Below are 56109 nucleotides of genomic sequence, written 5' to 3' on the forward strand. Positions count from 1 at the left end.
CTGGATCCTCAACGACTCCGGCGCGATCGCGTGCCTGTCCGAGTCGGCCGATCACTCCGCGCGCCTCGATGAGATCCGCGCAGACGTGCCGTTGATCCGCTCGACGTGGGAGATGCAGCGCGGCGACCTCGACAAGCTCGTCGCCGGTGGCAAGGACGTCACCGATGCCGAGATCGAACGCCGTCGCAGCATCGCCAACGGCGCCGACATCGCGACCCTCATCTACACGTCCGGCTCGACGGGACGCCCGAAGGGGTGCGTGCTCACCCACAGCAACTTCGTGGAGCTCACCCGCAACTCGGCCAAGTCGCTCCACGAGGTCGTGGCCAAGCCGGGTGCGTCGACGCTGCTGTTCATCACGACGGCGCACATCTTCGCGCGCTTCATCTCGGTGCTGAACATCCACGCCGGCGTGAAGACCGGCCACCAGCCCGACACGAAGCAGCTGCTGCCGGCGCTCGGCTCGTTCAAGCCGACGTACCTGCTGGCGGTGCCGCGCGTGTTCGAGAAGGTGTACAACTCGGCCGAGCAGAAGGCCGAGGCGGGCGGTAAGGGCAAGATCTTCCGCGCCGCGGCCCACACCGCCGTCGAGCACTCGCGCCTCCTGCAGGAGGGCAAGAAGGTTCCCTTCATGACGAAGGTGAAGTTCAGGCTCTTCGACCGTCTCGTCTACAGCAAGCTGCGCACCGCCATGGGCGGCAACGTGGTGTACGCCGTGTCGGGCTCCGCTCCGCTCGGACACCGTCTCGGGCACTTCTTCCACAGCCTCGGCGTGACCATCCTCGAGGGCTACGGCCTCACCGAGACGACGGCGCCCGCGACGGTCAACCTCGCGACCAAGTCGAAGATCGGCACCGTCGGTCCAGTGCTCCCGGGTGTCGGCATCCGACTCGCCGAGGACGGCGAGATCCAGGTGCGCGGCATCAACGTGTTCAAGGAGTACTGGCGCAACCCCGAGGCGACGGCCGCGGCGTTCGACGGCGACTGGTTCAAGACCGGTGACATCGGCTCGTTCGATGACGAGGGCTTCCTCAGCATCACCGGCCGCAAGAAGGAGATCATCGTGACGGCCGGCGGCAAGAACGTCGCCCCCGCCGTGCTCGAGGATCCGATTCGCGCGAACCCGATCGTCGGTCAGGTCGTCGTCGTCGGCGACCAGAAGCCGTTCATCTCGGCGCTCATCACGCTGGACCCCGAGATGCTGCCGACGTGGCTGGCCAACAACGACCTTCCGGGCGACATGTCGCTGACGGACGCCTCCAAGAACGAGGCCGTCCGCGCCGAGGTGCAGCGCGCGATCGACCACGCGAACAAGTCCGTCTCGCGCGCCGAGTCGATCCGCAAGTTCACCATCCTCGACAGCGAGTGGACCGAGGCGAGCGGCCACCTCACGCCGAAGATGAGCATCAAGCGCAACGTCATCATGGATGACTTCGCCGGCGCCATCGAGGAGCTCTACAGCGTCCCGGTGAACACGTCCAACGTCTCGCTCAAGTAGAGCGCAGATCGGATGCCGGAGCCCCGGCCCTCTTCGGAGGGCCGGGGCTTCGTCTCACTCGGCGATGTGTACGCCTAGAACCAGCTGGACTCGCGGATCTCCCGCATCGCGATGCGACGCTCCTCGGGCGTGAGCCTCTTGAGGTAGAGCATCCCGTCGAGGTGGTCGGTCTCGTGCTGCAGAGCCTGAGCCATGAGCCCTTCGCCCTCCAGCACGACCTCGTTGCCGTCGAGGTCGATGCCGGTGACCCGCGCCCACGGGTGGCGCACGGCGTCATGCCACAGCCCCGGCACGGACAGACATCCTTCCCCGATCGCCTCCGGCTCGCCGGAGACCTCCAGCACGGGGTTGAGCACGTAGCCGATGTCTCCGTCGATGTTGTAGCTGAAGGCGCGGAGCCCGACGCCGATCTGCGGTGCCGCGAGACCTGCGCGGCCGGGGAGCTCGACCGTGTCGAGCAGGTCGCGCACGAGTGCGCGCACGCCGTCGTCGATGTCGCCGATCGGCGCGCTCGCGGACGTGAGCACGGGGTCGCCGAAGACCCGGATGGAACGAACTGCCATGACGCGACTATGCGGCGGACGCGTAGGTGCGCAGACCCTCGACGACGGTCGCGGCGAGATCGCGTGCAGCGTCTCGCGTGGCCTGCTGCAGGTCGCGGAAGACGATGGCGCTGCCGGCCGCGATGTGCGAGTCGTAGGGCATGCGGACGACGGCGCGCACGCGGGTGCGGAAATGCGCCTCGAGCTCCTCGAGCTGCACGAGAGGGTTGCCGGGCCGCGAGTTGTTCAGCACCACAACGGCACCGCGCACCTTGTCGGCGTAGCCGTTGGTCTCGAGCCACGTGAGCGTCTCGGACGCGAGCCGCGCCTCGTCGACGCTGAGTCCCGAGACGATGACGAGCTGGTCGGCCAGTTCGAGTGTCGCGCCCATCACGGAGTGCACGATCCCGGTGCCGGTGTCGGTGAGCACGATCGAGTAGTAGTGGGCGGCGAGCGTGGCGACATCGCGATAGTCCGCGTCGCTGAACGCCTCGGATACGCGGGGGTCGGAATCCGACGCCACGACGTCGAGGCGGGTCTCGTCGCGCGCGACGATGTCGGAGAGGTCGTTGAACCCGACCACGTCGCCCCGCGCACGCACGAGATCGCGCACCGTCTTCCCGCTGGCGCGTGCGATGCGCTCGGCGAGCGTGCCGCGGTCGGGGTTCGCGTCGACGGCGATCACGCGGTCGTCGCGCGCATCGGCGAGTGCCATGCCGAGCAGGGTGGTGACGGTCGTCTTGCCGACGCCTCCCTTGCGCGAGAGCACCGGCACGAAGCGGGCGCCGCCGTGGAGCGGCGCTGCGATGCGGCGGTCGAGCTCCTTGCGAGCGCGGGCGCGCTTGCCGTCGCCGAGGTTGATGCGCCTCCCCGAGATCGAGTACACCAGGTGCTGCCAGTAGCCCTCCGGCTCGCTCCGGACGACCTGGTGCGGGTCGAGCAGGCGGTCGGCGGTCAGCAGATCGGCCGTCTCGCGATCGGGCTCGAACTCGCCCAGGCGCTTCGAGGTGAGACTCACGTCCGCGTTCGGGTAGGAAACGCGCTCCACGGGAGCTGCGGCCGCGGGGCGCGGGACGGCGGCGGCCGCTGCGGAGACCGGCGGGTCTTCGTGCGCCCCGGCGGTCAGGTCGGATGCCGCCGTCTCGCCCTCGTCCGCGACGTCGGCGGGCTCGGCGGCCGACGGGAACTCCGGCGCGAAGCCTTCGCCCACGACGTCGGCGTCGGCGATGTCCTCCACCGGCTGCCAGTCCTCGACGTCGTCCTCGACGGTCCAGTCCTCGGTCTCGGCACTCTCGACCAACTCGGCCTCGGCCGTGTCGGCCGGGATCTCGACGACGAACGGCATGCCGCCGTCGATGACCTCGTCCTCGACGAGATCGTCGTCCTCCTCTTCGGAGGGCAGTTCGACGTTCACCTGTGCGGTGGCGCCGCCGAGGATGCCGATTCCGCTGGTGTCGAGGCTGCCCGTGTCGGAGAGCACACCGTTCTCGGATTCGTCGGGCGTGTGGTCAGGGCGATCAGGCGTCACTGCGTCATTCTCCAAGCCAGGGAGGGGAATTCGGGTGAGTTCCGCCCTCCAGGTTACTGCGCGGGGCGGATCACGACCAAAAGGTCTCCTGCATCCACCTGCTGCGTCTCGCTGATCGCGAGGCGCTCCACGACGCCGTCGACGGGCGACGTGATGGCTGCCTCCATCTTCATCGCCTCGATCGACGCCACCGGCTGACCGGCGGTCACCGTGTCGCCGACCGATGCCTTCAATGTGACGACGCCCGAGAAGGGAGCGGCCACCTGACCGGGCTTCGTGGTGTCGGCACGCTCAGCCTGCTTGACGTCCACCGTGATGCTGCGGTCGCGCACGAAGACCGGTCGGAGCTGTCCGTTGAGCGTCGTCATGACGGTGCGGATGCCCTTGGCATCGGCCTCGCCGATCGCCTCCAGACCGACGTAGAGCTGCACACCGGGGTCGATCTCGGCGACGTGCTCCTCCCCCGGCTTGAGGCCGTAGAGGTAGTCGGGGGTTCCGAGCGCGGTCAGGTCGCCGTAGGTCGCGCGGTTCTTCTCGAACTCGCGCGCAGGGGCGGGGAAGAGCAGCCGGTTCAGGGTGCGACGCCGGTCGACGCCGTCGCCGGCGAGGCCTGCCCGCTCTTCGTCGGTGAGCGGCGGGACGTCGATCGATACGGTCCGGCCGGCGAGCACCTTCGTGCGGAAGGGCTCCGGCCACCCTCCGGGAAGGTCGCCCAGCTCACCCGCCATGAACCCGACGACCGAGTCCGGGATGTCGTAGTTCTGCGGGTTCTGCTCGAAGTCGGCCGGATCGGCCCGCACCGCGACGAGCGCGAGCGCGAGGTCGCCGACGACCTTCGAGGACGGCGTCACCTTGGGGATGCGACCGAGCAGCCGGTCCGCAGCGGCGTACATGTCCTCGATGAGTTCGAAGTCGTCGGCCAGCCCGAGCGCGATCGCCTGCTGGCGGAGGTTGGAGAGCTGGCCCCCGGGGATCTCGTGGTGATACACGCGGCCCGTCGGCGCGGGAAGACCGGATTCGAACGGGCGGTACAGGTGGCGAACGGCCTCCCAGTACGGCTCGAGGTCACTCACGGCCTGCAGGTCGAGGCCCGTGTCGCGGTCGGTGTGGGCCAGGGCTGCGACGAGGGCGGAGAGCGACGGCTGACTCGTCGTGCCCGACATCGGCGCGGCTGCGGCATCCACCGCGTCCACCCCGGCCGCACTCGCGGCGAGCAGCGTCGCGAGCTGACCCCCGGCCGTGTCGTGCGTGTGCAGGTGGACGGGAAGATCGAAGCGCTCGCGCAGGGCGGTCACCAGCTTGGCGGCTGCCGCGGGACGCAGCAGACCCGCCATGTCCTTGATCGCCAGCACGTGCGCACCGGCCTCGACGATCTGCTCGGCCAGCCGCAGGTAGTAGTCGAGCGTGTAGAGCTGCTCGGCCGGATCGAGGAGATCGGCGGTGTAGCAGACGGCCACCTCGGCGAGAGCCGTCCCCGTGCCGCGCACGGCCTCGATCGCCGGGCGCATCTGCGACACGTCGTTGAGCGCGTCGAAGATGCGGAAGATGTCGACGCCGGTCGCGGCGGCCTCATTCACGAACGCGTCCGTCACCTCGACCGGGCGCGGCGTGTAGCCCACCGTGTTGCGGCCGCGGAGGAGCATCTGGATCGGGATGTTGGGCATCGCCTCGCGCAGCGCCGCCAGACGCTCCCACGGGTCCTCGGCGAGGAAGCGCAGCGCGACGTCGTAGGTTGCACCTCCCCAGGCCTCGACCGACAGGAGCTGCGGGGTCATGCGAGCGACGTGCGGCCCGACGCGCACGAGATCGCGCGTGCGGACACGTGTGGCGAGGAGGGACTGGTGCGCGTCGCGGAACGTGGTCTCGGTGACGGCCAGCGGCGTCTGCTCACGAAGGGCGCGGGCGAATCCGTCGGGACCGAGCGCGCGCAGGCGCTCGAGCGTGCCGTGGGGCGGCGCGGCGCTGAGGTCGATGTGGGGCAGTTTGCTGCCCGGCGACACCGAGAGCGGCTTCTCGCCATAGGGACGGTTGACGGTCACGTCGGCGAGCCAGTTCAGGAGCTTCGTCGCGCGGTCGCGGGACGGGTTGCTCGTGAGCAGCAGCGGCCGCTCGTCGATGAAGGACGTGCTGACGTCGCCCGCGACGAACGCCTCGTCGTCGAGCACCGCCCGCAGGAACGGGATGTTCGTGGCGACTCCGCGAATGCGGAACTCGGCGAGGGCGCGACGCGCGCGAGTGACCGCCGCGGGGAAGTCGCGGGCGCGGCACGTGAGCTTGGCGAGCATCGAGTCGAAATGGGGACTGATCTGCGACCCTGCGGCGGTCGTGCCGCCGTCCAGACGGATGCCGGCGCCGCCCGGCGAGCGATAGGTCGTGATGCGGCCGGTGTCGGGGCGGAACCCCTGCGACGGGTCCTCCGTGGTGATCCGGCACTGAAGGGCCGCGCCGCGCAGCTGGATCTGGTCCTGCAGGAGACCCAGCTCGGCGAGCGTCTCCCCCGCGGCGATGCGCATCTGCGACTGCACGAGGTCGACATCCGTGACCTCCTCGGTCACGGTGTGCTCCACCTGGATGCGCGGGTTCATCTCGATGAAGACCACCTCGCCCGTGCGGGGGCCGGCGGTCTCGAGCAGGAACTCGACGGTCCCCGCGTTCTCGTAGCCGATGGACCGGGCGAACGCGACGGCGTAGGCGTGGAGCGCGTCGCGCACCGCGGGGTCGAGGTTCGGCGCGGGTGCGATCTCGATCACCTTCTGGTGACGCCGCTGCACAGAGCAGTCGCGTTCGAAAAGGTGCACCGTCTCGCCCGACTTGTCGGCGAGGATCTGCACCTCGATGTGACGCGGCCGCTGGACGGCCTGCTCGAGGAAGACGCGCGCATCGCCGAACGCGCTGCCGGCCTCGCGCATCGCTTCGGCCAGAGCGGGTGCCAGTTCCGCGGGCTGCTCGACACGGCGCATGCCGCGGCCGCCGCCGCCGGCGACCGCCTTGACGAAGATCGGGAAGCCGATGCCGTCCGCCTGCGCGACGAGCGCGTCGACGTCATCGGATGCGTCGGTCGAGCGCAGCACCGGAACACCGGCCGCGACCGCGTGCTGCTTGGCGGTGACCTTGTTCCCTGCCATCTCGAGCACGGACGAGGGCGGACCGATGAAGACCAGCCCGTTCTCGGCGCACTTCTCGGCGAGATCGGGATTCTCGGACAGGAACCCGTAACCGGGGTACACCGCGTCGGCGCCGGACGCCAGGGCGACCCGGATGATCTCATCGATGTCGAGGTAGGCGCGGACCGGATGCCCCTTCTCGCCGATCTCGTACGACTCGTCGGCTTTCTGGCGGTGCAGCGATCCGCGGTCCTCGAAGGGGAACACCGCGACGGTGCGAGCACCCAGCTCATACGCGGCGCGGAATGCTCGGATGGCGATTTCGCCGCGGTTCGCGACCAGGATCTTGCGGAACATTCGACCTCCGAAGGCGGCGATGCGGGCGGGCCTGAGTGTGCTCTCAGCCTAGGGGACGGTAACGTGGTGAATTGTGCACGTCCTTTCCGTCAGCTCGCTCAAGGGTGGTGTCGGCAAGACGACCGTGACTCTCGGACTCGCGTCGGCGGCTTTCGCCCGCGGTGTCCGCACGCTCGTCGTCGACCTAGACCCGCAATCCGACGTGTCGACGGGCATGGATATTCAGGTGGCAGGTCGCCTGAATGTCGCCGATGTCCTCGCCAATCCGAAGGAGAAGACGGTCCGTCAGGCCATCACCTCCAGCGGCTGGGCGAAGGTGCATCCGGGCACGATCGACGTCATGATCGGCAGCCCGTCTGCGATCAACTTCGACGGTCCCCACCCGAGCGTGCGCGACGTGTGGAAGCTCGAAGAAGCACTTGCCACGATCGAGGCCGACTACGACCTGGTCCTCATCGACTGCGCGCCGTCGCTCAACGCCCTCACCCGCACGGCCTGGGCCGCGAGCGACCGCGTCATCGTCATCACCGAGCCGGGCCTCTTCTCCGTCGCGGCTGCCGACCGCGCTCTCCGCGCGATCGAGGAGATCCGCCGCGGCCTCTCGCCGCGCCTGCAGCCTCTCGGCATCGTGGTCAATCGCGTGCGACCGCAGTCGATCGAGCACCAGTTCCGCATCAAGGAGCTTCGCGACATGTTCGGCCCGCTCGTCCTGTCGCCGCAGCTGCCGGAGCGCACGTCGCTCCAGCAGGCGCAGGGTGCGGCGAAGCCGCTCCACATCTGGCCCGGCGACTCGGCTCAGGAACTCGCAGCCGACTTCGACTCGCTCCTCGACCGCGTCATGCGCACCGGTCGCATCCCCGTGCCGGGCGAAGCCCGCATCTGACGCTCACGCTCAGAGCGGCCCGAGCACTCCGCTCCCCCGGCGAGCCTCGAAGATCAGCTGCGTCTCGGTCTTCGTGACGGCCGGATGGCTCGTGATGTGCTCGAGGATGAGGTCGCGCAGGCGCTCGGGACTCGCGACGGCGACGTGCACATGGAAGTCGTTGTCGCCGGAGACGTGCACGACCGAGAGTGCGCCCGGAATGCCGGCGAGCCGGTCGAAGAGCGCGTCGATGTGAGCGCGACTGTGGCTGGCGAGCTGCACCTGGATCACGGCCTGGATCGGCCTTCCCACGGCCGCGAGATCCACGCGCGCCGAGATGTCCGTGATGACCCCCGACTCGCGCAGCGCACGCACGCGATAAGCGCACGTCGATTCCGCAAGCCCCACGCGCGCCGCCAGCGCCGCGTTCGTCATGCGCCCGTCATCGATGAGCGCTGCCAGGAGGGCGCGATCCGTCGCGTCGAGCGCCGTGGCGACGACCTGCGGATTCTTCGGCGGGTGCGGCATCCGAACTCCTGACCTTGTGGAATCTACAACTCATACTCCCGTGAAGGCAGATCGCCGTCAAATACTCTTGCCTATTCCTGCGAAATCATCGACGATTCCTGCATGACACCGATGTCGCTGCATCCCGACAGCCTTGCCGTGCACGCCGGCCGCGATGACCTCGCCGCGCTGGGCGTCCACGCGTTGCCCCTCGATCTCTCGTCCACGAACCCGCTCCCCGGGATCGATGTCGGAGGTCTCTCGTACGAGGCCCTCGCGACCGGCGGCCACCCGTTCGAGGGCGGCTCTCACGTGTACGCGCGGCTGTGGAATCCCACGGTGGCGCGCTTCGAGGAGGCGCTGGCCCGCCTCGAGCACGCCGAGGAGGCCGTCGCTTTCTCGTCGGGGATGGCCGCCGTCACCGCCGTGCTCCTCGCCCTGTCGCACGAGCAGGGCAAGCGCCACGTGGTCGCCGTCCGTCCGCTGTACGGCGGCACCGACCACCTGCTGGCGTCGGGACTGCTGAGCGTCGAGGCCACCTACTGCGCGCCCGACGCCGTCGCCGCCTCGCTGCGTCCCGACACCGCACTCGTGATCCTGGAGTCCCCCGCGAACCCGACCCTCGAGCTCGTCGACATCCGCGCGGTCGTCGCGGCGGCGGGCGACGTGCCGGTGCTCGTCGACAACACGTTCGCTACGCCGGTGCTCCAGCATCCGCTCGACCTCGGTGCCGCGATCTCGCTGCACAGCGCCACCAAGTACCTCGGCGGCCACGGGGACGTCGTCGGCGGAGTCGTGGCATGCGATGCGGCCACCGCTGCCGCCCTGCGCCGCACTCGAGCCATCACGGGCGCGATCATGCATCCGCTGGCCGCCTACCTGCTGCACCGGGGCCTCGGCACCCTTCCGGTGCGGATGCGGGCACAGCAGGAGACCGCGCGGTCGGTCGCGAGCTGGCTCACGACGCGGCCGGAGGTGGCGCGCGTGCACTTCCCCGGGTTCGCGGAGTGCGACCCGTACGGCCTGGTCGGCACGCAGCAGGACGGGCCCGGCGCGATGATCGCGATCGAGCTCGCGGGCGGGTTCGACGCCGCCAGTGCGCTGACGTCGTCGGTCGGGCTCTTCACCCACGCGGTGTCACTGGGCAGCGTCGACTCGCTCATCCAGCATCCTGCCGCCCTCACACACCGTCCGGTGCAGAGCGAGGCCAAGCCGTCGGATGCACTCGTCCGCCTGTCGATCGGCCTCGAGGCGCCGCAGGATCTCATCGCCGACCTCGCTCAGGCGCTCTCCGCGGTGCCGGCCGCACGTCGGCCCGAGGTGGTCGCGGCGCTCTGACGCGATCGGATCTCGGAGGATCGACCGGATCTCGGAGGATTCCCGCGCGACCCTCAGAGATCCGCGAGATCCGCCGAGATCGCGCGGGCGGCACGCGCGCGCAGACACACCCCTGCCAGGGTGGTTCAGGATGCCTGGATCAGGCGGTGCGGGCGGCGCGGCGCAGCGCGAGCTCGTCCGTGGCGTCGGGCGTCTGGGCCTCGAACTCCACGAGCTCGGACTCGACCTCGCGCAGGACCTTGCCGACGGCGATGCCGAACACTCCCTGGCCGCGGCTGACGAGGTCGATGACCTCGTCGTTCGACGTGCACAGGTAGACCGAGGCACCGTCGCTCATGAGCGTGGTGCCGGCGAGGTCGCGGATGCCGGCAGCACGCAGCTGCTCGACAGCCGTTCGGATCTGCTGCAGCGAGATACCTGTGTCGAGGAGTCGCTTGACGAGCTTGAGCACGAGGATGTCGCGGAAGCCGTAGAGACGCTGGGATCCGGATCCGCTGGCACCGCGCACGGTCGGCTCGACGAGTTCGGTGCGTGCCCAGTAGTCGAGCTGGCGATAGGTGATGCCCGCCGCGCGTGCCGCCACCGCACCGCGGTAGCCGACCTCGTCATCCATGTCGGGCAGGCCATCGGTGAAGAGGAGCTCGGCGACGAACGGCTCGCCTTCGGCCACTTCTCGAGCAGTCATGCTCGGCCCCCCTCGGGATCGGATAGTTTTACGCTAGATGAGCCGCACCGCTCGGGCAACGACATCGGGCGGAACGCCCCGGCGTGTCGCGCGATACGGACCGCGCGGGTCAGGACAGCAGCCGCTCGAGCGCTCCGCGCACGAAGATCGACCGCACTTCGTCGAGGCGCTTGGCCAGCTCCGGTGCGAGCTCGCCTGCGCGGCCGCGCGAGGCGGCATCCGTGCGTCGCAGCAGCGGGGAGAGCGCCTGCTCGACGAGCGCCACGTCGCGTTCGGCGTTCTGTCGCAGGGCCCGGACGTGGCGCGGCTCGATTCCGTGCCGGTCGAGCGCGACCAGCGCGCGCAGCAGCGCGACGTCCTGCTCGGAGTAGCCGTCGGAACCGGTGATCACCCCGGTGCTGATGGCGTCGTTCAGCAGCTGCGGCGCAGCCCCTGCCGCGGCGAGCAGCTCGTCGCGGCGGTAGCGGCGCGGTGCCGGCACGATCGACGGCGGGGGGACGGCCGTGGGCGTGGCCGGCTGGCGGCCCGCGTCGACGTCTTCGAGGTACTCGCGGATCACGACGAGCGGCAGATAGTGGTCGCGCTGGAGTGTGAGCGCGAGGCGCAGCCGCTCGAGATCGGTGGGAGAGAACTTGCGGTAGCCCGACTCGGTGCGCAGCGGTGTGACGATCCCCTGCACCTCGAGGAAGCGGAGCTTGCTGGAGGTGAGCGACGGGAATTCCGGCGACAGCCGAGCGAGCACCTGCCCGATGCTCAGAAGACCCGCGGACGCTGATCGTTCGCGGGAGGATGCGGCCGGCATCACCCTTCCGCGACCTGGGCGAGGTCGGCGGGAGAGACGAAGAAGTTCAGGCGGAACTTGCCCACGCGCACTTCGGCGCCGTTGTTCAGCACCGAGCGGTCGACGCGCTCCCCGTTGACGTAGGTGCCGTTGAGCGAGCGCTGGTCGACGAGCTCGAAGGATGCGCCGGTGCGCGTGATCTCGGCGTGACGACGCGAGACGGTGACGTCGTCGAAGAAGATGTCGGCCTCGGGGTGGCGCCCGACGGTGGTCACGTCGGTGTCGAGCAGATAGCGGGCGCCCGCGGTGGGTCCGGAGCGGACCAGCAGAAGAGCGGCGCCGGTGGGCAGGGCCTCGATCGCCTCGAGCTCGGCGTCGGCCAGCTCGCTCCCGAACGGCACGAAGGACAGATCCGAGTCGTGCCCGAAGGTCTGCGTGGTGTCGGTTCCGCGGTCGGTGTCACCCGAATCGGCGTCTGCACCGGATGCCCGGCGGATGTCGCCCTCGTCGGGTCGGCGGTGTTCCTCCACGGTCGTCCTCCTCTGCCTGCAAGCCTATCCGATCACCCGTGCGGCGAAAGAGGCGGAATCGGTGCGACACGGCGTTCCGCATTGTTTCGCCCCGTGTCGGCCGACGTGTCCGGGGGCGGCGCGCGACCTAACGTGGGTGAAGAACGAAACTACGAGAAGGAGCCCCGTCGTGTCGAGCCAGCAGCGCCAGATCCCGCCCCTCGAGGTGCGCGAGAGTGCGACGTGCATGTGCGATCACGGCGATGCCTGCTCCTCTTTCGCGCCGGGTCACGCGCTGCACCTGATCCAGTCGAGGCTGGCCGCGGCGACGCCGTCGGAGTGGTCCGACGCGATCGTCGAGCACGCCGATGCGGCGTCGGGCGTGGTCCTGCTGCGCACCCTCGCCGACGGCGAGCCGGTGGCCGTGTGGAACGGAGCCGGAGCCGCCCTGGTGCTCACGCCGGGCGCGCCGGTCTCGCTGCACGAGCGCTATCACGTGCTCGCGGTCGGCCGCGAGCGCTTCAACGTCCTGCGTCGCTGATCCGGGAGCGGCTCAGGCCGCCTTCATCATCATGTCCTTGACGGCCATGCACGCGTCCATGCACGCCTTGCAGGACTGAGCGCACATCTTGCAGACCTCGCTGTGGTCGGCGTGCTCCATGCACTCGTCCATGCAGGTCTGGCACATCGCGATGCAGGCATCGAGCATCGCCATCATCGACGCGGGGGTCATCCCCTGCATGCGCATCATGGCCCGCATCATCGTGTTGCACATGTCCGCGCAGTTCATGCAGGCGGGGCCGCACGACATCATCTGCGTCGAGCACACGGTGCACGCCTGCTCGCAGGCCGAGCAGGCGTCCATACAGGCCTGCAGCACCGCCATGTCCATCGTGTCCATGCCCGGCATCGACATCATGTCCTTCGACATGGCGTCCATCATCATGGCGTCCATCCGCCACCGTCCTTCCGCTCCGCGGCCGGCGGGGCAGGTGCTCCCGCCTGGCGCCATGCTAGACCTCGCCGTCCTCGGATCGAAGGGGTCGATAGGCTCGATCGGGTGATGTCACAAGGAATTCACATGCGTTCATCGGCCCGCCCTCTCGCCCTCGTCGCGGCGTTCCTGCTGGCGTTCGCCGCACTGCTCTTCGCGGCATCCCCGGCGCAGGCGCACGACGAGCTGCTCGGCAGCGATCCCGCGTCCGGCTCCACCGTGGATGCCCTCCCGGCGCAGATCTCCCTCACCTTCAGCGGGATCATCGCGACCGACGACGGAGCGTCGGAGGTGTCGGTGACGGATGCCTCGGGCACAGAACTCGCCGACGGGGCGCCCACTGCCCAGGACAACGTGCTGACGCAGGCGCTCGCAGGCGAGGCATCCGGCACCCTCAGCGTGCTCTGGAAGGTGGTCTCCAGCGACGGGCACCCCATCTCGGGCGAGTTCGAGTTCACCGTCTCCGGAGCACCGACGCCGACGCCGACCACGACTCCCGAGCCGACCGCGACGACCGACCCCACGCAGACCCCGACGCCGACGCCGTCCTCGAGCGCTCCCCCGGCTGATTCGGGATCCTCGTCGTGGCCGTGGATCGTCGCCGGGCTCGTGCTCGCCGCCATCGCGGGCGCCGTGCTCTACCTGCTGGTCTCGCGCGCACGCCGCGAGAAGGCACTCGCCGAGAACCGCGAGCGGGCGCTCGGCGGCCCCTCCGGCCCCGGCTCCGAGCCGCCCGCCGCGCACTAGGCTTGACGCATGCCTCACTACGACGTCGTCATCCTCGGCGCGGGCCCCGGCGGGTACGTCGCGGCCGTCCGCAGCGCTCAGCTCGGCCTCTCCGTCGCGATCATCGAAGAGAAGTACTGGGGCGGTGTCTGCCTCAACGTCGGCTGCATCCCCTCGAAGGCTCTCCTGCGCAACGCCGACCTGGCCCACATCTTCCACGACCAGGCCGAGCTCTTCGGCATCTCGGGCGACGTGTCGTTCGACTTCGGTGTCGCGTGGGACCGCAGCCGCAAGGTGTCCGAGACGCACGTCAAGGGCATCCACTACCTGATGAAGAAGAACAAGGTCACCGAGTACGAGGGCCGCGGCAACTTCACCGGCCCCAACGCGATCACGGTGACCAAGGCCGACGGCTCCACCGAGGACGTCACGTTTGACAACGCGATCATCGCGACCGGCTCGAAGGTGCGCCTGCTCCCCGGCGTGACGCTCAGCGAGAACGTCGTGACGTATGAAGAGCAGATCATGTCGCGCGGCCTGCCCGAGTCGATCGTCATCGTCGGCGCCGGTGCCATCGGCATGGAGTTCGGCTTCGTGATGACCAACTACGGCGTCAAGGTCACGATCATCGAGTTCCTCGACCGCGCGCTCCCCAACGAGGACGCCGACGTGTCGAAGGAGATCGCGCGCCACTACAAGAAGTACGGCGTCGACATCCTCACCTCGACCAAGGTCGAGACGGTCACCGATCACGGCGACAAGGTCACCGTCACCTACACCCCGGCCGCCGGGGGCGAGACCCAGTCGATCGATGCCGACAAGGTGCTCATGTCGATCGGGTTCGCCGCCAACATCGAGGGCTTCGGTCTCGAGAACACCGGCGTGAAGCTCACCGACCGCGGCGCGATCGACATCGATGACCACATGCGCACGAACGTGCCGCACATCTACGCAATCGGCGACGTCACGGCCAAGCTGCAGCTCGCCCACGTCGCAGAGGCGCAGGGCGTGGTCGCGGCCGAGACGATCGGCAAGGCCGAGACGATGACCCTCGGCGATTACCGGATGATGCCGCGCGCGACGTTCTGCTCGCCGCAGGTCGCGTCGTTCGGCCTCACCGAGCAGCAGGCGCGCGACGCCGGCTACGACGTCAAGGTCGCGAAGTTCCCGTTCTCTGCCAACGGCAAGGCGAACGGCCTCGGCGAGCCCATCGGCTTCGTCAAGCTCATCGCCGACGGCGAGCACCTCGAGCTCCTCGGCGGCCACCTCATCGGGCCCGACGTGTCCGAGCTTCTGCCCGAACTGACCCTCGCGCAGAAGTGGGACCTCACCGCCCTCGAGGCCGCCCGCAACGTGCACACCCACCCGACGCTGTCGGAAGCCGTGCAGGAGGCCTTCCACGGCCTCGCCGGCCACATGATCAACCTCTGACGCCAGAGATGAGCGGAGGCCCCGGGCGATGCCCGGGGCCTTCGTGCGTCACGGGCGCAGCACCAGCAGCGAACTGGTCGCCGTGGCGAGCGCGGTGCCCGCGGCATCCTCCAGCACTCCCTCGGCGAAGATCACCCGCGACCCGCCCTTGACCACACGGCCGCGCGCCCGCAGCACGCCCGTCGTCGAGAGGATCGGCCGCAGGTACGCGACCTGCAGGTCGATCGACGTGTAGCCGACGCCTGCCGGGAGGGTCGAGTGCGCCGCGCACCCGACGACGGTGTCGAGGAGCGTGCACGCGACTCCCCCGTGGACCATCCCGAGGACGTTGTAGTGGTACTCACGCGGTTCGCACTCGAAGACCGCCTCACCCGGCTCGACCGAGACCATCGTGAAGTCGAGCAGGCGCGCGATCGGCGGAGGCGGCAGCTCGCCCGAGATGAGCTTGCGGAGGTAGTCGATGCCGTCGAGGCCGCGTGAGGCCACCAGTGGCGGGCCCGGGTCGTCCCAGTCGAAGGTGCGGGAGCGCGAGTCCTGCGTCGTCATGGCACGAAGCCTAGACCCGGGGTCAGTGGCCGAGGGCTCGGGCGAGCTTGGAATCGGATGCCGCGGCCCGGCCGCCCGCCGCGAGCGCGGCGGCCTCCACGGCGGCGAAGAACGAGGTGCGCCACCGAGGGTCGGCGGGGGCAGCGGGACCGAGCTCGATCTCCCACTCATGCCACTCGCGATCGATGCCGTTGCGCTCGTCCCGCGTGCGGACGTGGTCGTCGGCGAACTCGGCGACGACTCCACCGTCCGCTCCCGCGAGCGCGTACGCGATGCGCTCATTGCGGATGCGCGCGAGCGGCGTCAGCTCCGCGTCACCGACGATGCCCGACAGCTCGGTTCGAGCCCCCGTCGGGATGATGCCCTCGGTGCCGAGCGGCCAGTGCAGTTCGACGCGTCCTCCGTCGGCGCCGCGCGGCCCCTTGATGTGCCAGCCGGCATCCGGGCCGCCGGTGCGGCGACGCAGCGCGTAGCCGTGACGGGCGAGCGCTCCGTCCGCGGTGTCGAGGTAGGCGGCATCCAGCGAGCGCTCCTCGCCGGCGCTCACCGCCACGACACCGGGAAGCCTCGACCAGTCCGGCACCGGGACCCCCGCGTCGACGTCGAACTTGAGCTCGATCTCGACCGACCGCGCGGGCACGTCGCCGTGATCAGCGCCGGTCACTCGCCGAGTCGCTGTAGGGATCGATGTCGTCCTGGGATTCGACGAACCAGAATTCGGCTTCGGTGGGCCCGTCGCCTTCGCCGGTCTTCTCCGGGGCGCCCTTGCGCTCGTAGACGACCTGTGTCTCGCTGTACGGGACGATCAGTCGTTCGAGTTGCGGGTCTTCGAGGGGCAGGACCTGCCCGTCGAGCGGGCCTCCGTGCAGTCGTGCGATGGCCATGAGGCCAGCGTAGACCCGGCTCCCGACGCCGGACGCGACCACCGCCTCGCGCGTGTCCCGATGGACGTCCTTGCGCATCGCCGGTCCGCGTTGCGTCACGAACCGTTGTGCAAGCGTTTTCATCCGATGCCCTTAGAATCGCTCGCGTGAAGGCCATCCGAACGTTCACCGTCCGCCCCGTCCTCGCCGAGGCCCTCGCACCTCTCGATCGGCTCGCCGCCAACTGGCGCTGGTCGTGGAGTCGTGCGACACACGCCCTCTTCGCGTCGATGGACCCCACCCTGTGGGAGTCGATCGGAGAGAACCCGGCGCGCATGCTGGGCGCGCTCGGACAGGATCGCCTCGACGAGCTCGCCCGCGACGAGGACTTCGTGCGCCGCGTGCGCGAAGAGGACGAGCGCCTCACCGCCTACCTCGACGAGGACCGCTGGTTCCAGCGCCTCGAGGGCGACAAGCCGGTGCACATCGCCTACTTCTCCCCCGAGTTCGGCGTCGACGGCTCGCTCCCGCAGTACTCGGGCGGCCTCGGCATCCTCGCCGGCGATCACCTCAAGAGCGCGTCCGACCTCGGCGTGCCGCTGACCGGCGTCGGGCTGTTCTATCGGGCCGGCTACTTCCGCCAGTCGATCGGCGATGACGGCTGGCAGCGCGAGAGCTACCCGCTGCTCGACCCGTACGGACTCGGACTGACGCTTCTCCGCGATCGCGAGGGCGCGCCTGTCGAGATCGCGCTCCAGCTTCCCGGCGACCGCGTCCTGCACGCGCGCGTGTGGATCGCCGACATCGGGCGCATCCCCCTGCTGCTGCTCGACTCCGAGACCCCCTCCAACTCCGACGAGCTGCGCAAGGTCACCGATCGCCTCTACGGCGGCGGCGGCGAGCACCGGCTGCTGCAGGAGCTGCTCCTGGGCGTGGGCGGCGTGCGCGCCGTGCGCGTGTGGTCGGAGCTCACGGGACGACCGGCGCCGGACGTCTATCACACGAACGAGGGCCACGCCGGCTTCCAAGGTCTTGAGCGGATGTCGGAGCTCATCACCCACGACGGGCTCGACTTCGACACGGCGCTCGCGCAGGTGCGGGCCGGGACCGTCTTCACGACCCACACGCCGGTGCCCGCCGGGATCGACCGCTTCCCGCGCGACCTGATTGCCGACTACCTCGCGACCGGACTCTTCGCGAACCTCGACGCCGGACGCGCGATCGCGCTCGGACTCGAGACGTGGGAGGGCGGCGACCAGGGCGTCTTCAACATGGCCGTGCTCGGCCTGCACCTCGGGCAGCACGCCAACGGCGTCTCGGTGCTGCACGGCGAGGTCAGCCGCGGCATGTTCGGGATGCTGTGGCCCCGCGTCGATGTGGACGAGGTGCCGATCACCTCGATCACCAATGGCGTGCACGCGCCGACGTGGGTCCATCCGGCGCTGAAGGCGCTCAGCGAGCGCGTGTGGGGCGACGCTCTCACCGACACGCACGACTGGAACGACCGCGGCGCCGTGAGCGACGCGGAGCTGTGGGGTGTGCGTCAGCAGATGAAGGGCGAGCTCGTCGCCGAGGCGCGACGCCGGGTGGCGGCATCCGTCACGAACAGCTCGGCGATCGTGCCGGCGTGGATCGACGACCTTCTCGACCCCGAGGTGCTCACGATCGGCTTCGCCCGCCGCGTGCCGACCTACAAGCGGCTCACGCTGATGCTGCGCGACCCCGAGCGGCTCACCGCGCTGCTCACCGATCCCGAGCGCCCGGTGCAGATCGTCATCGGCGGCAAGTCGCACCCCGCCGACGACTCGGGCAAGATCCTGATCCAGCAGCTGGTGAGGTTCAGCCGCGACCCCAAGGTGCGCGGCCGCATCGTGTTCCTGCCGGACTACGACATCGGTCTCGCGAAGGGCCTGTACCCGGGCTGCGACGTGTGGCTCAACAACCCGCTGCGCCCGCTCGAGGCGTGCGGTACGAGCGGCATGAAGGCGGCGCTCAACGGCGCGCTGAACCTGTCGATCCTCGACGGCTGGTGGGACGAGTGGTACGACGGCCGCAACGGCTGGGCGATCCCGACGGCGGACACCGCATCGAGCGACGAGGAGCGCGATGACGCCGAGGCGGCGGCGCTGTACGACCTCATCGAGCACCAGCTCGTCCCGAAGTTCTACGAGCGCGAGGGCGGCGTGCCGGTGGCCTGGCTCGACATGGTGCGCCACACCATGACAGACCTCGGGCAGAAGGCGACGAGCGACCGCATGGTCCGCGACTACGTGCAGCGGCTGTACGTCCCGTCGGCGGCGCACGATGTCGCCCTGCGTGCCGACGGCTTCGCGGAGGCCAGGGCCGTCGCGGCCTTCGTCGCACGCGTGACCGAGGCCTGGCCCCGCGTCGTCATCGCGGGCGTGGACTCGTCCGGCATCCCGTCGCAGGCGCAAGCAGGCGACGCCCTCGAGGTGAGCGCTGCCGTCCGGCTCGACGGGCTCTCGCCCGACGACGTCGCCGTCGAGCTCGCCTACGGCCGCACCGACGAGGACGACGCCCTCGCGCGCGATCACTCGGTGCAGCGCCTCCAGCCGGCGGGCCCGGCCGTGGACGGACTCACGACGTTCACGGGCACCCTGCCCCTGACCGTGACGGGAACCTTCGGGTACACCGTGCGGGTGGTGCCGGCGCATCCGCAGCTCGTCTCGCCCGTCGAACTCGGGCTGGTCGCGTACCCCTCCTGATCCGCGTCCGTCTCGGACGGTCGCGCTGAGCGAATATCGTTGATCCGTGAAGCCGTTCGTCCTCCTCGCCACGCGGGCCGAAGACGTGCCCGCCGACGAGGAGTACGCGCTGTTCCTGCGCTACACCGGTCTCGATGAGCGCGACCTGCTGCGAGTGCGGCTCGAAGCCGGCCCGATGCCCCGGTTCGATCTCGACGGGATCTCGGGCATCTTCGTCGGCGGCGGGCCGTTCAACGCGTCCGACGCCGACGAGACGAAGTCGGCGGTGCAGCATCGGGTCGAGGCGGAGTTCCAGGCGCTGCTCGACGAGGTCGTGGCGCGCGACTTCCCGTTCCTCGGCGCCTGCTACGGCATCGGCACGCTCGGTGCGCACCAGGGCGCGGTCATCGATCGGACGTACCCCGAGCCCATCAGCGTCGTCCCCGTGACGCTGACCGAGGACGGAGCATCCGATCCTCTTCTGGAGGATCTGCCGCGAGAGTTCGCGGCGTTCGTCGGGCACAAGGAGGCGATCACCGCGCTGCCGTCGTCGGCGACGCTGCTCGCCTCGTCGCCCGACTGCCCGGTGCAGATGTTCAAAGTGCGCCAGAACGTCTATGCGACGCAGTTCCACCCCGAGCTCGACGTCGACGGCATCACGACGCGCATCCACGCCTACGCCGGCTACGGCTACTTCGCCGCGGACGAGCTCGAGCTGACACTCGCGGCGGTCCGCCGCGCCGCGGTCTCGCACCCGAGCCGGATGCTGCGGACCTTCGTCGAGCGCTTCTCGCGCTAGCGGCGCGTCAGCCGTCCTTCGGGTCGGACTTCCGACGGGCTTTCGCGGCCGCAGCCTGCGCGAGCTCCAGCTCGCCCGACGCGACGCGGAGGGCGTCCTCCGCGCGCTTGACGCGACGCGCCTCGAAAGTGGTGGCGCCGTACTTCTCGCGCACGCGGTCCTCATCCTGAGCGACGGTCACGATGATCCAGGTGGAGGCGAGGAGGATCACCTGCGCCGACAGGTTGAACCACAGCAGCAGCGCGATGAGCGCGGCGAACGATGCGAGCAGCGGGTTGCTTCCTGCGCCCCGCACGAACAGGCCCGACAGCTGCTGCAGGACGGTGAGCCCCACGCCTCCGATGAGCGAACCCGCGATGAGCGTGGCCGGGCGTGCCTTGACGGCGCTCAGCACGACGAAGGCGAGAGCCACGATCGCGCCGTCCAGCAGGAACGTGGCGCCGATGGCGAGAACCTGCGTCGCGAGGTCGCCGACCCACGAGTCGGTGCCGAACCAGTCCCCCACGACGCCGATGAACGTCGTGCCGTAGAAGGTGACCGCGGCGGACAGCACGAAGCCGCCGCCGATCGCGAGGGCGAGCAGCAGATTGCGCAGGATCACCCAGATCCAGAACACGTCGTCATGGATCTCGTCGGCGAGCGTCCGCAGCGCAGCCCGCAGCGACCCGATCGCGCCGATCGCCGCACCGACCAGGGCGACGAGCGACAGGATGCCGGTGAGCGTGAAGCCGACGGGCTGGATCTGGTCGACGTCGATGATGCCGTCCGTGCCGATGAGGCCGGGGATCGCGGCATCCACGGTGTTCACGAGGGCCTCGAGGGCCGCCGGATTCCCCTCGAGCCACAGCGCCGCGAACGAGAACCCCAGCAGGACGGCCGCGAAAACCGAGAACAGGGCCCGGTAGGTGATGCTGTCCGACAGCATCGGTCCGCGCCGTTCCAGGTAGTGGAACCACACTCGTACCGCCCGCAGCGAGAGTGCCCAGGCGGTGAGCTTCGCGATGAGGTCGGCCATACGGTCAGGCTATCCGCCGCGAACGCCGGAAAAGTCGGGGTTGACGAGGCATTCCCTCGTGGTGCACTTGGGCAATATCATGGCGTCGGGGCGTCATGTGACGAAAGTTGGGGAAGGGACGCAAGTGAATGGGCTGGCGCAGACATTGGTGACCACCGGAGTGGTGGACGCCGAAGAGATCTCCGCCATGCTCACCGATGACGTCGACGGCACGCAGCTGCGCCAGCGACTGGTCGCCGCGCACCTCGCGACCGAGACGCAGATAGCTCAGGCGGTCGCGATCCACAGCGGCTATCGGTACGTCGACCTGTCGTCGGAGACTCTCGACCCCGAGATCGTCGCGGTCGTCGCGCCGACGCTCTGCCGTCGCTACCACCTCATCCCGATCTCCCGCGGACGCCGTCAGCTCGTCATCGGAATGATCGACCCGACCGACCTCATCGCACTCGACGACGTCGCCACCGCCACCGATCTCAACATCGTGCCGGTCGTCGTGGCCGCCGACGCCCTCGCCGCCGCGTTCAGCCGATTCCTGCGCTCCGACGAGGAACTGAGCGACCTGTCCGAACAGATCGGCGAGATCGCCGCCGCCGACGGGGCCGGCAGCACCGAGGTCCTCGAGGAGCAGGTCGACGACGCACCGGTCGTCCGCTTCGTCAACCTCCTCATCACACAGGCCATCAACGACCGGGCCAGCGACATCCACATCGAGCCGGGCGAACGCCAGCTGACGGTCCGCTATCGCATCGACGGCGTGCTCCACGAAGTGCAGAAGGCCGACCGCTCGATCCAGGACGGCGTCATCTCCCGCCTGAAGATCATGGCCTCCATCGACATCGCGGAGCGCCGCAAGCCGCAGGACGGCCGGCTCTCCGTGCTGCACGACGGGCGGCAGGTCGACCTGCGCCTCGCGACGCTGCCCACCGTGTGGGGCGAGAAGATCGTCATGCGCATCCTCGACAACTCGGGGACGGCGATGGAGATGTCGGACCTGCGGTTCTCCTCGATCAACGAGCAGCGCTTCCGTACGGCCATCACCCGCCCGCACGGGATGGTGCTCGTGACGGGCCCGACGGGATCGGGCAAGTCCACGACCCTGTACACGGCGCTCAACACCGTGGCCAACTCGCGGATCAACGTGATCACGGTCGAGGACCCGGTCGAATACCGCATCGCCGGGATCAACCAGGTGCAGGTGAACCAGCGCGCCGGCATGACGTTCCAGGCCGCGCTGCGGTCGATCCTGCGCTCCGACCCCGATGTCGTGCTCGTCGGCGAGATCCGCGACCAGGAGACGGCGACGATCTCGATCGAAGCGGCTCTCACCGGCCACCTCGTGCTGTCGACCCTCCACACCAACGACGCTCCGAGCGCGCTGACCCGTCTCATCGAGATCGGCTGCGAGCCGTATCTCGTGGGCACGGCCCTGTCAGCCGTGGTCGCCCAGCGCCTCGCGCGACGACTCTGCACGAAGTGCCGCGAGCCCCACGTCGAGAGCCGCGAGACACTCGCATCCGTCGGTTTCCCGCACGACCCGAACGACCTGCCGCAGCTCTACCGCGCGGTGGGGTGCGGCACGTGCTCGGGGACCGGCTTCCGCGGGCGAGTGGCGCTCCACGAGGTGATGACGATCAGCGAAGGCCTCGAGCTTCTCGCCGTCGCCCGCGCGACGGGCACCGCGATGCGCCAGCTCGCGCTCGACGAGGGCATGGTCTCGCTGCGCGACGACGGGTTCTCGAAGGTCGCGCAGGGGGTCACCACGATCGACGAGGTCTTGCGCGTCGCGGTGTGACGTCCGGCGCCCGGTCGCCGTCGGCGTGTCGGTGACTCAGCCGAGATCGGTCACTGCTGCCCGAGCTCTCCGTAGATCGAGAAGATCGGCATGTAAAGCGAGATGACCATGCCGCCGATGATGAGCCCGATGCCCACGATGAGGATCGGCTCGATCGACGCCGTGAGCTGTTCGGTCGCCGTCTCGACCTCGTTCTCGTAGAAGTCGGCGATGCTCGTGAGCATGTCGGCCAGCGTGCCCGACTCCTCGCCCACCGCGATCATCTGGGCGACCATGGGCGGGAACACTTGCGCCTTGGCGAGCGGAGCAGAGAACGATCGACCCTGCTTCACGGACTCCTGGATGTCGCGCACGGCCTGCTCGATCTTCCAGTTGTTCGACGCCGAGCCGACGATCGACAGCGCCTGTACCAGAGGAACGCCGGCGTCGAGCATCATCGAGAGGTTGCGCGAGAACCGGGCGACGGCGATCTTCGTGGCGAGCGGACCGAAGACCGGAAGCTTGAGTTTCCAAGGGTCGACGACCTTGCGCACCTTCTCTTCTCGCCCATTGCGCACCCACCACAGCCACGCCGCGATGCCGAGGACGATCGCCACCGGCAGCATCCACACCATGTTGTTGGAGAGCGTGACCAGGATCTGCGTCGGAATCGGCAGCGCCGATCCCATGCTCTCGAACATGCCCTCGAAGACCGGGACGACGAACGTGATCATGGCGATGACGCCGAGGATCGCGATGACGAACACGATGATCGGGTAGGTCGTGGCGGACTTGATCTTGCCCTGCAGCTCAGCCTCACCCTGGTAGGTCTCAGCGACGGTCGAGAGCGACTGACCGAGGAATCCACCTGTCTCTCCGACACGGACCATGCTGATCATGAGGGGCGGGAACACCGCCGGGTGCGCGGCGAGAGCGACCGAGAACGACGAACCCGACTCGACGGCCGCGTGCACTCCCACGAGCGCGCTCTGGAGCTTCTTGTCCTCGGCCTGCTCGATGAGGATCGTCAGCGTGCGCATGAGCGGGAGTCCGGCATTGATCAGACCCGCCATCTGCTTCGCGAAGACCGCCAGCGTGCCGACCTTCACCCGTCGCTCGAAGCCGGGAATCGAGATGTCCCGATTCAGGCCGGTCTTCGACGCCAGGGTGACTTCGAGCGGAGTGAGTCCCTGCGCGCGCAGCTTCGCCGTGACAGCGTTCTCGCCGGCCGCCTCGAGCGTGCCTTTGACGATGGCACCCCCGTTCGCGTCGACGGCGCGGTAGGTGTATTCCTCCAAAAGCGCCATCAGTAGCCCCAGCCGTCGTTCACGCGCTCACCCGAGTGCAGCGCCCAGGCCTCCGCGTCGAGCTCCCGCGGCCGCACTCTGGCATCGTCGAGCGAGGACGGGTCCATCGCGTACGACTTGGCGAGCGACATCGCGATGCTCCCGTTCTCCACGAGCCGTCGCAGATCCTGGTCGAGCGTGTGCATTCCCAGCCCGCCGCCGGCCTGGAGCATCGTGTAGATCTGGCTCACCTGGCCCTCGCGGATGAGGTTCGCGATCGCCGGGGTGTTGATGAGCACCTCGGTCGCGATCGCTCGTCCATCGCTCTGCGCCATGGGGAGCAGGGTCTGGCTGATGATGCCTTGCAGCGTGTCACCGAGCTGCGTCCGCACCTGGGTCTGCTGGTCGGGAGGGAACGCGTCGACGATACGGTTGATCGACTTGGCCGCACTCTGGGTGTGCAGCGTGGAGAGGACGAGGTGACCGGTCTCGGCCGCTGACAGGGCGGTGGAGATGGATGCCGGATCACGAAGCTCTCCGATGAGGATCACGTCGGGGTCCTGACGAAGAACGCGGCGCAGCGCCTCCGAGAAAGACGCGGTGTCACTGCCGATCTCACGCTGGTGGATGAGCGACTTGCGGCTGGTGTGCTGGAACTCGACCGGGTCCTCGACAGTGACGATGTGCGCCGGCAGCGTCCGGTTGACGATGTCGATCATCGCGCTCAGGGTCGTCGACTTCCCCGATCCCGTCGGTCCGGTGACAAGAACGAGGCCTCTCGGCTTGAGCACGAGATCGCGCGCCACGTCGGGCACGCCGAGCTGGTCGAGGGTGAACGCCTTGTCGGGGATGAATCGCATGGCCACCGCGACGTCGCCGAGCTGCCGGAACGCATTCACGCGGAACCGGGCGACGTTCGGGACCGAGTACGAGAGGTCCACCTCACCGTGCTGGCGGAATTCCGCGATCTGATCCGACGTCATCAGCGAGCCGATCGCCCCTTCCAGCCAGTTCGTAGGGGTGGGCTCGAGGCTGCCGGGAATCTCGACGAGATCGCCGTCCACCCGCATGAGCGGCGGGTGATTCGCGGTCAGGTGGACGTCGGATGCTCCGGCACGGCCCGCCACCGCGAGCATCGACGGCAGCGAAGTGGAGTCGTACGTCATCTAGTCCTCGATCCGGATGAAGGCCAGCGCGTTGACGATGAGCTGGAGCACGCCGTCCTGGTCGCTGAGCACGGCTGACTCGATGCCGATGAGTCGCGGACCGGCGTCCAGCGCATCGATGAAGGCCGCCGCGGTCGATGCGTCCGGCACCTCCACCGTGATCACCACCGGCACCTGCTGCTGCGGGGAGACGACCTCCGTCGGCGCTTCGCCGCCTGCCGCGCTCTCTTCTGTGGTGTCACCGGATGCCTCGGTCGACTCCGCCTCGGTGGCTGCACCGTCGGCAGGCGCTCCCTCCGCGGGCGCCGCCTCTTCTGCCGCGGCGGTCTCACCGTCTTCCGCGACGGTCACCACCGTGCGGGGGATCCACGTGACGGGGCTTTCGGCGATCACACTGACGACGGTCGCCTTGGCCTCGCCGGCAGCGGCTTCGACGAGCTCGTGCACATCGTCGAGCTGCGGCAGAGCGGTGATCTCGCCCCGGAGGAGCGCGACGGACGCCGTGATCTCGTCGATGCGCGCCTCGTCGGCCCTGAGCTGCTCGACCTGGAGGGCATACATGTCATTGGTCTGAGTCACCTCGTTGACGGCGAGGTCGGTGCTCTGCGACTGGCTGTAGAGCGGCAGCGCCAGCATCGCCACGCCTGCGACCACGATCGCGAGGACGACGACGAGCCCCAGGAGGTTGATGAGCTGTTTCGAGAAGGTCATTGCTCTTCTCCGTTCGCGTAGTCGCCGGTGTACACCGACTGGTCGAAAGTCGTTCGCAGCAGGTACGTGTAGACCCGCGGATCGCCCTCGGACGTCAGTTCCCAGCCGTCCGCATCGATGACGCCGGGAAGCGCACGCACGGAGCGGATGAGCGGGACGATCTCGACCGGGGTGCTCGTCGCGAACGTCATCGTGCCGATCACGCCGACCTCCCCGGCGGGATCCTCGCCCACGGGGATCGCGCCCGACGTCAGGTCGAAGCCCGAGATCACCACATCGTCCGGCAGCACGCTCGCCACGCTTCCGAGGAGGCTCGGCCACGCCAGATCAGACGCCATCGCCTGAGAACGGAACTCGGTGAGCTCCTCCTCGAGCGCGGCCGTGGTCCGCACGTCGGTCAGCGCGGCAAGTTCGCCGAGGAGCACGGTGGTGTCCGCGTTCGCGCTCGCAAGGCGCTGCTGGGCAGACCACTGCATCCATGCTCCGCCCGCGATCGCGAGCGCGACAGCGGACACGGCCGCGATGATCGCCCAGACCCATTTGCGCACCAGAGCGTGGCGCTGACGGCGATCCGTCTCGGTCCGCGGCATGAGGTCGACCCGCGGAGCGCCGCCGAGCGCGTACGCCGGCGGGCTGGCGGCCGCCATCATCGCGCGTCTCCCAGGGCGAGCCCGACGGTCGTCAGCAGATTGAGGCTGTCGTCGCCGACGGGGGGTGTCGAACTGCCGCCGATGATCTCCACGGCGCCTGCATAGGCGACGGGCAGCGGCAGCGTTGCGGCCAGCGCATCCGCCACGCCCGGCGCGGCCGCACCCGCCCCTGAGAGCAGGACGCGTGACACCGGGGCGTCGCCGGAGCGGCCCGCGTAGAAGGAGAGCGTGCTGCGAAGCCGACCGACCAGGTCCGAAAGTGCCGACTCCGACATCCCGACGGGGCGAGCGCTCCGGCCGGCCGACCGACCCCTTCGGACCGGGGCTTCTCCTGACGGAGGCACCGTCTCGAGGACCTCCTCGACGACCGGTGCCGACTCCGGCTCGGCGGCGAGCGAGGCCAGCTCGCGGTTCCGGACGGCGTCGGTGACGATGTCGATCGGAAGGATGCGCACGAATCGCGGAACGCCGGCCTCCACGATCACCACGTAGCTCGTGTGATCACCGAGGTGGAGGGCGGCCACGGTCTCACCGGGGGCGGCGAGTCTCGTCACGGCCCGCGCGAGGCCGAACGGAGCCAGATCGACCACGTCAACCGTGAGCTTTGCTTTCGCCACCGTGGCGATCAGCTGCTCCACGGTTTCCGAGACCGCGGCGACGAGAAGGCCGGAGATCATGTTGCCCTCCTGCGCTGCCGGGTAGAAGTCGAGCACCGCCTGATTGACCGGAACGGGCAGCAGGTCCTGCACCTGGAAGGGAAGGGCCTGCTTCAGGAGGTCAGGGCGCATCGCCGCGGTGGTGTACTCACGGACGACGATCCTGCGACTGCCGATGCCGAGGACCACACGCTTCGAGCGAAAGCCGGCGCGGCTCCACAGCTGCCGCAGCGCGAGCACGACCGCGTCGGTGTCGAACACCTCCGAGTCCTTCGCCGCGCCAGGGGGAAGCGGAACTGTGCCCCAGGCGACGAGGCTCGGCGCGCGACCGGTGGTGACCTCGGCCGCACGCACTCCCTCTTCGGTGATCTCGAGCCCGATGATCGTTTTCGTCATCGCCGACCCCTTCCCTCTGTCATGCGAATTGCGGTCATGAGCCGACCGCCCAGGTTCCGACGTACCACTGCCCGACCGTCTGTCCGGCGAAGATCCCGACCCACGCGCCTGCAAGCATCCAAGGACCGAACGGGATGGCTGTGCGTCGCCCGGCGCGCCGCGTGATGAGCAGGACGATGCCGAAGACACCGCCGAGCAGGAATGCGGCGAAGGCGCCGACGACGAGCGTTCCCCACCCGAGCCACGCGAGATAGATGCCGACGAGCCCGGCGAGCTTGACGTCGCCGCCACCCATGCCCGCAGGCCGGATCAGCCGGAGGACGAAGTAGAAGGCGTAGAGGCCCAGGCCGCCGATCGCCGCACGCAGCAGTCCGGTCCAGTCGGCATCGAGAAGCGAGGCGAGGGCGAACAGCACCGCCGCCACGATGTAGCTCGGAAGCACGATGTCGTTGGGGAGCCTGCGCGTATCGAGATCGATCATCGTCAGAGTGACGCTGATCGCGGCGAAGTAGAGATATGCGATAGTCACCACCGTTGCCGCGGCCGTCCAACTGCCCCCGACAGAGGCTTGCGAAGCCAGCGACGCCCAGGCAACCAAGGCGAAGGCGGCACCGGTTGCCGCTTCGACGAGCGGGTAGCGCGCTGAGATCGGCTCATCGCAGTCGGCGCAGCGGCCGCGCAGCACGACCCAGGACAGGACGGGGACGTTGTTCCACGGCCGGATGGCCGAGTTGCACCCGGGGCACCGGCTCTCGCGCAGCAGCGAGACCTTGGCGGGAACCCGGTAGATCACCACGTTGAGGAACGAGCCGATGACGAGCCCGAGGAGCGCGGCGAAGGCCACGATGAAGATGACAGCAGACCCGCTCACGGCACGTCCCTCTGCGAGACGAGCGCGCCGAGAGTGGTGGTAACGCCGCCGCCTCCGCCGCCGCCGGCCGCCGGGTCGAACCCGGGCAGGTCGACTTCCTTGTAGTCGAGGATCATGCGCGGGGTGCTGTTGCCGCCCCACGCGACGGTGCCCGCGTAGATCTGCCCGTTCCAGCGGCTTCCCCCCGACGACTGACCGATCGAGATGGTGCACGGCGAGTACGCGGCACCGGTGATGAGCGGAGCCATGGCCACGTCACTGAGGACGATCGTCCCGTACCCCGACGCGCAGGTCGGCAATTGATTGACGGTGGCGTCCGGACTGATCAGATGGAACTGGTGGGGCTGCCCGTCGGCGGAGTTGATCTTCAGCCGCTGAGCGGACGCGCTCTTCAGCACGAACGCGATATCGGTCTTCAGATTGAAGGTGACGTTATACATCTTGACGTCCGAGCAGGAGCGGGCGTCGTAGAGAGTCGGCGTCGTCCGCGCGTTGACGATCGCCACGTTCGCGGCGACGTTCTGGAAGTCGCACCCGCCCGGTGCCGGCAGAACGGTATAGCCGGCGCCTGTCCATGCGGTGTCGGCATACGGGAGGTCCGTCCACACGAAGGCCTCGGTCGTCAGCTCATACGGGGTCGGCACGGTGGGAGCAGTCGGCACGACCAGTCCCGTCGCGTTCTGCGTGATTCCCCCGGCTGCGCTCGGCCCGGCCCCCCACGTCGATATCGTGCCTGCGACGCGCAGCGCGCCGCCGATCACGGTGCCGGGGGTGACGCTGTTCGACTGGCCCGCTCGAGTCGACTCGACGGAGCCCGTGACCGACGTCTCCTGGAACGAGCTGAACCGGCCGGCGACCCGAACAGAACCCACCGTCCCCTTGTAGAAGGATGCGTCCGACGTGCTCGAAGTGACTATCGAGCCGACGACGGTCGCGGCGTTGAACTCGATCGCACCACCCGAGATGATCGAGCCGCCGACGCGCGTGGCGGATCCGCTGATCGTGACATTGCCGACCGCGGTGATACCGCCGTTGACCTTGCCGCCGCTATTGACGGTGGCGGTGCCGCGCGCGAAGACGTCGCCGGTGACCGTTGCGCCCGTAGTGAGACTGAATGACCCGAGCGTCACGACCTTGCCGCCGACGCCGACGGCGTTGTTGTTGATCACGATGTTCCCCGACGCCATGAGGTCGCCGCGAATCAGGCACGCGTTGGAAAGGCTCACTGACCCGTTGCGTACGATGAGGTCGCCGTCGACCTCCATCGAGTTGTTGCAGTCGAAGTTGCCCGTGTTGAGGATGATGTCACCGTCGTTCGTCGCGGACTGCACGTCGATCGACGAGACGTTCAGCGATCCGCTCGCAGAGACGAGGGCCCCATCGAGTCCCTGGTATGCCGACGTCACCGAATACACCGCGTTGGTCACGGTGGTGCCGCCGTCTTCGCCGAAGCCGGTCGACGTGATGGTGACCTTTCCACCGGAGCAGCTAGAGCTGACGGTGTAGCGAGGCGCCGACGTCGATGTGAGACCGATCGCGCACACGCCCCCCGCGCGACGGCCCTGCGCGATCGCCTCGGACAGGCCGGCATCGGCGGCCGCGCGCGACTGCACGGTCGTGCGATTCTGTACGAGCATGGATGTCGTGTTGGTGACGATCGCGGCGAGGGCGAGGCCCCCGATGCTGAGCACGAGCATGATCACCAGGACGGAGACGAGCGCTGATCCGCGCTCGTCGCGCTCCGTGTCGGAGCGAAGCATGTTCACCAGCACGCCGTGGTATCCGTTCCGTCGCTGACCGCCTGAGCGGTCACACCAGTCGTAAGGGGGACAACGGCGTCGCCGATCGTCAGACGAAGTCCCATCGTGAGCTCGCGTCCAGTCTGCGCGAACGCGGCACCGCCGGTCAGCGTCCCGGTCCCACCTGTGGACAGCCGCGTCCACGTCGCTGCGTTGCTCGTTGCGAGCGCCGTCGAACTCGCCTTGTAGCGCACATCTCCGTCGCCTTCGAGAAACCATGCCCGGCATTGCCAGCCGGTCGCACCGGTTGCGACCTTTGCGATCAGGCCCCGCCCGGAATCGGTGACCGTGAACGTCGAGGCATTGCGGATCGAGGTGAGGACTGAATTGCTCACGACGCCTGCCTTTCCTGTTGCCGTATCGCGATCGGTGGTCTGTGCCTGCGCCTGGATGCCGTTCGCGAAGAGCATGGCGAGCAGGCCGAGGAAGAGGGCGGCGACGAGGCCGGTGACGAGCACCTCGACGAGAGTGATCCCGTCGTCCGCTTCATGTGCCGCGGTCATGAGCCCGAGACCATGACCTTCGTGGGCACGGTCGCAAGGATCGTGGATGGCTCACCGACGTCGTACACACGCGCGGTCACCGTCACGACGGCGGGGTAGAGAGAGGCACCCGTCGGGCAGGTGCTCACGATCACATTCGCGCGGAGACCGGTTCCGGCCGGGTCCACCAGGCCGGTTCGTGCGTAGGTCGACACGAGGGCGGAGCAGCTGGTGGGTGTGGTCGGATTGTTCGAGTAGGCGGCCCGGATCGGCGCCAGCTGCGCGTTCGCGAAGGTCGTGGCGGCGACGAGGTCTTTGTTCGACCCGCTCACGCGCGTCGCTCCGATGATGAGGGGCAGCACCGCGAGGGCGAGCACCATGAGGAGGAACATCGCGATGATGACCTCGACGAGACTGAACCCGTCGTCTTCCCTGCGAAACATGTCCACCTCCCTCATGCGGGTTTTGGCCAGGGCGACCTCCTGGGGAGAGGTCGCCCTGGCCTTGGAGAGATGCAGTCTGCGCGCTGGGGACGCTCAGCCTGCGCCTCGGACTTCGGGCGAGGAGTTCACGGCGTGCGCTGGGGACGCAACTGCACTGTGACTCGGTCGGAGCCGAAGAGTCGGTTGGGTATGGCCTGATCGAGCGAGCGGCCGGCCGGAGGTCGGGTCCTCCGGCCGACTCAGCTCAGGAGCAGCCGGGGCCCGACTGCTGCGTGGCCACACCGGTCTTGGCGGCGCTCACGCAGAAGCCGTCGAGGGTGCGGTCGGCGCCGACCCAGGCGACGGTGACGCCGTCCTTGCTGAGGTTGGCGAACGTGAAGGTGGCGAGCTCGCCCTGGGCGATCGCCGACGACGCCTGCGTGGCGCCGTTCGCGGCCGACGTCTTGAGGGCGTTCACCTCGGCGTCGCCCTGCAGGTTCATGAAGATCGGAATCGCGACAGCGGCGAGAACGCCGAGGATCACGACGACGACGATGAGCTCGATGAGGGAGAAGCCGGCTTCGCCGTTCTCCTCGCGACGGGCCTTCTCGGCCTCGAGGTAGTTCTTGATGAAGGTGCGCATGGCGGACAGCTTTCTGATCGGATGATTTTGGAAAAACATCCCTGATCGGACCGCGTTTTCGCCCAGTCTGCCAGCCGGCTCAGGTTTACTGCTTCGGTACTGCTTCGGATTCATGCCCTGGCATGTATCCCTTCCCCGTCAATCACATTAGGGACTTCTCATGAAAGCGCAAAAGGGGTTTTCCCCCAAGATTCCGCAAGGAGCTTCCTGAGGTTTTGCTGAGGAAGAGCGGCGAGCCGCCTGAATATATGCGACTTCGCTGATATATCAGTCAGGGTCGTGGGGCGCTCCCAATGTGCGCGAGACTGATCACGATGCTCATCTTCTACGTCGACGAGACCGGGACCGCGTCGCTCGCGACGGTGCCGGGGAGTGATCCGCCCGAACTCGTCCCCGGGACCGCCACCTTCTTCACACTGGCGGCTGTCGGCATCCGGGACAGCGCCCGCAAGCCGCTTGCGGAGTACCTGCTGCGCGCCAAAGCGGAGCATCTCGGCGCGGCCACCGACGCGCCGTGGGACGACACCGAGATCAAGGGGCGCTACCTGCTGCACGTCGCCAGGGCGTTGCACGGAGGGAGGAAGCACTCGGCCCCGACGGGATACTCCGCCCTCGCCGACCAGGCAGCGATGGACGCGTTCCTCCACGCTCTCGGCCTCGCGATGTCCGTGTTCCGGCCGCTGATCCTGGCCAACGTCGTCGACAAGTACAAGATGATCGCGCGCGGCATCTCCACCAATCCGATCGGGATCGCCTACAGCTACCTGCAGCGCAACATCGCACTCACCCTCGAGCACCAGCTCTCCGGCGAGTCGGCCATCATCGTGGCGGACCAGCAGACGCAGCACGAGGCGCTCTTCAAGAGCGGCGGCATCCACGAGATCCGGTCTCAGCTCGAGAAGGACCTCACCCGCGTCCCGAACTACAACCTCGTGCTCGACAAGCCGCTGTGGCTCGACACGGACCTCAGCATGTGGGACCGCGAGATCCTGCAGCTCGCCGATATCGCGTCGTTCCTCGTGACAAAGGTGATCGACGACGGCGAGCCGCCGGCCGAGCTCGCGCGGTTGTGGCAGGCGATGCTCCCCCAGTTCGCCCTGCACCACAAGTCGGGCAAAGTGCTCGGTCGCGGAATCGCGATGTATCCCCCGCGGTCGAGCAGACTCAGCTTCTGACCCTCACCCGTCGAGCACATCGAGACGCACGACGACCGGACCGCCCTCGACGAGCGACTCGGCATCGCGCACCGCCTTCTTCAACGGCAGCACGTACGCGTCGTCGGACGGGAAGATCGAGGTCGACCACTCCGTGCCGCCGATGCGCGCGCGGACGCGTACCGCCCCGAAGCCGCGGTACGGTCGCGGGATCTCGCGGATGTCTTCGCTCAGCTCCGGCGGAACGGTCGCGAAGAACCAGGCGGCGTCGTCTCGGGCGTCCCAGCGGATGACGTCCGCCTCGAACTCGATGATCATCCGAAGGACGCGACCCCGCCGTGCCGATCGACAAGCCTCTGCAGACAGTTCGACCAGCCCTCGATATGGCTCTCCCGCTCCTCGGCCGAGAGGAACCCGGTATGCCTCACGGTGACGCGGGTCGCGGCATCCGCTGCACTCTCGAGCGTCAGCTCGGCGTCGGTGGCGTGCTCCTCGCCCTCCCACCGCCATTCGAGGCGCATTCGGCGGGGCGCTTCGAGCTCGAGCACTCGGCCGAGCACGGCGAGCTCCGCGACCGACGAGCGCACCTCCCACCGTCCGAGGGCGGTCGCCTGCACGACCGCGGCGGTCTCGAAACGAGGGGGCCAGATCCACTCGGCCAGTCGTGAGGCATCGGTCAGATCACTCCACACCTCATCGACGGATGCCTCGACCAGCGCGCTCTCGGTCATCTCGAACATCCCGCCACGGTAGCCGGTGCCGCCGACATGCGCACCCGGCCGTCGGATCGTGGCCTCAACGGCCGTACTCGGGCGTCCAGTCATCGGCGTCGGAGGTCCATTCGGCGGCGGGAGCGGCATCCGCCACCCACCGGTCGTCCTCGCGACGGCGCCAGGCCGCGCCCTCGGGCCAGCTCGCAGCGAATGTGGTGGCCACCTTGTACACACGGCGCGAGAGCCCGCCGACGGTCTGCAGCGGGCGCGCCGACACCGGCATGCGCAGCTGCGGGTCGTAGCGCACGCCATCGGCTCGACGCAGGCGGATCGTGAGGTCGAGATCGTCGTGGATCCGCGCATTCTCCCGATCGACGAGGTCGCGCACACGCTCCCAGACGCGCGCGCGCATCGCGAAGTTCGAGCCGAACACGAGCGGGATCCCGAGCCACTTCTTCACCCAGTAGTGCCCCCCGCCGACGTACCATCGCTCACCGAGGTAGTTCGTGAGCGGGCTCCCGCCGTAGAACTCCGCTCCCCCGGTGAGCACGCCGAGGCCCGGATCCGCCACGAACCCCCGCACGAGCCGCGCGATCCAGTCCGGATGGGGACGCGAGTCCGCATCGAGCCTCGCGATGATGTCGGCGCCGTCGAGGGCCTCGTCGTAGCCGCGGGAAGCCGCCGGCCAGATGCCGATGCGCGCCTCCTCCACGACGTCGGCGCCATAGCGGCGTGCGACGTCGGCCGAGGCATCCGTGCTGCCGTTGTCGACCACCACGATGCGGTCGGCCGGATGCTGCTGCACCGCCAGCGCCGCGAGGCAGGCGTCGAGGAAATCCGCATCGTCGCGGCACGGGATCACGACCGTGACACGAGGAGCGAGGGGCACACGCAAACCATACTCCCCGAGGTCTTCGACTCCGGAGAGCGCCTCGCACGCCCGGCGAGGCTGTCCGAGGCGCCCGCTAGCCTCAGAGCCATGGATGCCGCCGCCGCCACCGATCTGCGGATCGTCCCCGCCAACGAGGCCACGTGGGACGATCTTCAGGCCGTGCTCACCGGCACGGCGGGCCGCTGCCAATGCCAGCGCCAGCGCCTCGGTGACCGCGACTGGTGGCACATGCCCCCGAGCGAACGCGGCGCCATTCTGCGCGAAGAGACCCACTGCGATGATCCGCGCGCCTCCGAGACCATCGGTCTCGTCGCGTACGACGGCGATGAGCCCGTCGCGTGGTGCGCGGTCGACCGTCGCAGTGTGTTCGGCCGCCTGCGCGGGTCCCCCGTCCCCTGGGCAGGACGCGACGAAGACAAGAACGACGACAGCGTCTGGGCGATCGCCTGCATGATCGTGCGCAAGGGGCACCGCGGGCGCGGCCTCACCTACCCGCTCGTCGCCGCCGCCGCCCAGCATGCCCGAGCCCGCGGCGCCGTCGCCATCGAGGGATATCCCCTCCTCACGGCGGGTTCGCAGGTCATCTGGGACGAGCTCAACGTCGGCGCGCTCGGCCCGTTCACGGCGGCCGGGTTCGCGGAGGTCACCCATCCCACCAAGCGCCGCCTGGTCATGCGCCTCGACTTCGACTGACCTTTCACCCGAACCGGGTGACGCACCCACCCCCGCACCGGCAGAACGATGTAGACGCCACAGGTCGCACCTCGCCGCGACCTGACTCGGGAAAGGGAAACACATGTCGGACACGCAGGAGCGCACCGGCTGGGCCGGTTGGGCCGTCTTCGCGGGCATCGTCCTCATCATCGCCGGTGCCTTCGACGCACTGCTCGGCCTCACCGCGATCCTCGCGCCGGCCGAGAAGTTCATCGCCGCGGGTGACGCCTACCTCCTCCTCTTCAACGTCGCCGGCTGGGGCTGGTGGCACCTGATCATCGGCCTGGCGCTGGTGCTCGTGGGCATCTTCATGCTCCGCGGCGCCACCTGGGCGCGAGTGATCGCCATCATCCTCGTGGCCATCAATGCCATCAGCCAGCTCGCCCTCATCGGCGTTCAGCCCTGGTGGTCGCTCACCGTGCTCGCGCTCGACATCGTCGTCATCTATGCGCTCACGGTCCACGGCAAGGAGCTCAAGAGCTGACTCCCGCCGTCCCCTGAACGTGAAGGGCGCCGTACCAAGCCAGGGGTACGGTGCCCTTCACTCTTGCGCACCGCCCTCGTCATCCCGGGAACGGGTCCGATGATGAGGGTTTCGTCATGTGAGCGCTCTCGTCGATGTAGCCCTTGAAACCGCTCCCACGGTTTGGTTACTGTCCTGTAAGTAGGCGGCATACCTGCCGCGCGACATCCCTCGACGATGAGAGGACTCTCGCATGACCACCCCCATCCCCCGCAGCCGGACGAGGCGGATCGCAGCCGTCATCACCGGAGCAGCAGTGATCGCCGGAGCACTGATGGCGAGCCCCGCGAGCGCCGCGCCACCCTGGGCCGTCGATCCGTTCAACCCGGACTTCGGACCCAACGTCACCGTCTACTCCCCCGATACGCCGATCGACCAGATCGAGGCCGAACTCGACGCCCTCGCCGATCAGCAGCGCGACGCCGAGATGAGCGGCGTTCGCAAGGCCGTGCTCTTCAAGCCGGGCCAGTACGGCACCGCCGAGAACCCCCTGCAGTTCGACGTCGGCTACTACACCGAGGTCGCCGGCCTCGGCGCATCACCCACCGACGTCGACATCAACGGATCGATCGAGGTGTACAACCGCTGCCTCGCCGACGGCGGAACCTCCAACTGCCTCGCGCTCGTGAACTTCTGGCGGACGATCTCGAACCTCTCGATCCAGGTGAACAGCCTCGGAGACGACGGATGCCGCGGCAGCGCCAACTTCTGGGCGGTGTCGCAGGCCGTGTCGATGCGCCGACTCGACATCTCGGGGGCGAACCTCTCGCTCATGGACTACTGCACCGCGGGTCCGCAGTACGCGAGCGGGGGCTTCATCGCCGACTCGCGCCTGCCCTTCGTGGTCAGCGGTTCGCAGCAGCAGTGGCTCACCCGCAACACGGAGGTGGCCGGCTGGTCGAACGGCGTCTGGAACCAGGTGTTCTCGGGCGTCGTCGGCGCGCCGAGTGACGCCAACTTCCCGACCGATCCGTACACGACGCTCGCGGCCACGCCGGCATCCCGGGAGAAGCCGTACCTTTATGTCGGTTCCGACGGCAGGTACGCGGTTCGCGTGCCGTCGTTCCAGCGCGACTCGAGCGGCATCTCGTGGGGCGCGGGCGAGACGGCCGGGCGCAGCATCCCGATCACCGACTTCTTCATCGCGAAGCCGGGCGACTCCGTGAAGAAGATCAACCTCGCGCTCGCGGCGGGCAAGAACCTCATCCTCACGCCGGGGGTGTACGACATTCCGGAGACGATCCTGGCGTGGCGTCCGAACACCGTCGTGCTCGGCCTCGGCCACGCGACCCTCACGGCGAAGAAGGGGGCCGTCCCGCTCGCCGTCGCCGACGTGCCGGGAGTCATCGTCGCCGGTGTCACGATCGACGCGGGCGAGAAGCTCTCCCCCGTGCTGATGAAGGTCGGGCTCACGAAGACCCTCAATCTGTCGAGCAAGGCGTCGAAGAACAACCCGATCACGCTCAGCGACGTGTACTTCCGCGTCGGCGGTCCGCACATCGGCAAGTCCACGACGGCGCTCGAGATCAACGCCGACAACGTGCTGATCGATCACACGTGGGTCTGGCGGGCCGATCACGGCGTCGAAGGGTTCACCGGCGGCGTGAACGGCGACACCCAGCGCTGGGCCACCAACACGGGCACGAACGGAGTGATCGTCAACGGCGACAACGTCACCGCCACGGGACTGTTCGTCGAGCACTTCCAGAAGTACAACACCCTCTGGAAGGGCGAGAACGGCCGCGTCGTCCTCTACCAGAACGAGCTGCCGTACGACCCGCCGACGCAGGCCGACTGGACGCAGCCCGACGGCACGCTCGGCTATCCGGGTTACGTGGTCGACGCGAAGGTGAAGAAGCACCGCCTCGACGGGGCCGGCGTCTACGTGTTCAACCAGAACAATCCGCAGATCATCACGGCGAACGGCTTCTCGGTGCCTCAGAGGCCCGGGGTCCAGCTGCACCACATCATGACGGTGAACCTCAGCGCCGGAACGATCCAGCACGTCGTGAACGGCGTCGGCGGACAGGCCGACAACACCAACACGGGTACTCCGCAGTACCTCGTGGACTACCCCGCGCCGTAGCGCGGGATCCGGATGCCTCGTCCCGGCAGATCACGCCGGGACGAGGCATCCGTCATTTCGTCGCGCGGGGGCCGACCGGTCACCAGAGCGGGTGGATCGCGTCCCGCAGGTCGCGGTCGTAGACCTCGCGCACGACGCGATCGAACGCGTCGACGTCGAATCCTCCGTCGAGCAGCGTCCCGGCTTCGGCGTTCGCGTCCGCCTGGCGCACGTTCCGCGCACCGGGGATCACGCTCGTCACGCCCGGCTGCGCGGCGATCCACGCGAGCGTCGCCGCCGGCAGTGAGGCATCGGCGGGCAGCGCGGCGGCGAGTTCGGCCGCGGCATCCACTCCGGTCTGGAAGTCCACGCCCGAGAACGTCTCGCCCCGATCGAACGCCTCGCCATGACGGTTGTAGGTGCGGTGGTCGTTCTCGGCGAAGGTCGTCGCCGCCGTGTACTTTCCCGAAAGAAGACCGGACGCCAGCGGCACCCGGGCGAAGATCGCCACCCCGGCTGCCTCGGCGGCGGGAAGCACCTCGTCGAGCGGCTTGAGGCGGAACGGGTTGAAGATGATCTGCACGTTCGTCACGTTCGGCCGAGCGATCGCGGCGAGCGCCTGCGCGGTCGTCTCGACGGACACGCCGTAGGCCGCGATCGTGCCGTCGGCGACGAGCGCGTCCAGAGCGTCATAGGTCGCGTCGTCATCGATCACGGCCGACGGCGGGCAGTGCAGCTGCACCAGATCGAGGGTGTCGACGCCGAGGTTGGCGCACGAGCGGTCGGTCCACGCGCGGAAGTTCTCGGGCGTGTAGTTCTCGGGCTCCTGCGCGAGGCGCCGGCCCATCTTGGTGGCCACCGTGATCCCGTGACCGGGCCGCCCCGCGAGGAAGCGCCCGATGATCGACTCGCTGCGCCCATCGCCGTAGACGTCCGCGGTATCGAACAGGGTGACGCCGTGATCAGCGGATGCCGCGAGCACCGCGGTCGCGTCGTCCTCGCTCACCGCGCCCCAGTCGGCGCCGAGCTGCCAGGTTCCGAGGCCGATCGCCGACACCGAGCGTCCGGTGCGGCCAAGTGCGCGGTGCTGCATGGGGATCCTTCCATCCGCGGCCACGCTCGTGCGGGCGGGCCGGGTCCAGCATGCCACGGTGCGGCGACAGCGGCTCCAGGGCTAGCGCCGCCGCACCCGCCCGACGACGACTGCCGTCGCGGCATCCAATCCTGTAAGCGCGGCGACCGTGCCCATGTAGACGACGAGGTCGCGTGCATCGAAGACCGTTCCGAGCAGGAGCATCGCGGGCTGGAACGCCGCACCAGCCAGCAGCGGGATGCCCGTCAGCTGGAAGAGTTCGATCGCCACGCACCACCCGGCAGCAATCGCGCCGACCACGATCGGCCGCAGCGACGGGGCCAGCATCACGACCGCGAAGTAGGCGGCTGCCGCGTAGAGCGCATCGCCCGCGATGTCGGATGCCGCGTTCTCCGGCGCGAACGCGTGCACGGAGAGTCCCGCCCCGGTCACGAGCACCAGCAGGACGACGGCGCCGATGCGTCGTCCTCGCCGTCCGCCTCGCGGTGCAACGTCGGCGTTCGCCGAGCGACGGCCGGCGGCATCGCGCGGAGAGTCCATCCCCACAGTCTGCGTCACGCTCCTGCGGCAGCGAGCGATCGCAGCACTAGATCGGAGGGACGGCGTTGCGATTCGGGTGTCGGCCCAGGATGGCGACCCCGGCGAGCACCGCATTGCCGAGCGAGAACACCGCGAGGACCAACCAGACGAGAACGCCGTCTGCGAACGCCTGGTCGAGCAGAAGTAGGACGAGTAGCACGACCTCGCCGACGAGCAGGAACAGCAGCATCACTCGCTCGATCCGTGATGCACGGCGACGGGCTGTCAGTTGTGCGGACGTGAGCGCAGCCAAGAGTCCGGCCAGAATGATCGCGTTCATTGGTCCTTGGACGGGCACGTTGAACGTGCCCCGACCTTCACCTCCTCAGCAGGTACGCAGACGTAGTCATGACGTTCGATTCAGCATCCCGTCCCTTCGTCGGCGGGCTTCGCGACACCCAGCTTCGCAACAGAGAAGTTCCGATGAGCAACAAGTCCTACCCAGAAGACCTCTATCAACGGAGGAAAATGACGCGCATTCTGTCCCCGCTTCGGAGGACAGTCGGGTTGCCTCGTACGCTCGAGCACCAAAAGCTCATCGACGACAACCGTTCGACCCCGAGGGCTTTGGAGGGGTTGACGTTTCGCAGACATGCAGAACGCCCGGAATCTCTCGCGAGGTTCCGGGCCGGATCCAGCATGCCACGGTGCACAACGCGAAAGGGCCGGCCTTTCGGCCGACCCTTTCTCATGTGGTCGGGATGACAGGATTTGAACCTGCGACCCCTTGACCCCCAGTCAAGTGCGCTACCAAGCTGCGCCACATCCCGATGCCCGAGCCGGAGCGCGGACAACTCCCCCATCCTACCCGGTCCCCGGAGCCCTCGCGAACGCGGCCGGGCCCCTCGCGCGTGTCGGAGCCGCGCAGTAGCTTCTCGGTATGGCGCAGATCACCATCCAACCCGCCACCGCCGACCGCTTCGCCGACGCCCAGCATGCCTGGGACAACGGCGGCGACGGGCGCGGCTGCCAGTGCCAGTGGTGGACGATCACGAATGCGGAATGGAACACCACGTCGCAGCCGCAGCGCCAGGAGCTCTTCCGCGCCGAGGTCGATGCCGGGCCGCCGCCCGGACTCGTCGCCTACGTCGACGGCGAGCCCGCCGGCTGGGTGCGCGTCGGACCGCGCACGCGGCAACGACGTCTCGCGCGAACGAAGAACTTCGCTCAGTCCGCCGAGCCGTGGGATGACGACTCGGTGTGGGCCGTCAGCTGCTTCGTGGTGCGCAAGGAGCACCGCGGCGAAGGACTCAACGATCGACTGCTCGCCGCCGCCGTCGACTTCGCGCGAGAGGGCGGCGCACGCGTGATCGAGGCATACCCGCTCGATCCCGCAGAGGGTTCCAAGAAGGGATCGAGCGCGCTGTTCCACGGCGTCGTGTCGACGTTCGTGAAGGCAGGTTTCGAAGAAGTGGCCCGTCCACGTGCAGATCTCGCTATCGTGGCTCTCGACCTGCGCTCCTGAGAGCGCCAGCCCTGGAACGTGGCCACGCCCCTGGGGTTGATCTACCCTGGACGACGGCGTCTCCTGTCATGCACCGCCTGAGGAGGACCATGCCACGCCTGTGGATCGCTTTCGCCCCGTTCATCTTCGCTGCGCTCGTGCACGTGTGGGCGCTCGCCGTCGACGCGCACGACGCCGCACGTCCCACGAAGCTGATGCTGATGCCGTTCCTCGCCCTCGCGGTGGTGTGGGCGGGGCATCGCCACTGGACGAGTGCGCACACGATCCTCGTGGTCGCCATCGGACTGTCGTGGCTGGGCGACGGAGCCGGGCCGCTCTTCCCCGGCACCGACGTCGTGCCGGTCATGCTCCTCTTCTTCGCGCTCGCCCACCTCTGCTACATCTGGCTGTTCTGGCGCATGCTCGCCGTTCGTCGCGTCCCCCTGTGGTCCGCGGTGTACGCCGTCTGGTACGTCGCCCTCCTCGTCGTGCTGTGGCCGTACCTCGGCGCCCTCCTCATCCCGGTCGCGCTCTACGGCATCGTGCTCGGCGCGACGGCGGTCGGCGCGGCGCGCTGTCACCCGCTGATCGCATGGGGCGGCGCGTTCTTCCTCGCGTCGGACTCGATCCTCGCGTTCGAGCTCTTCGTCCCCGACGCGCTCCCGGCATGGTCGAGCCCACTCGTCATGTCGCTGTACTGCCTGGGCCAGGGCCTCATCGCCGCAGGGGTGCTGGAAGCGACGCGTGCGCGTCTCGAGGCCCCCGTCGAGGCCGCGCCCGCCGTCAATGCCACAGCATGACCATGCGCATCGACACCTGACACGAGCGCCCACCGAATGACACCCGAGGCCACGGCATGAAGGATGCCTCCGCTCGCGTCGATGCGTGGCTCTGGGCGATCCGCGTCTACAAGACGCGTTCCGCCGCCACCACGGCGTGCCGCGCCGGCCATGTGCGCGTGAACGGCGAACGGGCGAAGGCCGCTCAGCCGGTGCGTCCCGGCGACGAGCTGCGGGTGCGGATCGCCGGCTTCGACCGCATTCTCGTCGTGAAGCAGCCCATCACGAAGCGCGTGGGAGCCTCCGTCGCCGCCGAGGCGGTCGAGGACCGCACTCCGCCTCCTCCACCTCGCGAGCTGACGGCCTTCGTGCCGGTGCGCGACCGCGGTGCCGGCCGGCCGACGAAGCGCGAACGGCGCGAGATCGACCGTCTGCGCGATCGCTGAAACCACGAGAGGCGTGTCGCTTCCGCGACGGATCAGGCGATGAGCTCCTGGAGCCAGCGCGTGCCTCGGACGTGGGCGGCAGCATCCGTCACCCTCTGACGCAGCTCACGATCGCCGGTCACCACGGTCACCTGCCTCCCCGCTGCGACGAGGCGCCGGGTTTCCGCGACGATCGCGTCGTCTCCGGATGCCTCCGCTCGCACGACATCGATGCCTGCGACGTCGCCGGCCGCACGCGCCTGACCCTCGAGCACGACGGACCATTCGGGGAACCACGTGTGCTCGGGAAGATCGAGCGCCGATGCGAGGATGCCCGTTTCGGCGGCTCCCGCCACGCGCGACAGCAGACCAGCCGCCGCGCCAGGTCGGTCGCGCCACCATCCGTCGGCCACCGAGCCCACCACGTTCGCCGCATCGACGACGATCGCAGGCCGCGCGGTCAGCAGGCCCCGCAGGCGGTCCCACGACGCAGCGAAGCCGGGATGGAGCGGATGCTGCGACACCGCGTCGATCGGCACCCAGGCGAGTTCCCTGCTCTCCGGGTCGCTGATGGTCGGCTCGAACGGGACCTCCACGTCGCCGATGAGCGTCGTGTAGCTCCAGTAGCCGAGATCGAGCACCGACAGCACGCGCGCGCGGATCGCGGCATCCGGAACCCCTGCTTCCTCGGCCGCTTCGCGCAGAGCCGCGTCGCACGCCGACTCGCCCTCGTGGCGGGCACCGCCCGGCAGAGCCCACGTGTCGCCGAAGTGGCTCCACGAGACGCGATGCTGCAGCAGCACTCCGCGGTCCGCGTCCACGGCGAGCAGACCCGCCGCACCGAATCGGCCCCAGTACCGCTCGCCGGTCGGTGCGACGACCCACGCGTCCCCGGGGTCGCGCGGGCCGAGCGGGCGGCGCGCTTCACCGAAGGCAGGGGGCTCGATCGTCACGCTGCCAGCCTGTCACACCGGCCGGCGCGGGGCGTCCGGGTGTCGGCCCGTGACCGACCGCCGGCGCCCTGTCGGCCGGTCCCCGCCGCTCAGCGCTGGCGGCGCTCCCGGACGCGCATGTTGATCACGATCGGCGACCCCTCGAAGCCGTAGATCTCGCGCAGACGGCGCTGGATGAACCGGCGGTAGCCCGGGTCGAGGAATCCGGTCGTGAACAGCACGAATGTCGGCGGCCGGCTCGCTGCCTGCGTGCCGAACAGGATGCGCGGCTGCTTGCCGCCACGGAGCGGGTGCGGGTGCTCGTTGACCAGCTCGGTGAGGAACGCGTTGAACTTGCCGGTCGGAATGCGCTGATCCCACGATTCGAGCGCGGTCTCGAGCGCAGGAACGAGCTTGTCGAGGTGGCGACCGGTGCGGGCCGAGATGTTGACGCGCGGCGCCCACGCGACGTGCGCGAGGTCCTGCTCGATCTCGCGCTCGAGGTACCGTCGGCGATCCTGCCCGTCCATGTCGTCGTCGTTGAGGCGATCCCACTTGTTGTAGGCGATGACGAGCGCGCGGCCCGACTCGAGCACCAGGTCGATGATGTTGAGATCCTGCACACTGACAGGCTGCGTGACGTCGATGACCACGATCGCGACTTCGGCCTTCTCGAGCGCGGCCGAGGTGCGCAGGGAGGCGTAGAAGTCCGCACCCTGCTGAAGGTGGACGCGGCGACGGATGCCTGCCGTGTCGACGAAGCGCCACAGCTTGCCGCCCAGATCGACGATCTCGTCCACGGGGTCGCGGGTCGTGCCGGCGAGCTCGTTCACGACGACGCGCTCTTCACCGGCGGCCTTGTTGAGGAGGGAGGACTTGCCGACGTTGGGGCGGCCGAGGATCGCCACGCGGCGCGGGCCGCCGATCTCAGCCTTCGCGACGGCCGAGACGTCGGGGAGCACCTTCACGACCTCGTCGAGGAGGTCGGCCACTCCACGGCCGTGGATCGCCGAGACGGGGTGCGGCTCGCCGAGTCCGAGGTTCCACAGCGCGGCGGCCTCGGGCTCATGGCGAGCGTCGTCGATCTTGTTCGCCACGAGGAACACCGGCTTGCCGCTCTTGCGCAGCAGACGCACGACGTGCTCGTCGGTGGACGTCGCGCCGACCATCGCGTCGACGACGAACATGACCACGTCGCAGAGGTCGATCGCAACCTCGGCCTGAGCGGCGACGGAGCGGTCGATGCCGCGCGCGTCGGGCTCCCACCCGCCGGTGTCGACGAGCGAGAACCGGCGCTCCATCCACTCGGCCTTGTACGTGACGCGGTCGCGGGTGACGCCCGGGGTGTCCTCGACGACCGCTTCCCGGCGACCGAGGATGCGGTTGACGAGCGCAGACTTGCCGACGTTCGGGCGCCCGACGATCGCCACGACGGGCAGGGCGGGCAGGTACTCGATGCCGTCTTCGCCGCGCAGCACTCCGTCGAGGAGGACGGAGTCCTCGTCGTCGAGCTCGTAGTCGGCGAGCCCCGCACGGAGCGAGGCGGCGCGCCTTTCGGCCAGTTCCTCGTCGAGGTCTGCCAGGTTCTCGGCGAGGTGGTCCTCGCCCGCTTCGAATTCGTCGAAGTCTTCTGCGTCGCGGCTGTCAGCGGCCATCGTTCATTCCCGTCTGTACAGGCTCATTCGTGCGGATGACGCCGATGACGGCGTCCACGGTCTGGTCGAAGTCGAGGTGGGTCGAGTCGACGACCTCGACGCCCGGCGCGGCGGTGAGGAAGTCGACGACAGCCGAGTCGGAGGCATCGCGCTTGTGCAGCGCAGCGGCGACGGCCGCGGCATCCTGTCCGGCGAGTTCGGCGCTGCGCCTCGCCGCCCGCACCTCGGGGGCGGCCGTGAGGAGGATGCGCACCGGGGCGTCGGGCGCGACGACCGTCGTGATGTCGCGGCCCTCGATGACGACGCCGGAGCGGCCGGATGCCGTCACCAGGGCACGGAAGAGCGTGTTGACGGACTGCCGCACCGCGGGCACGCGTGCGACGCCGCTCACAGCATCCGACACGCGCGGCTCGCGGATCGCGGCGGTCACGTCGGCTGCACCCACCCGCACCCAGAAGGTGTCCGGATCGAGCGAGATCGCGTAGTCGAAGTCGCCCATCACTTCGAGGACGGCGGTCGAGTCAGACGTGTCGATGCCGTGCTCGAGCGCGTGCCACGCGAGCGCCCGATAGGCGGCGCCGGTGTCGAGGAAGCCATAGCCCAGTCGGCGCGCGACCTGCTTGGAGACGCTCGATTTGCCGCTGCCGGCGGGTCCGTCGATCGCGACGATGAACGGCTCAGTCATTGGTGGTGCTCGCAATCTTCCAGCCGCGGGCCTCCAGGCCCTCCACGGCGCGTCGTACGGCACTGGGCACGACGCTGATCTCGGCCAGGCCGAACTGCGCGCCGGGCGAGTGCTCCAGACGCAGGTCCTCGACGTTCACGTCGAGCTCCCCGAGCTCTCCGAACAGGCGCCCGAGCTGGCCCGACGTGTCGTCGACCATCACGACGACCTGCTCGAAGCGGCGGTTCTGACCGTGCTTGCCGGGGAGGCGCTCGACGCCCTCGTTCCCTCGGCGGATCGTGTCGGCGACGGCGCGGCGTGCGCCGGGAGCGTCGGGGCTGCGCAGCGCATCGGCCACCGACGAGAGGTCAGCGGCGAGCGCATCGAGCACGTCGACCACCGGGGTCGCATTGGCGCCGAGGATCTGCACCCACAGTTCGGGGGCGGATGCCGCGATCCGCGTCGTATCGCGCACCCCCTGGCCCGCCAGGCCGAGGGATCCGTCCGGCGCGTCCACGAAGCGACCGGCGAGAAGGCTCGCGACGAGCTGCGGAACGTGGGAGACGAGCGCGACGGCGCGGTCGTGCTCTTCCGGACCCATCTCGAGGGGCATCGCGCCGAGGTCCAGGGCGAGCGCCTCGACGACCGCGAGATCGGTCGCCGACGTCTCGCCGTCACGGCATACGACCCAGGGCCGGCCGACGAAGATGTCGGCGCGCGCCGAGATGGCTCCGCCGCGTTCGCGTCCCGCGAGCGGGTGCGAGCCGATGTAGTGGGTGAGATCGACGCCGCGTTCGCGCAACGTGCGCAGCGGCTCGAGCTTGACACTGGCGACGTCGGTGACGACGGCCCGCGGGTACCGTGCGAGCTCGCGCTCGATGACGTCGGCCGTGACATCCGGCGGCACCGCCACCACGATGAGTGCGGGCTCGTCCTCTGCGGCCGCCCGACGGCCGGCGCCGTAGTCGACGGCGAGGCGCAGCTGTGCCGGAGAGGTGTCGTCGAGCGCGACATCGACCCCGAGTGCGGTCAGCGCGTGGCCGATGCTCGCGCCGAGCAGGCCGGCGCCCACGATCCGCACGGTGCCCTGCACCCGCGCGGCGCGCGCGCCGGAAGTCGTCGGCGTGGACTCGGTCACTCGTTCTCCTGATCGCTCCGCGGGTCGGAGTCGTCGTGGGACTCGGGCGCATCGCCCGTCGCGCGACGCGCGAGAGTCAGCAGAGCGCCCCGCTCCACCTTAGTCAACTCACGAGCGCGCCCGGCTGGCAGCGTTCCCAGGTGAAGTGGACCGAACTGCCGCCTCACGAGTTCGACGACCGGATGCCCCACCTCCGCCATCATGCGCCGCACGATGCGGTTGCGTCCCGAGTGCAGCGTGAGTTCGACCAGCGATCCCCCGCCTTCGGCCGACGACGACAGCAGTCGCGCCTTGTCGGCGGCGATCCGGCCGTCTTCGAGCTCGACGCCGCGCAGGAGCCGCTGGATCGTCTGCGGCGTCACCCGTCCCTCGACCTTCGCGATGTAGACCTTCGTCACCCCGAAGGACGGATGCGCCAGGACGTGGGCGAGCTCGCCGTCGTTGGTCAGCACGAGGAGGCCGCTGGTCTCCGCGTCGAGCCGCCCGACGTTGTACAGGCGCTCCTCCCAGTCCTTCGTGAACATTCGCAGATCCGGGCGCCCCCGTTCGTCCTTCATCGAGCTGACCACGCCTGTCGGCTTGTTGAGCATCACGTAGCGCTTGGACTGATCGAGCTGCACCGCGGAGCCGTCGACGTCGACGAGGTCGCTCTCGGGGTCGATGCGGGATCCGAGCTCGGTCACGACCTGGCCGTTGACGCGGACGCGGCCCTCGACGATGAGCTGTTCCGCCACACGACGCGAGGCGACACCCGCGTTCGCGAGCACCTTCTGCAGACGGACGCCCTCGGGCGTGCCGAAGGGATCGTGGTCGCTCATCGGCGGGCCTCCTCGTCGAATCCGTCGGCCCCGTCATCGAGGAGCGGCGAGATGTGCGGCAGCTCGTCGAGCGAGTTGATGCCGAGGTTCACCAGGAGCGCGCCCGTGGTGCCGTAGTTGATGGCGCCGGTCTCGGCATCCGTGAACACTTCGGTGATGAGCCCGCGCGAGAGCAGCGTGCGCACGACGGAGTCGACGTTCACCGCACGGATCGACGCCACCTGGCCGCGTGTGACGGGCTGCTTGTACGCGATGACGGCGAGCGTCTCGAGCGCCGCCTGCGACAGGCGCGACGGCGCCTGCGCGTTCACGAACTCGCTCACGAGGTCGTCGTGCTCCTCACGGACGTAGAGGCGCCAGCCGCCCCCCACCTCGCGCAGCTCGAAGCCGCGCACGGGTCCGCCGGTCTCGCCGTCGTAATCGGCGACGAGCCCCTCCACGGCCTGCCGGACGGCCGGGACCGGCGAGCCGACCGCCGCAGCGAGGCTCACGAGGCTCTGCGGCTCCTCGACGATGAGCAGGATCGCCTCCAGCCGTCGCGCGACGTCGGTGGTCGCCACGGGTGCGGACGGTTCCTGTGCGTGAGGATCATCGGTCATAGTCGGCTCCCAGAGTGGCGAGGTTCTCGTCGGACCAGCGCTGCGCACTCCAGCGGAGCGTGAGCTCCCCGAGCGGCTCGAGCTGTTCGAAGGACAGGGCGGCGTGGCGGTACAGCTCCAGCACAGAGAGGAATCGGGCGACCACGACACCGGGCTGAGTGACACCGGCGACGAGCTCGCGGAAGTTCAAGGTGCCGGCATCCCGCAGCAGCGTCACCACGACCGCGGCCTGCTCACGGATGCTCACGAGCGGAGCGTGCAGGTGGTCGAGCCCGACGTGCGGGATCTCCTTGGGCGTCATCGCAAGGAGGGCGAGCGCGGCGAAGTCGTCGGCGCTGAGCGTCCAGACCAGTTCGGGCACCGCGTTGCGGTACTTCTCGTCGAGCCGCACCGCACGGGTGTGCCGACGATCCTCGCGCTGCAGGCAGCGCTCGAACCACACCGAGACCTCCTTGAAGGCCCGGTACTGCAGAAGACGGGCGAACAGCAGATCCCGCGCCTCGAGCAGCGCAACCGATTCCGCGTCGACGAGCTCTCCCTGCGGCAGGAGCCCCGCGACCTTCATGTCGAGGAGGGTCGCCGCGACGACGAGGAATTCGGATGCCTCCTCCAGCTCCTCGTCGGGCCCGAGTTCGCGCAGGTACGCGATGAACTCGTTCGTCACGGCCGACAGCGACACCTCTGTGATGTCGAGCTCGTGCTTCGAGATGAGAGTAAGCAGCAGGTCGAACGGCCCGTCGAAGCCCGCGAGCGAGACGCGGAAGCCCTCGACGGGCGACTCGCTGGCGAGGGCGTGCTCGTCAGGCGACGGCGCCACGGGCGACCAGCTCCCGCGCCAGTCGCAGGTAGGCCTGCGCGGCGGCGTGCTCGGGCGCGAACTCGGTGATGGGCATGCCCGACACCGAGGCGTCCGGGAACTTCACGGTCCTGCCGATGACGGTCTCGAGGACGTCGTCGCCGAAGGCGTCGACGACCCGCTCGAGCACCTCCCGCGAGTGGAGCGTGCGCGCGTCGTACATCGTCGCGAGCACACCGTCGAGCGTGATCGTCGGGTTCAGCCGATCGCGCACCTTGTCGATCGTCTCGATGAGCATCGCGACGCCGCGCAGGGCGAAGAACTCGCACTCGAGCGGGATGATCACGCCGTGGCTGGCGGTGAGCGCGTTCACCGTCAGCAGGCCGAGCGAGGGCTGGCAGTCGACGAGGATCACGTCGTAGTCGGGAGTGAGCTTGCGCAGCGCGCGAGAGAGGGTCTGCTCGCGCGCGACCTCGTTCACCAGGTGCACTTCCGCGGCCGACAGATCGATGTTGGCCGGAATCACGTCGAGGTTCTCGACGCGGCTCTTCACCACGACGTCGCGCGGATCACGCTTGCCGTCGACGAGCAGATCGTAGATCGTCGGGATGTCGTGGGTCTGGATGCCGAGTCCGGCCGACAGCGCGCCCTGCGGGTCGAAGTCGACCGCGAGCACCTTGCGGCCGTAGCTGGCGAGCGCGGCTGCGAGGTTGATGGTGGTCGTCGTCTTTCCGACGCCGCCCTTCTGATTGCACAGCGAGATGATGCGGGCGGGACCCGTGCCGTCGAGGGCCGGAGGGGTCGGGAAGCCGTGGTAGGGACGTCCGGTGGGACCGATCGGCGTCCCGTCGCCTGAGGCCTTCGTCGCGCCCCGCTTGCTGCCCGCCACAGACTCTCCTGACTTCGCCATGCCGTGCACCGATTCTAGTCACGGCGAGGCCCTTCCCCCGGGAAGGGTCAGCGGGCGCGCGGGTGAGAGGTGACGTAGACGTCGCGGAGCGCGTCGACGGAGACATGGGTGTAGATCTGCGTGGTGGCCACGGAGGCATGGCCGAGCAGCTCCTGGACGACCCGCACGTCGGCGCCGCCCTGGAGCAGGTGGGTCGCGAACGAATGCCGGAGCGTGTGCGGCGAGACGTGGGCGGTGAGCTGCGCGCGGTCGGCGGCGTCATGGATGATCAGCCACGCGCTCTGCCGCGACAGCGGCGCGCCGCGTGCGCCGAGGAACAGCTTCGGCGTCGCCCTCCCTCGGCGCGAGAGCTCGGGGCGCGCGCGCGTCAGATACGCGTCCACCGCGGCGCGAGCGTATGAGCCGACCGGCACGATCCGCTCTTTCGAGCCCTTTCCGCGCACCCGGATCACATCGCCGTGGGCGAGGTCGTCGACGTCGAGCTGCACGACCTCGGACACCCGCGCTCCGGTGGCATAGAGGAGCTCGAGCAGGGCACGGTCGCGCAGACCCACCAGGTCTCCGGGGGCTGCGCCGGGAGCGGCATCCGCCTCTGTCGACGGAGCGGGACCCGACGCCTCCAGCAGCGCCTCGACCTGATCGATGGTGAGCGCCTTCGGCAGCCGCTGCGGCTGCTTCGGCGGGCGCAGACGCGCGGACGGGTCGACGTTCTCGATGCCCTCGCGGGCCAGGAAGCGATGCAGTCCGCGCACCGACGACTGCAGTCGAGCGAGAGAGGATGCCGCGACCGCCGGCTGCGCGGAGGCGCGCTCGCCGGCGAACTCGGCGACGACGGCGGAGGTTACCTCGGATGAGTCGCCGATGCCCCGCGCGGCGAGCCACGCGACGTATCCGGCGAGGTCTCGGCGGTACGCGGCGACGGTGTTGTCGGACAGACCGCGCTCGATGGTGATGTGCCGCAGGTAGGCGTCCACCGCCCGGTCGAGCCTCATGTCAGGACCCGGATGCGCCGTCCGGGCGCTCCGCCGCTGCGCGCAGCCGTTCCGCTGCCGCGAGAACGCCGACCGCGAGGATGCCGTTGCGCAGGCGCCCCGCGAGAACGCCGGCGACGACCTCTGTGAGCGGCACCCACTCCACCCGGATGTCGGCCTCCTCGTCTTCGCGAGGGTGAATCGCCCGAGCAGCCGACAGGCCCCGCGCGAGGAAGAGGTGGACGACCTCGTCGTTGCCGCCGGGCGTCGTGAAGACGCTGACGAGGGGCTCCCACGATTCCGCCACGAGATCGGCTTCCTCCGCGAGCTCGCGCACGGCGCTCTGCATCGGGGTCTCCCCCGCCACGTCGAGGAGTCCGGCAGGGATCTCCCAATCGCGATGGCGGATCGGATGCCGGTACTGCTGGATCAGCAGCACCCGGTCGGTGTCGTCGATCGCGACGATCGCGGCCGCGCCGGGATGATCCACGTACTGACGTACGATCTGGTCGCCGTTGTACGCGACGGTGTCGCTGCGGACGTCCCACACGCGCCCCTCGTACACCAGATCGCTGTCGATGACCTCGAGCGTGACGGGCTCGTCGGCGAGCGGCGAGCCGCCGACGGCGTCAGCCATTCTCGACGTCGAAGAGCTCGCTGGAGCGGTGCCGCTCGAGGGCCGCGCCGACGAGGCCGCGGAAGAGCGGATTCGCGTCCGTCGGACGGGAACGGAGCTCGGGGTGCGCCTGCGTCGCGATGTAGTAGGGGTGCACGTCGCGCGGGAGCTCCACGTACTCGACGAGGTCCAGATCGGGATTGATGCCGGAGAACACCAGGCCCGCCTGTGCGATCTGGTCGCGATAGCGGTTGTTCACCTCGTAGCGGTGGCGGTGGCGCTCCGAGGCACGGCGGGAACCGTAGACCTCGGCGGCGATCGAGCCCTCGGCGAGTTCCGCCGGGTACAGCCCGAGGCGCATCGTGCCGCCCATGTCGCCGCTCTCGAGGATGTCGACCTGCTCCTCCATCGTCGCGATGACAGGGTGCACGGTGTCGGGGTCGAACTCGCTCGACGAGGCGTCCTCGATGCCCGCGACATGACGCGCGTACTCGATGACGATGCACTGGAGCCCGAGACAGATGCCCAGCGTCGGAATCCCCTGCTCGCGCGCGAACTTGAGGGCGCCGATCTTGCCCTCGATGCCGCGGATGCCGAAGCCGCCCGGGATCACGATGCCGTCGAGCGGGGCGAGCGCCTTCGCGGCTCCTTCGGGGGTCTCGCACTCGTCCGAGGGGATCCAGCGGATCTTGACGTGGGTCTCCTGGGCGAATCCGCCCGCCTTGAGCGCCTCGGTGACCGAGAGGTAGGCGTCCGGGAGATCGATGTACTTGCCGACGAGGCCGATCGTGACCTCGTGCTTGGGGTTGTGCACCGCCTGAAGCACGCGCTCCCATCGCGACCAGTCCACCTCGGTCGCGTTCGCCAGCCCCAGCGCTCGCACGATGTACTCGTCGAGTCCCTGCTCGTTGAGCATCGACGGGATGTCGTAGATGCTCGGCACGTCGACGGCGTTGACGACGGCACCCTCGTCGACGTCGCACATGAGTGCGATCTTCCGCTTGTTCGACTCGGTGACGGGACGGTCGCTGCGCAGCACGAGGGCATCGGGCTGGATGCCGATCGAGCGGAGCGTTGCGACCGAGTGCTGCGTCGGCTTGGTCTTCTGCTCGCCGGAGGCGCCCATGAAGGGCACGAGCGAGACATGAACGAAGAACACGTTCTGGCGACCGAGCTCGTGGCGGATCTGACGCGCCGACTCGATGAACGGCTGCGACTCGATGTCGCCGACAGTACCGCCGATCTCGGTGATGATCACGTCGGGGCGCGGCTCCTCGGTCGCCTGCAACCGCATGCGGCGCTTGATCTCGTCGGTGATGTGAGGGATCACCTGCACGGTGTCTCCGAGGTACTCGCCGCGCCGCTCTCGCGCGATCACCTGCGAGTAGATCTGCCCCGTCGTCACGTTCGCGGCCTGGCTCAGCTCGATGTCGAGGAAGCGCTCGTAGTGTCCGATGTCGAGATCGGTCTCGGCGCCGTCGTCCGTCACGAAGACTTCGCCGTGCTGGAACGGATTCATCGTGCCCGGGTCGACGTTGAGGTACGGATCCAGCTTCTGCATGACGACGTGCAGGCCGCGCGCCGTGAGCAGGTTTCCGAGGCTGGCGGCGGTGAGGCCCTTGCCGAGAGAGGAAACGACACCACCGGTCACGAAGATGTGCTTGGTGGTGTCGTTCGAAGTGTCACCGCGGGAAGAACCAGAAGTCTGCATCACGGGCTTTTATCCTATCTCACGTCTGGGGGTCGATCCTGAGCGAACGCGGCGTGGCTCGGGCGATCGCGTCGCTCGTCGGCAGCGCGGGCGGGTCATACAACCTCGGTCCGCAGCCCGAGGAGCTCGCGCGCATGGGTGAGCGCGGCATCCGAATCCGGCATGCCCGACAGCAGCCGGGCCACCTCTGCCTCGCGGTCGGCTCCGTCGAGGCGGCGGACATCGGATGCCGTCACCGACCCGTCGACCGCCTTCACGACCGTCAGGTGATTGGTGGCGAACGCCGCGACCTGCGCCAGGTGGGTGACGGCGATGACCTGCGAAGACTGCGCCAAGCGTGCGAGCCGGCGCCCGACCTCGATCGCCGCCGCTCCCCCGATCCCGGCATCGACCTCGTCGAACACGAACGTCGGGACCGGATCCGCCGCCGCGATGACGACTTCGATCGCGAGCATGACCCGACTGAGCTCGCCGCCGGATGCACCGCGGGACACGGGTCGCGGGTCCGCGCCCGGATGCGGAGCCAGCAGGATCGCGACGTCATCACGTCCCGAGACGGACTCCGCGCCCGGCGACACCGCCACGGACAGGCGGGCGTCGGGCATCGCGAGTGCTCGCAGTTCGGCCGTGACAGCGGCGCCGAGCCGTTCGGCAGCGTCGGTGCGCGCGTCGGTGAGAACGGCGGCTGCGGCGTCGACGGCGGATGCTGCGGCATCCCGCTCGGCGGTCAGCCGCTCGACGCGATCGGTGTCGTCGTCGAGTTCGGCGAGGCGCGCGGAGCCGGTGTCGAGAAGCTCGATCGCGGCGTCGAGCGTGCCGTGCGCACGCACGAGCGCCGAGAGCACGGCGCGACGCTCTTCGACCGCGGCGAGCTCGTGCGGCCCGGTCTCGTCGAGATCGGCGAGGTACCCGGCCAGGGCCGCGGCGACGTCGGAGGTGCGATAGCCGAGTTCGGCGACCTGTCCGGCGAGCTCTTCGAGCGCCGGATCGACGGCGCGCTCGAGAGCCCGTCGGGCTTCGGCCAGGAGCGATGCCGCGTCCGGCTCGCCCTCGCCGGACAGTGCGTCATGGGCCGTCGCTGCCGCGATACGGAGCTCTTCCGCGTTGGCGAGCCGCTCGGCGCGCACCATGAGCTCGGCATCCTCGCCGGGCTGTGGAGCGGCCTGCTCGATCTCGGCGACCTGCGCGCGCAGTTCGTCCGCCTCGCGGGCACGGGCCTCGCCGTCGTCGGTGATGGCCGTCAGTTCGCGGTCGGCGGTCCGCCAACGTTCGTACGCCTCGCGGTACGTCGCCAGCGCGCCCTGCACGGCGACGCCCCCGAAGCGGTCGAGCGCATCGCGTTGGGCGACAGCGCTCCGCAGCCGCAGCTGGTCGGACTGGCCGTGCACGACGACGAGCTCGTCAGCGAGGTCGGCGAGCACGCCGGCCGGAGCGGTCCTGCCGCCGACCGAGGCCCGGCCGCGCCCTTCGCTCGAGATCGATCGCCCGACGAAGAGCTCGGCGCGCCCGTCGCCGAGCGGCTCGAGGTCTCCTCCGGCGTCGCGGACACGATCGGCGACCGCCCCCGACTCGGGCACGATCCACACCCCGTCGACCGTCGCATGCGTCGCTCCCGATCGCACGGCGCCGGAGTCGGCCCGCTGTCCGAGGAGGAGCCCGAGCCCCGTCACGACCATCGTCTTCCCCGCGCCCGTCTCACCGGTGATCGCGGTGAACCCGGGCCCGATGGGCAGGGTCGCCTCCGCGATCACCCCGAGGTCGCGCAGGCGCATCTCCTCGATCACGGCGTGGGTCCCGTGATCGCGGCGGGTCCTCGCCAGCCTTCGACCGGCAGCCGGAACTTTCGCACGAGCCGGTCGGTGAACCGCGCCGGATGCAGTCGCGCGAGCCGCACCGGGTTCTCGGAGCGTCGCACGACCACGCGGGCGCCGGGCGGCAGGTCGTGGGAGCGGCGTCCGTCGCACCACAGGATCCCGACGCCGTTGGTGCGCTCGAGCACCTCGATCGCCACGGCATGCTGGGGACCGACGACGAGCGGCTTCGCGAAGAGGGCGTGGGCCGACAGCGGCACGACGGAGATCGCCTCGACGGTCGGCCAGATCACGGGTCCGCCGGCGGAGAAGTTGTAGGCCGTCGATCCCGTGGGGGTGGACACGACGACCCCGTCGCACCCGAAGGTGGACAGCGGGCGTCCGTCGACCTCGATCACGACCTCGAGCATGCGTTCGCGGCTGGCCTTCTCGACCGTGGCCTCGTTGAGCGCCCAGGTCTCGTAGATGACGGAGTCCGCGGCATCCTTCACCCGCACCGCCAGCGCGAGGCGCTCCTCGACCTCGTAGTCGCGGGCGATGACGCGCCTCACCGCGTCGTCCATGTCATCGCGCTCGATCTCGGCGAGAAAGCCGACGTGGCCCATGTTGATGCCGAGGACCGGCGCCGTCCCCTCGCGGACGAGCTCGGCGGCCCGGAGGATCGTGCCGTCTCCGCCGAGCACGATCGCCAGCTCGACATCGGCCACCGGGACGTCGTCTCCGAGCACCGCGACCTCGCCTAACGACGGGATCACGGCCGAGAGCTCGGCTCGGTCGTCTGCGGCGAGGACCGGGCGCGCGCCCGCCGCACGCAGCGCCGCCACGACCCGCTCGGCGGCGAACACGGTGTCGTCGCGATGGGCGTGCGCGACGACGAGGATGTCGCGCACGGTGCGTGCGTCGTTGTCGGTCATCAGACCCCCGCCAGTCGGTTCACGGTGCTCAACCATTCTGTCGGATTGCTCCCACGTCCCGGCGCGAGGTGCGCGATGTACTCGGAATTGCCGTGCGTTCCCACGATCGGGGACGACACGACGCCACAGGTGCCGAGCCCGGCATCCCAGGCCGACCAGAGCACGCCGGCCACGGCATCCGCCCGCAGCGCGGGATTCGTGACCAGGCCGCCCTTCACCGCCGTGCGGCCGACCTCGAACTGCGGCTTCACGAGCAGCACCAGGTCGCCTTCGTCGGCGACCACTGCTCGAGCGGCCGGCAGCACGTGCGCGAGGGAGATGAACGACAGATCGCCGGTGACCACTGACGGCGGCGCATCGACGCCGCTCACCTCGGCAAGGGACTGCGCAGTCATGTGACGCACGTTGTACCCCTCGATCGAGACCACTCCGGGGTCGGAGGCGACGGATGCCGCGAGCTGCCCGTGCCCGACATCCACCGCGATCACCGGCTCAGCGCCCCGCTCCCGCAGCACCTGGGTGAACCCGCCGGTCGAGGCGCCCATGTCGA

Annotated in this window: 58 protein-coding genes and 1 tRNA gene (2 of these 59 cut by a window edge); 16 read left to right on the plus strand and 43 right to left on the minus strand. The window is 69.2% G+C overall.

What is annotated here, in order from left to right:
• Positions 1-1498 carry the 3' portion of an AMP-dependent synthetase/ligase gene (locus OL358_RS15495; protein WP_264710953.1) on the plus strand. 329 nt of this gene lie to the left of the window's left edge, so 1498 of the gene's 1827 nt are visible here — the last part of the coding sequence; the start codon falls outside the window, past its left edge; its stop codon occupies positions 1496-1498.
• 74 nt (positions 1499-1572) lie between these two features.
• Here the strand turns inward: OL358_RS15495 and OL358_RS15500 are convergent, their stop codons facing one another.
• The 3 genes from OL358_RS15500 to OL358_RS15510 are packed head-to-tail and all read right to left on the minus strand — an operon-like array spanning position 1573 to position 7029.
• The gene (locus OL358_RS15500; protein WP_264710954.1) at positions 1573-2061 is read right to left on the minus strand and encodes a peptide deformylase; all 489 of its coding nucleotides are present in this window, start codon (positions 2059-2061) and stop codon (positions 1573-1575) included.
• A gap of 7 nt (positions 2062-2068) precedes the next feature.
• Positions 2069-3568, minus strand: a complete 1500-nt coding sequence (locus tag OL358_RS15505; protein WP_264710955.1) for a MinD/ParA family protein — start codon at positions 3566-3568, stop codon at positions 2069-2071.
• Between the two features lie 53 nt (positions 3569-3621).
• The gene (locus tag OL358_RS15510; protein ID WP_264710956.1) at positions 3622-7029 is read right to left on the minus strand and encodes a pyruvate carboxylase; all 3408 of its coding nucleotides are present in this window, start codon (positions 7027-7029) and stop codon (positions 3622-3624) included.
• Between the two features lie 73 nt (positions 7030-7102).
• On the opposite strand from OL358_RS15510, the gene OL358_RS15515 reads away from it, so the two are divergent.
• Positions 7103-7912, plus strand: a complete 810-nt coding sequence (locus OL358_RS15515) for a ParA family protein (RefSeq protein ID WP_264710957.1) — start codon at positions 7103-7105, stop codon at positions 7910-7912.
• A 9-nt stretch (positions 7913-7921) separates the two neighbouring features.
• Here OL358_RS15515 and OL358_RS15520 read toward each other — a convergent pair whose 3' ends face one another.
• Entirely contained in the window at positions 7922-8419 is a 498-nt protein-coding gene (locus OL358_RS15520; RefSeq protein ID WP_264710958.1) for an Lrp/AsnC family transcriptional regulator, read from the minus strand.
• A 102-nt stretch (positions 8420-8521) separates the two neighbouring features.
• On the opposite strand from OL358_RS15520, the gene OL358_RS15525 reads away from it, so the two are divergent.
• Positions 8522-9736 carry a trans-sulfuration enzyme family protein gene (locus OL358_RS15525; RefSeq protein WP_264710959.1) on the plus strand — a complete coding sequence of 405 codons (1215 nt, stop codon included), beginning with the start codon at positions 8522-8524 and terminating at the stop codon, positions 9734-9736.
• A 139-nt stretch (positions 9737-9875) separates the two neighbouring features.
• Here OL358_RS15525 and OL358_RS15530 read toward each other — a convergent pair whose 3' ends face one another.
• The 3 genes from OL358_RS15530 to OL358_RS15540 form a co-directional block, all read right to left on the minus strand.
• Complete coding sequence (locus OL358_RS15530) at positions 9876-10421, minus strand: MerR family transcriptional regulator (protein WP_264710960.1); 546 nt, start codon at positions 10419-10421, stop codon at positions 9876-9878.
• Between the two features lie 109 nt (positions 10422-10530).
• Complete coding sequence (locus OL358_RS15535) at positions 10531-11223, minus strand: MerR family transcriptional regulator (RefSeq protein ID WP_264710961.1); 693 nt, start codon at positions 11221-11223, stop codon at positions 10531-10533.
• Positions 11223-11732 carry an FHA domain-containing protein gene (locus OL358_RS15540; protein WP_264710962.1) on the minus strand — a complete coding sequence of 170 codons (510 nt, stop codon included), beginning with the start codon at positions 11730-11732 and terminating at the stop codon, positions 11223-11225. Before OL358_RS15540 ends, OL358_RS15535 begins: the two co-directional genes overlap by 1 nt.
• Positions 11733-11901: 169 nt before the next feature.
• Here OL358_RS15540 and OL358_RS15545 point away from each other — a divergent pair, with 169 nt between their 5' ends.
• The gene (locus tag OL358_RS15545; protein ID WP_264710963.1) at positions 11902-12252 is read left to right on the plus strand and encodes a hypothetical protein; all 351 of its coding nucleotides are present in this window, start codon (positions 11902-11904) and stop codon (positions 12250-12252) included.
• A gap of 12 nt (positions 12253-12264) precedes the next feature.
• Here the strand turns inward: OL358_RS15545 and OL358_RS15550 are convergent, their stop codons facing one another.
• Positions 12265-12666 (minus strand): hypothetical protein, encoded by a 402-nt coding sequence (locus OL358_RS15550; RefSeq protein ID WP_264710964.1) that lies wholly within the window; start codon positions 12664-12666, stop codon positions 12265-12267.
• A gap of 126 nt (positions 12667-12792) precedes the next feature.
• Here OL358_RS15550 and OL358_RS15555 point away from each other — a divergent pair, with 126 nt between their 5' ends.
• Entirely contained in the window at positions 12793-13452 is a 660-nt protein-coding gene (locus OL358_RS15555) for a copper resistance CopC family protein (RefSeq protein ID WP_264710965.1), read from the plus strand.
• A gap of 9 nt (positions 13453-13461) precedes the next feature.
• The gene (lpdA, locus tag OL358_RS15560; RefSeq protein WP_264710966.1) at positions 13462-14862 is read left to right on the plus strand and encodes a dihydrolipoyl dehydrogenase; all 1401 of its coding nucleotides are present in this window, start codon (positions 13462-13464) and stop codon (positions 14860-14862) included.
• Positions 14863-14910: 48 nt separating this feature from the next.
• Here lpdA and OL358_RS15565 read toward each other — a convergent pair whose 3' ends face one another.
• From OL358_RS15565 to OL358_RS15575, 3 genes are read right to left on the minus strand one after another with little or no spacing between them, the layout of a single operon-like run.
• Positions 14911-15408 carry a PaaI family thioesterase gene (locus OL358_RS15565; protein WP_264710967.1) on the minus strand — a complete coding sequence of 166 codons (498 nt, stop codon included), beginning with the start codon at positions 15406-15408 and terminating at the stop codon, positions 14911-14913.
• A gap of 22 nt (positions 15409-15430) precedes the next feature.
• Positions 15431-16072, minus strand: a complete 642-nt coding sequence (locus OL358_RS15570) for a CYTH domain-containing protein (RefSeq protein WP_264710968.1) — start codon at positions 16070-16072, stop codon at positions 15431-15433.
• Positions 16059-16292: a response regulator gene (locus tag OL358_RS15575; protein WP_264710969.1), complete on the minus strand. Its 234-nt coding sequence runs from the start codon at positions 16290-16292 to the stop codon at positions 16059-16061. Before OL358_RS15575 ends, OL358_RS15570 begins: the two co-directional genes overlap by 14 nt.
• A gap of 146 nt (positions 16293-16438) precedes the next feature.
• Here OL358_RS15575 and glgP point away from each other — a divergent pair, with 146 nt between their 5' ends.
• A complete protein-coding gene (gene glgP / locus OL358_RS15580) occupies positions 16439-18997 on the plus strand; it encodes an alpha-glucan family phosphorylase (RefSeq protein WP_264710970.1) in 2559 nt (852 codons plus the stop codon).
• Positions 18998-19043: 46 nt separating this feature from the next.
• Positions 19044-19775: a glutamine amidotransferase gene (locus OL358_RS15585; protein WP_264710971.1), complete on the plus strand. Its 732-nt coding sequence runs from the start codon at positions 19044-19046 to the stop codon at positions 19773-19775.
• A gap of 7 nt (positions 19776-19782) precedes the next feature.
• Here the strand turns inward: OL358_RS15585 and OL358_RS15590 are convergent, their stop codons facing one another.
• Positions 19783-20790 (minus strand): YihY/virulence factor BrkB family protein, encoded by a 1008-nt coding sequence (locus tag OL358_RS15590; protein WP_264710972.1) that lies wholly within the window; start codon positions 20788-20790, stop codon positions 19783-19785.
• A gap of 148 nt (positions 20791-20938) precedes the next feature.
• On the opposite strand from OL358_RS15590, the gene OL358_RS15595 reads away from it, so the two are divergent.
• Entirely contained in the window at positions 20939-22582 is a 1644-nt protein-coding gene (locus OL358_RS15595; protein WP_264710973.1) for a GspE/PulE family protein, read from the plus strand.
• Between the two features lie 50 nt (positions 22583-22632).
• Here the strand turns inward: OL358_RS15595 and OL358_RS15600 are convergent, their stop codons facing one another.
• The 10 genes from OL358_RS15600 to OL358_RS15835 form a co-directional block, all read right to left on the minus strand.
• Positions 22633-23868, minus strand: coding sequence for a type II secretion system F family protein (locus tag OL358_RS15600; protein WP_264710974.1), 1236 nt, complete (start codon positions 23866-23868; stop codon positions 22633-22635).
• Positions 23868-25013: a type IV pilus twitching motility protein PilT gene (locus OL358_RS15605; RefSeq protein ID WP_319805448.1), complete on the minus strand. Its 1146-nt coding sequence runs from the start codon at positions 25011-25013 to the stop codon at positions 23868-23870. The genes OL358_RS15600 and OL358_RS15605 overlap by 1 nt, the downstream gene beginning before the upstream one ends.
• Complete coding sequence (locus OL358_RS15610) at positions 25014-25724, minus strand: hypothetical protein (RefSeq protein ID WP_264710975.1); 711 nt, start codon at positions 25722-25724, stop codon at positions 25014-25016. It lies immediately after the preceding gene.
• On the minus strand, positions 25721-26371 hold the full coding sequence (locus OL358_RS15615) for a hypothetical protein (RefSeq protein WP_264710976.1): 651 nt from the start codon (positions 26369-26371) through the stop codon (positions 25721-25723). Before OL358_RS15615 ends, OL358_RS15610 begins: the two co-directional genes overlap by 4 nt.
• The gene (gene pilM, locus OL358_RS15620; protein ID WP_264710977.1) at positions 26371-27426 is read right to left on the minus strand and encodes a pilus assembly protein PilM; all 1056 of its coding nucleotides are present in this window, start codon (positions 27424-27426) and stop codon (positions 26371-26373) included. The genes OL358_RS15615 and pilM overlap by 1 nt, the downstream gene beginning before the upstream one ends.
• 34 nt (positions 27427-27460) lie before the next feature.
• Positions 27461-28297 (minus strand): prepilin peptidase, encoded by an 837-nt coding sequence (locus OL358_RS15625; protein ID WP_264710978.1) that lies wholly within the window; start codon positions 28295-28297, stop codon positions 27461-27463.
• Positions 28294-30069, minus strand: coding sequence for a hypothetical protein (locus OL358_RS15630; protein ID WP_264710979.1), 1776 nt, complete (start codon positions 30067-30069; stop codon positions 28294-28296). Before OL358_RS15630 ends, OL358_RS15625 begins: the two co-directional genes overlap by 4 nt.
• Positions 30060-30554, minus strand: a complete 495-nt coding sequence (locus OL358_RS15635) for a hypothetical protein (protein ID WP_264710980.1) — start codon at positions 30552-30554, stop codon at positions 30060-30062. The genes OL358_RS15630 and OL358_RS15635 overlap by 10 nt, the downstream gene beginning before the upstream one ends.
• Before the next feature lie 41 nt (positions 30555-30595).
• Positions 30596-31021 (minus strand): prepilin-type N-terminal cleavage/methylation domain-containing protein, encoded by a 426-nt coding sequence (locus OL358_RS15640; RefSeq protein ID WP_264710981.1) that lies wholly within the window; start codon positions 31019-31021, stop codon positions 30596-30598.
• A gap of 244 nt (positions 31022-31265) precedes the next feature.
• Complete coding sequence (locus OL358_RS15835) at positions 31266-31643, minus strand: prepilin-type N-terminal cleavage/methylation domain-containing protein (protein ID WP_319805449.1); 378 nt, start codon at positions 31641-31643, stop codon at positions 31266-31268.
• Positions 31644-31957: 314 nt separating this feature from the next.
• Here OL358_RS15835 and OL358_RS15650 point away from each other — a divergent pair, with 314 nt between their 5' ends.
• Positions 31958-32818, plus strand: a complete 861-nt coding sequence (locus tag OL358_RS15650) for a hypothetical protein (RefSeq protein WP_264710982.1) — start codon at positions 31958-31960, stop codon at positions 32816-32818.
• Positions 32819-32821: 3 nt separating this feature from the next.
• Here the strand turns inward: OL358_RS15650 and OL358_RS15655 are convergent, their stop codons facing one another.
• Genes OL358_RS15655 through OL358_RS15665 form a run of 3 tightly spaced genes read right to left on the minus strand, consistent with a single transcriptional unit; the run spans position 32822 to position 34399 of the window.
• Positions 32822-33115 carry a DUF1905 domain-containing protein gene (locus tag OL358_RS15655; protein ID WP_264710983.1) on the minus strand — a complete coding sequence of 98 codons (294 nt, stop codon included), beginning with the start codon at positions 33113-33115 and terminating at the stop codon, positions 32822-32824.
• A complete protein-coding gene (locus tag OL358_RS15660; protein ID WP_264710984.1) occupies positions 33112-33537 on the minus strand; it encodes an SRPBCC family protein in 426 nt (141 codons plus the stop codon). Before OL358_RS15660 ends, OL358_RS15655 begins: the two co-directional genes overlap by 4 nt.
• A 55-nt stretch (positions 33538-33592) precedes the next feature.
• The gene (locus tag OL358_RS15665) at positions 33593-34399 is read right to left on the minus strand and encodes a glycosyltransferase (protein WP_264710985.1); all 807 of its coding nucleotides are present in this window, start codon (positions 34397-34399) and stop codon (positions 33593-33595) included.
• Positions 34400-34489: 90 nt separating this feature from the next.
• Here OL358_RS15665 and OL358_RS15670 point away from each other — a divergent pair, with 90 nt between their 5' ends.
• From OL358_RS15670 to OL358_RS15680, 3 genes are all read left to right on the plus strand, one after another.
• The gene (locus tag OL358_RS15670; protein ID WP_264710986.1) at positions 34490-35095 is read left to right on the plus strand and encodes a GNAT family N-acetyltransferase; all 606 of its coding nucleotides are present in this window, start codon (positions 34490-34492) and stop codon (positions 35093-35095) included.
• A 103-nt stretch (positions 35096-35198) separates the two neighbouring features.
• Positions 35199-35600, plus strand: coding sequence for a hypothetical protein (locus OL358_RS15675; protein ID WP_264710987.1), 402 nt, complete (start codon positions 35199-35201; stop codon positions 35598-35600).
• Positions 35601-35832: 232 nt separating this feature from the next.
• Positions 35833-37725, plus strand: a complete 1893-nt coding sequence (locus tag OL358_RS15680; RefSeq protein WP_264710988.1) for an adenylyl cyclase — start codon at positions 35833-35835, stop codon at positions 37723-37725.
• Positions 37726-37804: 79 nt separating this feature from the next.
• Here OL358_RS15680 and OL358_RS15685 read toward each other — a convergent pair whose 3' ends face one another.
• From OL358_RS15685 to OL358_RS15700, 4 genes are all read right to left on the minus strand, one after another.
• Positions 37805-38797 carry an aldo/keto reductase gene (locus tag OL358_RS15685; protein ID WP_264710989.1) on the minus strand — a complete coding sequence of 331 codons (993 nt, stop codon included), beginning with the start codon at positions 38795-38797 and terminating at the stop codon, positions 37805-37807.
• Positions 38798-38878: 81 nt separating this feature from the next.
• A complete protein-coding gene (locus OL358_RS15690) occupies positions 38879-39337 on the minus strand; it encodes a DUF2809 domain-containing protein (protein ID WP_264710990.1) in 459 nt (152 codons plus the stop codon).
• Positions 39338-39383: 46 nt separating this feature from the next.
• On the minus strand, positions 39384-39569 hold the full coding sequence (locus OL358_RS15695; protein WP_264710991.1) for a hypothetical protein: 186 nt from the start codon (positions 39567-39569) through the stop codon (positions 39384-39386).
• Positions 39570-40069: 500 nt separating this feature from the next.
• Positions 40070-40146 (minus strand) — tRNA-Pro (locus tag OL358_RS15700).
• A gap of 110 nt (positions 40147-40256) precedes the next feature.
• On the opposite strand from OL358_RS15700, the gene OL358_RS15705 reads away from it, so the two are divergent.
• From OL358_RS15705 to OL358_RS15715, 3 genes are all read left to right on the plus strand, one after another.
• Complete coding sequence (locus OL358_RS15705; RefSeq protein ID WP_264710992.1) at positions 40257-40841, plus strand: GNAT family N-acetyltransferase; 585 nt, start codon at positions 40257-40259, stop codon at positions 40839-40841.
• A gap of 89 nt (positions 40842-40930) precedes the next feature.
• Complete coding sequence (locus OL358_RS15710; protein WP_264710993.1) at positions 40931-41620, plus strand: lysoplasmalogenase; 690 nt, start codon at positions 40931-40933, stop codon at positions 41618-41620.
• Positions 41621-41676: 56 nt separating this feature from the next.
• On the plus strand, positions 41677-42045 hold the full coding sequence (locus OL358_RS15715) for an RNA-binding S4 domain-containing protein (protein ID WP_264710994.1): 369 nt from the start codon (positions 41677-41679) through the stop codon (positions 42043-42045).
• A gap of 32 nt (positions 42046-42077) precedes the next feature.
• Here OL358_RS15715 and OL358_RS15720 read toward each other — a convergent pair whose 3' ends face one another.
• The 14 genes from OL358_RS15720 to OL358_RS15785 form a co-directional block, all read right to left on the minus strand.
• Entirely contained in the window at positions 42078-42977 is a 900-nt protein-coding gene (locus tag OL358_RS15720) for an NUDIX domain-containing protein (protein ID WP_264710995.1), read from the minus strand.
• A gap of 89 nt (positions 42978-43066) precedes the next feature.
• Positions 43067-44611 (minus strand): ribosome biogenesis GTPase Der, encoded by a 1545-nt coding sequence (gene der / locus OL358_RS15725; protein ID WP_264710996.1) that lies wholly within the window; start codon positions 44609-44611, stop codon positions 43067-43069.
• Positions 44601-45296, minus strand: coding sequence for a (d)CMP kinase (gene cmk, locus OL358_RS15730; protein WP_264710997.1), 696 nt, complete (start codon positions 45294-45296; stop codon positions 44601-44603). Before cmk ends, der begins: the two co-directional genes overlap by 11 nt.
• Positions 45289-46413, minus strand: a complete 1125-nt coding sequence (locus OL358_RS15735) for a prephenate dehydrogenase (RefSeq protein WP_264710998.1) — start codon at positions 46411-46413, stop codon at positions 45289-45291. The genes cmk and OL358_RS15735 overlap by 8 nt, the downstream gene beginning before the upstream one ends.
• Positions 46410-47231 carry a pseudouridine synthase gene (locus tag OL358_RS15740; RefSeq protein WP_264710999.1) on the minus strand — a complete coding sequence of 274 codons (822 nt, stop codon included), beginning with the start codon at positions 47229-47231 and terminating at the stop codon, positions 46410-46412. The genes OL358_RS15735 and OL358_RS15740 overlap by 4 nt, the downstream gene beginning before the upstream one ends.
• Positions 47228-47830 (minus strand): SMC-Scp complex subunit ScpB, encoded by a 603-nt coding sequence (gene scpB / locus OL358_RS15745; RefSeq protein WP_264711000.1) that lies wholly within the window; start codon positions 47828-47830, stop codon positions 47228-47230. The genes OL358_RS15740 and scpB overlap by 4 nt, the downstream gene beginning before the upstream one ends.
• Positions 47820-48647: a segregation and condensation protein A gene (locus tag OL358_RS15750; RefSeq protein ID WP_264711001.1), complete on the minus strand. Its 828-nt coding sequence runs from the start codon at positions 48645-48647 to the stop codon at positions 47820-47822. Before OL358_RS15750 ends, scpB begins: the two co-directional genes overlap by 11 nt.
• On the minus strand, positions 48631-49536 hold the full coding sequence (locus OL358_RS15755) for a ParA family protein (RefSeq protein ID WP_264711002.1): 906 nt from the start codon (positions 49534-49536) through the stop codon (positions 48631-48633). The genes OL358_RS15750 and OL358_RS15755 overlap by 17 nt, the downstream gene beginning before the upstream one ends.
• Before the next feature lie 47 nt (positions 49537-49583).
• Positions 49584-50528 (minus strand): site-specific tyrosine recombinase XerD, encoded by a 945-nt coding sequence (gene xerD / locus OL358_RS15760; protein WP_264711003.1) that lies wholly within the window; start codon positions 50526-50528, stop codon positions 49584-49586.
• Between the two features lies 1 nt (position 50529).
• Positions 50530-51144, minus strand: coding sequence for an NUDIX domain-containing protein (locus OL358_RS15765; protein ID WP_264711004.1), 615 nt, complete (start codon positions 51142-51144; stop codon positions 50530-50532).
• Complete coding sequence (locus OL358_RS15770; RefSeq protein WP_264711036.1) at positions 51137-52834, minus strand: CTP synthase; 1698 nt, start codon at positions 52832-52834, stop codon at positions 51137-51139. Before OL358_RS15770 ends, OL358_RS15765 begins: the two co-directional genes overlap by 8 nt.
• Before the next feature lie 95 nt (positions 52835-52929).
• Positions 52930-54618, minus strand: a complete 1689-nt coding sequence (gene recN, locus OL358_RS15775; protein ID WP_264711005.1) for a DNA repair protein RecN — start codon at positions 54616-54618, stop codon at positions 52930-52932.
• Positions 54615-55559 carry an NAD kinase gene (locus tag OL358_RS15780; protein ID WP_264711006.1) on the minus strand — a complete coding sequence of 315 codons (945 nt, stop codon included), beginning with the start codon at positions 55557-55559 and terminating at the stop codon, positions 54615-54617. The genes recN and OL358_RS15780 overlap by 4 nt, the downstream gene beginning before the upstream one ends.
• Positions 55559-56109 carry the 3' portion of a TlyA family RNA methyltransferase gene (locus OL358_RS15785; protein WP_264711007.1) on the minus strand. It continues 247 nt past the right edge of the window, so the window shows 551 of its 798 coding nt (coding positions 248-798); its start codon lies beyond the right edge, outside the window; it ends in the stop codon at positions 55559-55561. The genes OL358_RS15780 and OL358_RS15785 overlap by 1 nt, the downstream gene beginning before the upstream one ends.

The sequence above is a fragment of the Microbacterium sp. SSM24 genome (assembly GCF_025989145.1).
In the GTDB taxonomy this organism is placed as follows: domain Bacteria; phylum Actinomycetota; class Actinomycetes; order Actinomycetales; family Microbacteriaceae; genus Microbacterium.

Excerpts from the sequence above, each read along its gene's own strand:
- scpB (WP_264711000.1), bottom strand. The coding sequence starts at position 47,830 with ATGACCGATGATCCTCACGCACAGGAACCGTCCGCACCCGTGGCGACC.
- OL358_RS15605 (WP_319805448.1), bottom strand. The coding sequence starts at position 25,013 with ATGACGTACGACTCCACTTCGCTGCCGTCGATGCTCGCGGTGGCGGGC.
- OL358_RS15640 (WP_264710981.1), bottom strand. The coding sequence starts at position 31,021 with ATGTTTCGCAGGGAAGACGACGGGTTCAGTCTCGTCGAGGTCATCATC.
- lpdA (WP_264710966.1), top strand. The coding sequence starts at position 13,462 with ATGCCTCACTACGACGTCGTCATCCTCGGCGCGGGCCCCGGCGGGTAC.
- OL358_RS15500 (WP_264710954.1), bottom strand. The coding sequence starts at position 2,061 with ATGGCAGTTCGTTCCATCCGGGTCTTCGGCGACCCCGTGCTCACGTCC.
- OL358_RS15715 (WP_264710994.1), top strand. The coding sequence starts at position 41,677 with ATGAAGGATGCCTCCGCTCGCGTCGATGCGTGGCTCTGGGCGATCCGC.
- OL358_RS15650 (WP_264710982.1), top strand. The coding sequence starts at position 31,958 with ATGCTCATCTTCTACGTCGACGAGACCGGGACCGCGTCGCTCGCGACG.
- OL358_RS15550 (WP_264710964.1), bottom strand. The coding sequence starts at position 12,666 with ATGGACGCCATGATGATGGACGCCATGTCGAAGGACATGATGTCGATG.
- pilM (WP_264710977.1), bottom strand. The coding sequence starts at position 27,426 with ATGACGAAAACGATCATCGGGCTCGAGATCACCGAAGAGGGAGTGCGT.
- OL358_RS15685 (WP_264710989.1), bottom strand. The coding sequence starts at position 38,797 with ATGCAGCACCGCGCACTTGGCCGCACCGGACGCTCGGTGTCGGCGATC.
- OL358_RS15670 (WP_264710986.1), top strand. The coding sequence starts at position 34,490 with ATGGATGCCGCCGCCGCCACCGATCTGCGGATCGTCCCCGCCAACGAG.
- OL358_RS15835 (WP_319805449.1), bottom strand. The coding sequence starts at position 31,643 with ATGCGCACCTTCATCAAGAACTACCTCGAGGCCGAGAAGGCCCGTCGC.
- OL358_RS15755 (WP_264711002.1), bottom strand. The coding sequence starts at position 49,536 with ATGGCGAAGTCAGGAGAGTCTGTGGCGGGCAGCAAGCGGGGCGCGACG.
- OL358_RS15520 (WP_264710958.1), bottom strand. The coding sequence starts at position 8,419 with ATGCCGCACCCGCCGAAGAATCCGCAGGTCGTCGCCACGGCGCTCGAC.
- OL358_RS15710 (WP_264710993.1), top strand. The coding sequence starts at position 40,931 with ATGCCACGCCTGTGGATCGCTTTCGCCCCGTTCATCTTCGCTGCGCTC.
- OL358_RS15600 (WP_264710974.1), bottom strand. The coding sequence starts at position 23,868 with ATGGCGCTTTTGGAGGAATACACCTACCGCGCCGTCGACGCGAACGGG.
- OL358_RS15660 (WP_264710984.1), bottom strand. The coding sequence starts at position 33,537 with ATGTTCGAGATGACCGAGAGCGCGCTGGTCGAGGCATCCGTCGATGAG.
- OL358_RS15680 (WP_264710988.1), top strand. The coding sequence starts at position 35,833 with ATGACCACCCCCATCCCCCGCAGCCGGACGAGGCGGATCGCAGCCGTC.
- OL358_RS15575 (WP_264710969.1), bottom strand. The coding sequence starts at position 16,292 with ATGGCCATCGCACGACTGCACGGAGGCCCGCTCGACGGGCAGGTCCTG.
- OL358_RS15510 (WP_264710956.1), bottom strand. The coding sequence starts at position 7,029 with ATGTTCCGCAAGATCCTGGTCGCGAACCGCGGCGAAATCGCCATCCGA.
- OL358_RS15770 (WP_264711036.1), bottom strand. The coding sequence starts at position 52,834 with ATGCAGACTTCTGGTTCTTCCCGCGGTGACACTTCGAACGACACCACC.
- OL358_RS15530 (WP_264710960.1), bottom strand. The coding sequence starts at position 10,421 with ATGACTGCTCGAGAAGTGGCCGAAGGCGAGCCGTTCGTCGCCGAGCTC.
- OL358_RS15615 (WP_264710976.1), bottom strand. The coding sequence starts at position 26,371 with ATGGCGGCCGCCAGCCCGCCGGCGTACGCGCTCGGCGGCGCTCCGCGG.
- OL358_RS15535 (WP_264710961.1), bottom strand. The coding sequence starts at position 11,223 with ATGCCGGCCGCATCCTCCCGCGAACGATCAGCGTCCGCGGGTCTTCTG.
- xerD (WP_264711003.1), bottom strand. The coding sequence starts at position 50,528 with ATGAGGCTCGACCGGGCGGTGGACGCCTACCTGCGGCACATCACCATC.
- OL358_RS15765 (WP_264711004.1), bottom strand. The coding sequence starts at position 51,144 with ATGGCTGACGCCGTCGGCGGCTCGCCGCTCGCCGACGAGCCCGTCACG.
- OL358_RS15655 (WP_264710983.1), bottom strand. The coding sequence starts at position 33,115 with ATGATCATCGAGTTCGAGGCGGACGTCATCCGCTGGGACGCCCGAGAC.
- OL358_RS15675 (WP_264710987.1), top strand. The coding sequence starts at position 35,199 with ATGTCGGACACGCAGGAGCGCACCGGCTGGGCCGGTTGGGCCGTCTTC.
- OL358_RS15565 (WP_264710967.1), bottom strand. The coding sequence starts at position 15,408 with ATGACGACGCAGGACTCGCGCTCCCGCACCTTCGACTGGGACGACCCG.
- OL358_RS15555 (WP_264710965.1), top strand. The coding sequence starts at position 12,793 with ATGCGTTCATCGGCCCGCCCTCTCGCCCTCGTCGCGGCGTTCCTGCTG.
- OL358_RS15590 (WP_264710972.1), bottom strand. The coding sequence starts at position 20,790 with ATGGCCGACCTCATCGCGAAGCTCACCGCCTGGGCACTCTCGCTGCGG.
- cmk (WP_264710997.1), bottom strand. The coding sequence starts at position 45,296 with ATGACTGAGCCGTTCATCGTCGCGATCGACGGACCCGCCGGCAGCGGC.
- OL358_RS15610 (WP_264710975.1), bottom strand. The coding sequence starts at position 25,724 with ATGACCTTCTCGAAACAGCTCATCAACCTCCTGGGGCTCGTCGTCGTC.
- der (WP_264710996.1), bottom strand. The coding sequence starts at position 44,611 with ATGGCCGCTGACAGCCGCGACGCAGAAGACTTCGACGAATTCGAAGCG.
- OL358_RS15705 (WP_264710992.1), top strand. The coding sequence starts at position 40,257 with ATGGCGCAGATCACCATCCAACCCGCCACCGCCGACCGCTTCGCCGAC.
- OL358_RS15525 (WP_264710959.1), top strand. The coding sequence starts at position 8,522 with ATGACACCGATGTCGCTGCATCCCGACAGCCTTGCCGTGCACGCCGGC.
- OL358_RS15690 (WP_264710990.1), bottom strand. The coding sequence starts at position 39,337 with ATGGACTCTCCGCGCGATGCCGCCGGCCGTCGCTCGGCGAACGCCGAC.
- OL358_RS15740 (WP_264710999.1), bottom strand. The coding sequence starts at position 47,231 with ATGAGCGACCACGATCCCTTCGGCACGCCCGAGGGCGTCCGTCTGCAG.
- OL358_RS15780 (WP_264711006.1), bottom strand. The coding sequence starts at position 55,559 with ATGACCGACAACGACGCACGCACCGTGCGCGACATCCTCGTCGTCGCG.